43 protein-coding genes and 2 pseudogenes are annotated in these 53051 nt (G+C 72.7%); 26 read left to right on the top strand and 19 right to left on the bottom strand.

All coding sequences use genetic code 11. The features are described from left to right. Positions 1–139 precede the first annotated feature (139 nt). From proC to ABT336_RS09725, 4 genes and pseudogenes are all read left to right on the top strand, one after another. Positions 140–958 carry a pyrroline-5-carboxylate reductase gene (gene proC / locus ABT336_RS09740; protein ID WP_350896110.1) on the top strand — a complete coding sequence of 273 codons (819 nt, stop codon included), beginning with the start codon at positions 140–142 and terminating at the stop codon, positions 956–958. Between the two features lie 46 nt (positions 959–1004). After that, a complete protein-coding gene (locus tag ABT336_RS09735) occupies positions 1005–1355 on the top strand; it encodes a DUF2203 domain-containing protein (protein WP_350896109.1) in 351 nt (116 codons plus the stop codon). Between the two features lie 76 nt (positions 1356–1431). Continuing rightward, positions 1432–1803: pseudogene (locus tag ABT336_RS09730) on the top strand (DEAD/DEAH box helicase); the annotation flags it as partial. Positions 1804–2088: 285 nt separating this feature from the next. Next, positions 2089–2652, top strand: coding sequence for a PIN domain-containing protein (locus ABT336_RS09725; RefSeq protein WP_350896108.1), 564 nt, complete (start codon positions 2089–2091; stop codon positions 2650–2652). A 32-nt stretch (positions 2653–2684) separates the two neighbouring features. Here ABT336_RS09725 and ABT336_RS09720 read toward each other — a convergent pair whose 3' ends face one another. Both ABT336_RS09720 and ABT336_RS09715 read right to left on the bottom strand, forming a co-directional pair. After that, entirely contained in the window at positions 2685–3518 is an 834-nt protein-coding gene (locus ABT336_RS09720) for an exonuclease domain-containing protein (protein WP_350896107.1), read from the bottom strand. A 560-nt stretch (positions 3519–4078) separates the two neighbouring features. Further along, positions 4079–5098, bottom strand: coding sequence for a DUF4397 domain-containing protein (locus ABT336_RS09715; protein ID WP_350896106.1), 1020 nt, complete (start codon positions 5096–5098; stop codon positions 4079–4081). Positions 5099–5450: 352 nt separating this feature from the next. On the opposite strand from ABT336_RS09715, the gene ABT336_RS09710 reads away from it, so the two are divergent. Continuing rightward, the gene (locus tag ABT336_RS09710; protein WP_350896105.1) at positions 5451–7055 is read left to right on the top strand and encodes a glycosyl hydrolase family 18 protein; all 1605 of its coding nucleotides are present in this window, start codon (positions 5451–5453) and stop codon (positions 7053–7055) included. Between the two features lie 63 nt (positions 7056–7118). Here ABT336_RS09710 and ABT336_RS09705 read toward each other — a convergent pair whose 3' ends face one another. After that, complete coding sequence (locus ABT336_RS09705) at positions 7119–7988, bottom strand: lytic polysaccharide monooxygenase auxiliary activity family 9 protein (RefSeq protein WP_350896104.1); 870 nt, start codon at positions 7986–7988, stop codon at positions 7119–7121. 154 nt (positions 7989–8142) lie between these two features. Between ABT336_RS09705 and ABT336_RS09700 the strand changes: the two genes are divergently transcribed. From ABT336_RS09700 to ABT336_RS09690, 3 genes are all read left to right on the top strand, one after another. Further along, positions 8143–8730, top strand: coding sequence for a hypothetical protein (locus tag ABT336_RS09700; protein WP_350896103.1), 588 nt, complete (start codon positions 8143–8145; stop codon positions 8728–8730). 86 nt (positions 8731–8816) lie between these two features. Beyond that, positions 8817–10220 carry a class II 3-deoxy-7-phosphoheptulonate synthase gene (locus ABT336_RS09695; protein WP_350896102.1) on the top strand — a complete coding sequence of 468 codons (1404 nt, stop codon included), beginning with the start codon at positions 8817–8819 and terminating at the stop codon, positions 10218–10220. Positions 10221–10535: 315 nt separating this feature from the next. After that, positions 10536–11558 (top strand): threonine aldolase family protein, encoded by a 1023-nt coding sequence (locus ABT336_RS09690; protein WP_350896101.1) that lies wholly within the window; start codon positions 10536–10538, stop codon positions 11556–11558. A 69-nt stretch (positions 11559–11627) separates the two neighbouring features. On the opposite strand, the gene ABT336_RS09685 is transcribed toward ABT336_RS09690, so the two are convergent. Next, positions 11628–12491, bottom strand: coding sequence for a deoxyribonuclease IV (locus tag ABT336_RS09685; RefSeq protein ID WP_350896100.1), 864 nt, complete (start codon positions 12489–12491; stop codon positions 11628–11630). Position 12492: 1 nt separating this feature from the next. Continuing rightward, positions 12493–14469: a Stk1 family PASTA domain-containing Ser/Thr kinase gene (pknB, locus tag ABT336_RS09680; RefSeq protein WP_350896099.1), complete on the bottom strand. Its 1977-nt coding sequence runs from the start codon at positions 14467–14469 to the stop codon at positions 12493–12495. A gap of 208 nt (positions 14470–14677) precedes the next feature. On the opposite strand from pknB, the gene ABT336_RS09675 reads away from it, so the two are divergent. Continuing rightward, on the top strand, positions 14678–15067 hold the full coding sequence (locus ABT336_RS09675) for an Rv2175c family DNA-binding protein (RefSeq protein WP_350896098.1): 390 nt from the start codon (positions 14678–14680) through the stop codon (positions 15065–15067). A gap of 169 nt (positions 15068–15236) precedes the next feature. Here the strand turns inward: ABT336_RS09675 and ABT336_RS09670 are convergent, their stop codons facing one another. After that, entirely contained in the window at positions 15237–16319 is a 1083-nt protein-coding gene (locus ABT336_RS09670) for a polyprenyl synthetase family protein (protein ID WP_350896097.1), read from the bottom strand. 137 nt (positions 16320–16456) lie between these two features. Here ABT336_RS09670 and metF point away from each other — a divergent pair, with 137 nt between their 5' ends. Together metF and ABT336_RS09660 are read left to right on the top strand one after the other, a co-directional pair. Beyond that, the gene (gene metF / locus ABT336_RS09665; RefSeq protein ID WP_350896096.1) at positions 16457–17368 is read left to right on the top strand and encodes a methylenetetrahydrofolate reductase [NAD(P)H]; all 912 of its coding nucleotides are present in this window, start codon (positions 16457–16459) and stop codon (positions 17366–17368) included. Between the two features lie 43 nt (positions 17369–17411). Beyond that, positions 17412–18134 (top strand): CDP-alcohol phosphatidyltransferase family protein, encoded by a 723-nt coding sequence (locus ABT336_RS09660; protein ID WP_350896095.1) that lies wholly within the window; start codon positions 17412–17414, stop codon positions 18132–18134. 4 nt (positions 18135–18138) lie between these two features. Here ABT336_RS09660 and ABT336_RS09655 read toward each other — a convergent pair whose 3' ends face one another. The 7 genes and pseudogenes from ABT336_RS09655 to ABT336_RS09625 all read right to left on the bottom strand — a co-directional run bounded on the left by ABT336_RS09655 (position 18139) and on the right by ABT336_RS09625 (position 24704). Further along, positions 18139–19626 (bottom strand): phytoene desaturase family protein, encoded by a 1488-nt coding sequence (locus ABT336_RS09655; protein ID WP_350896094.1) that lies wholly within the window; start codon positions 19624–19626, stop codon positions 18139–18141. A gap of 10 nt (positions 19627–19636) precedes the next feature. Next, positions 19637–20764 carry a glycosyltransferase family 2 protein gene (locus ABT336_RS09650; RefSeq protein ID WP_350896093.1) on the bottom strand — a complete coding sequence of 376 codons (1128 nt, stop codon included), beginning with the start codon at positions 20762–20764 and terminating at the stop codon, positions 19637–19639. A 4-nt stretch (positions 20765–20768) separates the two neighbouring features. Then, positions 20769–21554 carry a carotenoid biosynthesis protein gene (locus ABT336_RS09645; RefSeq protein ID WP_350896115.1) on the bottom strand — a complete coding sequence of 262 codons (786 nt, stop codon included), beginning with the start codon at positions 21552–21554 and terminating at the stop codon, positions 20769–20771. A gap of 125 nt (positions 21555–21679) precedes the next feature. After that, a pseudogene (locus ABT336_RS09640) lies at positions 21680–22237 on the bottom strand (GNAT family N-acetyltransferase); the annotation flags it as partial. Further along, the gene (locus ABT336_RS09635; protein ID WP_350896114.1) at positions 22234–22953 is read right to left on the bottom strand and encodes a monooxygenase; all 720 of its coding nucleotides are present in this window, start codon (positions 22951–22953) and stop codon (positions 22234–22236) included. The gene ABT336_RS09635 and the pseudogene ABT336_RS09640, both read right to left, overlap by 4 nt. A gap of 361 nt (positions 22954–23314) precedes the next feature. Next, positions 23315–23554 (bottom strand): hypothetical protein, encoded by a 240-nt coding sequence (locus ABT336_RS09630; RefSeq protein ID WP_350896092.1) that lies wholly within the window; start codon positions 23552–23554, stop codon positions 23315–23317. Positions 23555–23699: 145 nt separating this feature from the next. Further along, entirely contained in the window at positions 23700–24704 is a 1005-nt protein-coding gene (locus tag ABT336_RS09625) for a trypsin-like serine peptidase (protein WP_350896091.1), read from the bottom strand. Positions 24705–25505: 801 nt separating this feature from the next. On the opposite strand from ABT336_RS09625, the gene ABT336_RS09620 reads away from it, so the two are divergent. The 9 genes from ABT336_RS09620 (at position 25506) to ABT336_RS09580 (ending at position 36336) form a co-directional block, all read left to right on the top strand. Next, the gene (locus ABT336_RS09620) at positions 25506–25955 is read left to right on the top strand and encodes an SAV_6107 family HEPN domain-containing protein (protein WP_350896090.1); all 450 of its coding nucleotides are present in this window, start codon (positions 25506–25508) and stop codon (positions 25953–25955) included. A 119-nt stretch (positions 25956–26074) separates the two neighbouring features. Further along, on the top strand, positions 26075–26815 hold the full coding sequence (gene imuA', locus ABT336_RS09615; protein ID WP_350896088.1) for a DnaE2-dependent mutagenesis accessory factor ImuA': 741 nt from the start codon (positions 26075–26077) through the stop codon (positions 26813–26815). Beyond that, the gene (locus tag ABT336_RS09610; RefSeq protein WP_350896087.1) at positions 26812–28590 is read left to right on the top strand and encodes a Y-family DNA polymerase; all 1779 of its coding nucleotides are present in this window, start codon (positions 26812–26814) and stop codon (positions 28588–28590) included. The genes imuA' and ABT336_RS09610 overlap by 4 nt, the downstream gene beginning before the upstream one ends. Before the next feature lie 168 nt (positions 28591–28758). Then, positions 28759–32178, top strand: a complete 3420-nt coding sequence (locus ABT336_RS09605) for an error-prone DNA polymerase (RefSeq protein WP_350896086.1) — start codon at positions 28759–28761, stop codon at positions 32176–32178. 163 nt (positions 32179–32341) lie between these two features. Further along, positions 32342–32515, top strand: a complete 174-nt coding sequence (locus ABT336_RS09600) for a hypothetical protein (protein WP_350896085.1) — start codon at positions 32342–32344, stop codon at positions 32513–32515. 52 nt (positions 32516–32567) lie between these two features. Then, positions 32568–33335: a methyltransferase domain-containing protein gene (locus ABT336_RS09595; protein WP_350896084.1), complete on the top strand. Its 768-nt coding sequence runs from the start codon at positions 32568–32570 to the stop codon at positions 33333–33335. Continuing rightward, complete coding sequence (locus tag ABT336_RS09590) at positions 33332–34489, top strand: alkaline phosphatase family protein (protein WP_350896083.1); 1158 nt, start codon at positions 33332–33334, stop codon at positions 34487–34489. Before ABT336_RS09595 ends, ABT336_RS09590 begins: the two co-directional genes overlap by 4 nt. 73 nt (positions 34490–34562) lie before the next feature. Next, entirely contained in the window at positions 34563–35825 is a 1263-nt protein-coding gene (locus tag ABT336_RS09585; protein WP_350896082.1) for a DNA polymerase IV, read from the top strand. A 115-nt stretch (positions 35826–35940) separates the two neighbouring features. Further along, positions 35941–36336, top strand: a complete 396-nt coding sequence (locus tag ABT336_RS09580) for an SCO2097 family morphological protein (RefSeq protein ID WP_350896081.1) — start codon at positions 35941–35943, stop codon at positions 36334–36336. A 190-nt stretch (positions 36337–36526) separates the two neighbouring features. Here ABT336_RS09580 and ABT336_RS09575 read toward each other — a convergent pair whose 3' ends face one another. The 3 genes from ABT336_RS09575 to ABT336_RS09565 are packed head-to-tail and all read right to left on the bottom strand — an operon-like array spanning position 36527 to position 41405. Next, positions 36527–38998 carry a transglutaminase TgpA family protein gene (locus ABT336_RS09575; RefSeq protein WP_350896080.1) on the bottom strand — a complete coding sequence of 824 codons (2472 nt, stop codon included), beginning with the start codon at positions 38996–38998 and terminating at the stop codon, positions 36527–36529. A 53-nt stretch (positions 38999–39051) separates the two neighbouring features. Beyond that, positions 39052–40350 carry a DUF58 domain-containing protein gene (locus ABT336_RS09570; protein ID WP_350896113.1) on the bottom strand — a complete coding sequence of 433 codons (1299 nt, stop codon included), beginning with the start codon at positions 40348–40350 and terminating at the stop codon, positions 39052–39054. A 2-nt stretch (positions 40351–40352) separates the two neighbouring features. Then, positions 40353–41405: an AAA family ATPase gene (locus ABT336_RS09565; RefSeq protein WP_350896078.1), complete on the bottom strand. Its 1053-nt coding sequence runs from the start codon at positions 41403–41405 to the stop codon at positions 40353–40355. Between the two features lie 551 nt (positions 41406–41956). On the opposite strand from ABT336_RS09565, the gene leuS reads away from it, so the two are divergent. Further along, positions 41957–44821, top strand: a complete 2865-nt coding sequence (leuS, locus tag ABT336_RS09560) for a leucine--tRNA ligase (protein ID WP_350896076.1) — start codon at positions 41957–41959, stop codon at positions 44819–44821. A gap of 195 nt (positions 44822–45016) precedes the next feature. Here leuS and ABT336_RS09555 read toward each other — a convergent pair whose 3' ends face one another. The 3 genes from ABT336_RS09555 to ABT336_RS09545 form a co-directional block, all read right to left on the bottom strand. Further along, complete coding sequence (locus ABT336_RS09555) at positions 45017–45634, bottom strand: TVP38/TMEM64 family protein (protein WP_350896112.1); 618 nt, start codon at positions 45632–45634, stop codon at positions 45017–45019. A 104-nt stretch (positions 45635–45738) separates the two neighbouring features. After that, entirely contained in the window at positions 45739–46461 is a 723-nt protein-coding gene (locus ABT336_RS09550) for a type 1 glutamine amidotransferase (protein ID WP_350896075.1), read from the bottom strand. Further along, on the bottom strand, positions 46451–47698 hold the full coding sequence (locus tag ABT336_RS09545) for a Mur ligase family protein (protein ID WP_350896111.1): 1248 nt from the start codon (positions 47696–47698) through the stop codon (positions 46451–46453). The genes ABT336_RS09550 and ABT336_RS09545 overlap by 11 nt, the downstream gene beginning before the upstream one ends. A 438-nt stretch (positions 47699–48136) precedes the next feature. Here ABT336_RS09545 and mraZ point away from each other — a divergent pair, with 438 nt between their 5' ends. The 5 genes from mraZ to ABT336_RS09520 form a co-directional block, all read left to right on the top strand. Further along, a complete protein-coding gene (gene mraZ, locus ABT336_RS09540; protein WP_350896074.1) occupies positions 48137–48568 on the top strand; it encodes a division/cell wall cluster transcriptional repressor MraZ in 432 nt (143 codons plus the stop codon). Positions 48569–48779: 211 nt separating this feature from the next. Beyond that, positions 48780–49880 (top strand): 16S rRNA (cytosine(1402)-N(4))-methyltransferase RsmH, encoded by a 1101-nt coding sequence (gene rsmH, locus ABT336_RS09535; protein WP_350896073.1) that lies wholly within the window; start codon positions 48780–48782, stop codon positions 49878–49880. After that, positions 49877–50482 carry a cell division protein FtsL gene (gene ftsL, locus ABT336_RS09530; protein WP_350896072.1) on the top strand — a complete coding sequence of 202 codons (606 nt, stop codon included), beginning with the start codon at positions 49877–49879 and terminating at the stop codon, positions 50480–50482. The genes rsmH and ftsL overlap by 4 nt, the downstream gene beginning before the upstream one ends. A 5-nt stretch (positions 50483–50487) precedes the next feature. Continuing rightward, entirely contained in the window at positions 50488–52659 is a 2172-nt protein-coding gene (locus ABT336_RS09525; protein ID WP_350896071.1) for a peptidoglycan D,D-transpeptidase FtsI family protein, read from the top strand. A gap of 52 nt (positions 52660–52711) precedes the next feature. Then, a partial coding sequence (locus ABT336_RS09520) for a Mur ligase domain-containing protein (protein WP_350896070.1) occupies positions 52712–53051 on the top strand: 340 nt, incomplete at its 3' end.

The following is a 53051-nucleotide window of genomic DNA, read 5'->3' as shown; positions in this document are numbered from 1 at the left end:
TTAAGCGGGTCCCGGTGGTGGGGTACGCCGCGGCCGTTGTTTTCTTGGGTTGGTGCGGCGACCCACGGGGGCCGGGGGGGGCCGAGGCGGCCCGCCGCGTCGCCGATCAGGTACAGGGCGGACAGGGGGATACGAACCGATGGCGAAATCGGTGCACACCGTCGCGGTGATCGGGGCGGGCAAGATCGGCGAGCTGGTCCTCTCCGGGCTGCTCCGCTCGGGTTGGCCGGCCGACCGGCTGCTGGCCACCGCCCGACGACCAGAGCGCGCCGAGGAGCTCGCCTCCCGGTACGGCATCCGGGTGGTCGACAACCACACCGCCGTCGAGACCGCCGAGGTGCTCGCCGTCGCCGTCAAGCCGCAGGACGCCGCCACCCTGCTGGAGGAGATCGGCCCCAAGGTCCCCACCGACAAGCTGGTGATCTCCCTCTGCGCGGGCCTTCCGACCGGTTTCTTCGCCCGTCGACTCCCCGAGGGCACCCCTGTCGTACGGGTGATGACCAACACCCCGGCCCTGGTGGACGAGGCGATGACCGCCATCTCGGCGGGCGTCCACGCCACCGGTGAGCACCTGGCCCTGGCCGAGGAGATGTTCACCCCGCTGGGCGTGACCATCAGGGTCCCCGAGTCCCAGCAGGACGCGGTGACCGCCCTCTCCGGCTCCGGGCCGGCCTACTTCTACCTGCTGGTCGAGGCGATGGTCGACGCGGGCATCCTGCTCGGGCTGCCCCGGCAGGTGGCACACGAACTGATCGTGCAGACCGCGATCGGCTCGGCGGTGATGCTGCGCGACTCCGGGGAGCACCCGGTGAAGCTGCGCGAAGCGGTCACCTCGCCCGCCGGCACCACCATCTCCGCCATCCGGGAACTGGAGCGACACAGCGTACGCGCGGCGCTCCTGGCCGCCCTGGAGGCTGCCCGGGACCGGGCCCGAGAGCTGGCCGCCCAGTCCGACTGAGCCGGGGCGGTACCTGCGACGGTGACCGATACCGCATACTGGCCCGGTGTTCACCCTCGCCCAGGCCAGGTCCCTGGTCTCCACCCTGCGACCCCGGATCGACGAGCTGATCCGGCTCCGGGCCGACCTGACCGAGCTGCGCACCGACCTGGCCGACCACGGCGTCTCCGTGCTCGGCGGGCGTGCCGAGGTCAAGGCCCTGGAGGCGCGGCTGCACGCCGTGCTGGAAGAGCTGAACGGGCACGACATCCAGGTCAAGGGCATCGCCCCGGTCCTGCTCGACTTCCCCGGCGAACGTGACGGCCGCGCGGTGCTCTGGTGCTGGCTGGAGGGTGACTCCGACGTCAGGTGGTACCACCGCGCCGACTGCGGCTTCGCCGGCCGCCGCCCCCTCTGAGGTCGCTTATTCCCTACTGGACAAAGTCGGGTTTCCGATCAATCCGCAACGAGTGGGCTGCGAGGAGTACGAGTGGATGTCTTCGGTGTGCGTGATCAGCTCATCGGAGACTACCGGGAATTCACATCGAGTTCTGTGGACCCCTGCGATTCTTAGGGTCAGAGAGCATGTCGAGCGCCTCTTCCGGATCAAGGAGCACAGCGGTGACCCGGGGAACCAGCCCCTGCGGCTGCATCAACACCAGCGGGAAGCCATCACGACCGCCCGCGAAGGCCACAGCTACGTGCTCACCACCGGCACCGGCTCGGGTAAGAGCCTTTCGTACATCGTGCCGATCGTCGACCGGGTGCTGCGGGCGAAGGCGGACGGAACGTATCGACCCGGAGTAAAGGCGATCATCGTTCATCCGATGAATGCGCTGGCCAACAGTCAGCTGCACGAGTTGGAGAAGTTCCTCTGCTGGGGCCGTCCAGCGGATGCACCGCCGCCGGTCAGCAGGCCGACGCGTGACCGCCGGTCTGGCCGCATCGTGGTCGGTCACCCTGCGCTACGCCCACCTGGCCGCCGAGCACTTCTGGGGTGCGGTCGAGCAGCGCTGCCCAGGGCGGCTGCCGGCGCCGTGAGGCGTTGGACGAGTTGACGGCGGACGCGATCGACATGGGCGTCTACGACGAAGCGATTCGTCGTGGCCGTCAGTCGTCGGGCGACCAGCCGGACGAGTAACTGCCCACTGATGATCGTTGCCGTGCTGGACGCCTGCGTCCTCGTGCCGAGCGTGCTCGCCGACACCCTGCTGCGCTGCGCCGAGCAGGACCTGTACCGCCCGCTCCGGACCCGGGCGATCCTCGACGAGGTTCGCCGGAACCTGCCGCCGTCGGTGCTGGGTGCCAAGGCCGAACGCAGGGTCGAGGTCATGCGGGAACACTTCCCGAGAGCGATGGTCTCGGGTTATGAGTCGCTCATCCCCGAGATGACCAACGACCCCAAGGACCGCCATGTGCTCGCCGCCGCCGTCGCCGCCGATGCGGAGGTGATCGTCACCGCCAACCTCCGTGACTTCCCGGACCATGCGCTCGCCCCGTACGCCATCGAGGTGCTGCATCCGGACGACTTCCTCTGCCTGCTGTTGGAGGACGACCCGGAACGGATCGCGGACATCGTCGTACAGCAGGCAGAGGCCACCGGCAGGGGCGGACGGCCGAAGCTCGGTGTGGACGACGTCTTGAGCGGCCTGGCCGGATGCCGGGTGATCCGGTTCGCGCACCGGGTCTCCCTTCAACTGGCCGAAGGCCGTTAGCCCCGCCCTGTTCTGGCTGAGAAGTGGTGGTCTTATCGGCGTCGCCGGGTCTCCAGCGGCCACTCCAGGCTGACCGTCTCGTCGCGGCCCTGCCGGTCGAAGTACTCCTGAAGCTCTCGTTTCTGCTCGGCGTACCAGGTGATCTGCGCCCGGTGGAGGGCGTCAGGGAACATCCGGGCGATGCGTTCGTGCCGGGCCGCGATCGACACGGCCATCTCGACGGCGGCACGGGCGTCGTTCGCGGCGTCGTGGGCGGAGCTGAGATCCACCTCGTAGTACCTGCACAGGTCGCCGAGTTGCCGGCTGCCGTACCGGCGAGGTTCGACCTCCTGGTGCAGGATCGAGGGGTCGATGACGACGGCCCGGTCCCAGTCCAGCGGCGCAAGGGCGTGCCGGGCCAGCTCGGCGTGCAACGTCGTGACGTCGTAGTGGGCGCAGAAGGCGACGAGCGGCGTGCCGTCGGCGATCACCTTTCCGATCGCCGCTCCCAACTCGGCCAGCGCCTCCCCGGCCGGCCTTCCGGCGCTGCGCACCATCTCGTCGGTGATCCCGTGGATCTCGGTGGTGCGGGGCGGGATCGGCACGCCCGGGTTGACGAGCCATTCTGCGGTCGTGCCATCGGAGTACACCAAGGCGGCGGAGACGATACGGGCGTCCATCGGCTCGTCGTCGGTGGTCTCGATGTCGAAGCCCACCACCGGCATGTCGTGCCACCCGCGGTGGTCGCCCGGCGGTGGCGCCGTCTCGACCGGTGCGCAGTCATGGTGGTAGGTGGTCCAGCCGCTGCCGAGATTGATCGCCTGTCCGGCTCCAGCCTCCACCCGCCGTCGGCATGTGCCACAGTTGCCGGGGAACCTGTTGATCACGATAGGGACTCCTGGTTCGGTCATGCGGATGTACGGATGCATGTGGGCGTCGGGGTGATGAGGCGCGACGGGCCACGTGCCTGAAGATCTTGAGTCATCGGTCGCGTGGTCGGCACCCACCGGCCGGGGCCACCGTACGACCTCTGTGGACAGTTGGGGATAACCCTTCGTCGGGTGCATCTTCCGGACGGACTCCCGTCAACAGCGACGGGTGCAACTCTGGTGACGGCAAGGCGACAGGTGGGGATCGGTGAGTGATCCCGAGGAGTCGTGGCTCGCTCATACTCACCGCCCGTAGGCTTAAGGATGCTTGCCTACTGCGTCGCCTACAGGCTGGTTCGGGGGCATCTGGTGTACGCCTCCGGCGAACACCCGCAGCCACGGCACGTCGTACGTAACGCCGGGATCGCGATCCTCTGTCATGCAATCGACCTGGCTGCCGAGCCGCTCGAACTCCTTGCTCAGGTCGCCTCGGTGGCCACCGAGGTCACGCGTGCGGGTTGTGCTCGTGCGGATGCTTCGTGCTGATCGGAGCTGACGCGTAGGAATCGATCGAGCGCCTACCGGTGATCCCGGGTGGAGGGTCGGCGGCGGGCCTCGGAGAGCCCCTGTCGTCGCCGGAGGGCCAGTACCCCGACGACCAGCAGGGCAGCGCCCACACCCCCCACCACCCACTGGTACGTTCCGGCGGGCCCTGCCGACCCCCCGGAGCGGTCACCCGCCTCGGCCTGGGGGGCGGCGCTCGGGGTGTGGTCCCCGGCGGCACCGGTTTCGGGGGCCGGTCCGGAGCCGCTGCGGGGACCCCGCAGTCCGAGCCCGCCGGTCTCGGCGTCCACCCCGCCGGTAGCGACGGTCCCGGCGTCCGAGGCGTCCTCGCGGAGTTCGGTGGTCAGTCCGCCCCGCTCGGCGTCGAGGACCAGCAGGGAGTAGACGGCACCGTCGGTGAGGGTGACCCGGGCGTCGGTGCGGGGGCCGTTCGTTCCGCCCAGCCGTAGCCGCCAGGAACCCGGGTCGACCGACCGGTATCCGGTGGTGGTGGCGAACTGGACGCCCTCGGCGATCACCGGTCCGTCGGCGGCGGCGACGTCCAGGACGGGGGCTCGGACGGAGGCCTGGACCACCCGTACCTTCGCCTGTCCGGCGGGTGGGGGGCTGAGGTCGTCGGCGAGGACCCGCAGGCCGAGGTCGGCGTACCGGCCCACCCCGGCCACCGTGTACGCCTTCCCGGCCCGGACCCCCACCTCGGTGGTGAGCACCGGCTTCTGGTCGGCGGGGGCTCCGGCGGGCCGCATCGCCACTGCGTACCGCCCGGGTGGGACGGGCAGGTACGGCGAGACGACTCCGTACCCGACGGCGGGGAAGACCTGCGGCTCGTCGGTGTCGGGCGCGGTGAGGTACACGTCGACGGCGGGGGTGTCGGGGGAGAGGTGGGCCAGTCGGACGTACCCGACGGGCTTCTCCTGCCCGGTCCGCGACGCGGCGGTGGCCGGCGCGACGGGGGTGAGGATGGGCCCCGCCCCGAGCAGCAACGTGGCGACGACGCCGCCGATCCGGCGGGTCGGGGTACGGGGGACACGCATCACGCCTCCGGAGAGCTGTCCAGGGTGCACGGTGGGTAACCAGAGTCCCGTCTGTGGGACTTCGACGCAAGTCGACAGGGAGTCCGACATCCGATCGATCGAGCCGGGGTCGGAGGTCGTCCGGTAGGAGTCGGATTTCCGCTGGTCAGAGTGGATCGGTGCGTGGGTGGGCAGGGAGGGGGAGCGGTGGCGGCGCGAGGCTCCGCCGGGGTTGGCGGCCGGGCCGCTCCCCGCCCGCACCTCCGCGACCTCGGGAGATCGAAGTAGATGCATCTTGACGGAATGGTGAACTGGTGAGTAGCGTCTCACCCTAAATTAGTAAACCTTCCTAACTGTTAGAGGAAGAGGCGTCATGAACAGACCGCTCCGCCGCGCCCTCTGGCTCGGCACCGTGCTGGCGGTGACCGTCGCCCTGATCCCGATGACCTCCGCCTCCGGTGCCGGCTCGGTCACCGCCGCCTTCACCAAGGCACAGGACTGGGGGACCGGTCACGAGACGAAGGTGACCATCACCAACAGCTCGACCAGCACCCTCGCGACCTGGCGCATCGAGTTCCAGCTGCCCGCCGGTACCACGATCGCCAGTTCCTGGGACGCCGACGTGACCGCCAGCGGCAACCGCTACGTGGCGGTCAAGAAGAGCTGGGCCGGCAGTCTCGCCCCCGGTGCCTCGTTCAGCTGGGGTTACAACGGGACCGGGGCCTACCGCGCCCCGGTGACCTGCACCATCAACGGCGCGGCCTGCGGTGGCGGCACCCCGCCGCCCACCACCCCGCCACCGACCACCGCCCCGCCGACCACGCCCCCACCGACGACCCCGCCGCCGACCACCCCGCCGGACCCGAACAAGAAGGTCGTCGGCTACTTCGCGCAGTGGGGCGTCTACGGCCGCAACTACCACGTGAAGAACATCCACACCAGCGGGTCCGCCGGCAAGCTGACCCACATCCTGTACGCCTTCGGCAACACCACCGGAGGCCGGTGCACCATCGGGGACAGCTACGCCGACTACGAGAAGGCGTACACCGCCGCCGACAGTGTCGACGGCGTCGCCGACACCTGGGACCAGCCGCTGCGCGGCAGCTTCAACCAGCTGCGCAAGCTCAAGAAGATGCACCCGCACCTGAAGGTGATCTGGTCCTTCGGGGGTTGGACCTGGTCCGGTGGCTTCACGCAGGCGGCGCAGAACCCGACCGCCTTCGCCGAGAGCTGCTACAACCTGGTCGAGGACCCGCGCTGGGCCGACGTCTTCGACGGCATCGACCTGGACTGGGAGTACCCGAACGCCTGTGGCCTCACCTGTGACGCCAGCGGGCCGGCGGCGTTCAAGAACGTGGTCGGCGCGGTGCGGTCCAAGTTCGGTTCCTCGGCGCTGGTCACCGCCGCCATCACCGCGGACGGCAGCAACGGCGGAAAGATCGACGCCGCCGACTACGCCGGAGCGGCGACCCACCTCAACTGGATCATGCCGATGACGTACGACTACTTCGGCGCGTTCAGCCCGCAGGGACCCACCGCCCCGCACTCACCGCTGACCTCGTACACCGGCATTCCGCAGCAGGGGTTCTGGTCGGACGCGGCGATCCAGAAGCTCAAGAGCAAGGGCATCCCGGCCAACAAGCTGCTGCTCGGCATCGGCTTCTACGGCCGGGGCTGGACCGGGGTGACCCAGACCGCGCCGGGCGGGACCGCCACCGGACCGGCACCGGGCACCTACGAGCAGGGCATCGAGGACTACAAGGTACTCAAGAACACCTGCCCGGCCACCGGCACCGTCGGCGGTACGGCGTACGCCAAGTGCGGCAGCAACTGGTGGAGCTACGACACCCCGCAGACCATCGGCGGGAAGATGACGTACGCGAAGAACCAGGGACTCGGCGGGGCCTTCTTCTGGGAGCTCTCCGGGGACACCGGCAACGGTGAACTGATCGGCGCGATCCGCTCCGGTCTGGGCTGATCCGGCCGGCCGCTCGCATCAGGGGCCCCTCGTCGACGGTTCGCGTCGGCGAGGGGCCCGCTGCTATCCGACGAGCCAGAGGGCGGGGGTGGTCGGCGGCTCCCACCCGACCAGGGCCGTGTGCGCCTGGCGGCACCGGTACGTCCGGCCGGCGTGGCCGACCTGGTCGCCGACGGCGTACGCGGTCCCCGCCCGCCAGGCCGGAACGCCGGTCGGCGGTGCGGTGGTCGGCGGGGGAGTGGTCGGCGGCGGTGCGGTGGTGGGCGGTGCGGTGGTCGGCGGGGGCGGGGTGGTCGGTGGGGTGCCTCCGAAGGTGACGTCGGAGCAGGTGTAGAAGGCCTCGGGGCTGTCCGAGCGCTGCCAGATCGAGTAGACCAGGTGCCGGCCGGAGCGCTGCGGCACCCGGGCGGTCATCCGGTAGGAGCCGTCGGTGAGCGCCGGGTCGGTGGCGGTGTGGAACACCTCCAGGTCGGCCCAGGTCAGCGGGCGGGTCGGGTCGTACCCGGTCCGGGTCAGGTAGAGCGTGAAGGTGCCCCGGTGCGGGGCCGTGGCGCGGTAGGCGAAGTTCCACGTGCCGCCGGAGGGCAGTGCGGTCGCCGGCCAGTCGGCGCGGGCCAGGTCGAACCCCCGGTACTTGTCGCGGTTGGCGCTGCACAGGCGGCCGTCCGGGATGAGCTGCCGGTGGTTGCCGGCGGCGTTGGCGATGTTCACCTCGTGCCAGTCGTACACCGCCTGGGTGCCGCCGGTGGCCACGGCCGCGCGGCAGGCGGCGGAGTCGGGGGTCTCCGCCCCCTCCAGGAAGCAGGTGTACGTCCGGCTGGCCGGCGACTGCATGCTGCCGTGCGCCGCCGCCGAGCCGGTCAGGCCGACGGCCAGCGCCGTGGGGAGGACACCGAGGGTGGTGGCGATCAGGGCCTTGCGACGTCGTCTCATGACGACCTCCACTGTTAGGAAAGTTAACAAAAAGTGTCCGCCGTCGAGGCGTGTCGATGCAAGTGGGTCGATGTGCCAAACTCGCTGTCACGGAGCGAGTCGGGACGACCCCGTCGCGTCGCTTCGGCCCCAGGCGACACCGACGGGAGGACCGATGCGGGTGGAGACCGGGAGGGCGGCGGTGGCCGTCGCCACGCTCGTGCTGTTGCCCGGCGCGCTCTTCGGGTGCGCTCTCGGCGGGGACGACCCCGACGCCCGGCCGAGCCCCACACCGAGCGAGGACGTCGACGCGAAGTCCCGCGAACGGGTCCAGGCCTACCTCGACGCGATGGTCGCCAAGGACGTCGCCGCCGGGCGTAACCAGCTCTGCACCCCGCTGTACGACGCCTTCGACGCGGGCGCCACCGGGCCGAACGGGGACTTCGCCGACCACTTCGAGGTCTCCGACGTCGCGATCACCGACGTCCGACGCGGCCCGCGCGGGCAGCAGGTCGACACCGTTCTGACTGTGACGGTGGGCACCAGGCAGGTGGTACGGGCGCTGGAGTTCACGGTCACCCGCAGCGGGGCCGACTGGTGCATCTCCGGTGAGGCGCCGGGCACTCCGAGCCCGCAGGCGTCGGAAACCCCGGCCACCGCGAGTCCGCAGGCGTCGGACGCCCCGGCCGCCCCTCCGAAGACCGCCGGCCCGACGGTCGGGACCGCCGCCGACGATCCCGACCTCAACGACGCCCCGGGCTGACCTGCCGGGCTTGTGCGGGTCGTCTCATCTGCCGGAACCGTCCCCCTCGGCGTGGCGATCGGACCCGTTCGCCGTACGCTTTCGACATGCGCCAAGAGTGGCACCAGCTGAGCCATCCCGGGGTGGACAACCCCGGCCTGCAGACCAGCCGACCGACGGTGGACACCGAGGACGCCGCCCTCGGCCTGGACCGCTGGCGGGACCTGCCCCGTGCACAGACCCCGCCGTGGCCGGACCAGACCCAGGTCGCCGAGGTCTGCCGGGTGCTCGACACAGTGCCCTCGGTCGTCGCCCCGTACGAGGTCGACGAGCTCCGGCAGCGCCTCGCCCTGGTCTGCGAGGGCAAGGCGTTCCTGCTCCAGGGCGGTGACTGCGCCGAGACCTTCGCCGACAACACGGAAAGCCATCTGCTGGCCAACTCCCGCACCCTGCTCCAGATGGCGATCGTCCTCACCTACGGCGCGTCCCTGCCGGTGGTGAAGGTCGCCCGGGTCGCCGGGCAGTACACCAAGCCCCGCTCGCTGCCGACCGACGCCCGAGGGCTTCCCGCGTACCGCGGGGACATGATCAACTCGCTGGAGGCGACCCCGGAGGCCCGGGTCGCCGACCCCCAGCGCATGATCCGGGCGTACGCGAACTCCGCCGCCGCGATGAACATGCTCCGGGCGTACCTCGCCGGAGGACTGGCCGACCTGCACGCCGTGCACGACTGGAACAAGGGCTTCGTGCGCAACTCCCCGGCCGGGGAGCGGTACGAGGCGATCGCCCGGGAGATCGACCGGGCCATGGCCTTCATCAGGGCCTGCGGGATGACGAACGACGAGGCCCTGCGGCGGGTCACCCTCTACTGCTCCCACGAGGCCCTGGCGCTGGAGTACGACCGGGCTCTCACCCGGGTCTCCGACAACCGGGCGTACGGCCTGTCCGGGCACTTCCTCTGGATCGGCGAGCGGACCCGGCAGATCGACGGCGCGCACATCGACTTCATCTCCCGGATCGCCAACCCGATCGGGGTCAAGATCGGTCCGGGGACCAAGCCCGACGAGGCGATCGAGCTGTGCGAGAAGCTCAACCCGGACAACATCCCCGGTCGCCTCACGCTGATCAGCCGGATGGGCAACCACAAGGTGCGCGACGTCCTGCCGGCGATCGTCGCCAAGGTCCACGCGTCCGGTGCCAAGGTGGTCTGGCAGTGCGACCCGATGCACGGCAACACCCACGAGTCGTCGAACGGCTACAAGACCCGGCACTTCGACCGGATCGTCGACGAGGTGCTCGGCTACTTCGAGGTGCACCGGGGCCTGGAGACCCACCCCGGTGGCCTGCACGTCGAGCTGACGGGTGAGGACGTCACCGAGTGCCTCGGCGGGGCGCAGAACATCGCCGACCTCGACCTGCCCGGCCGGTACGAGACCGCCTGCGACCCGCGCCTGAACACCCAGCAGTCGCTGGAACTGGCCTTCCTCGTCGCGGAGATGCTCCGAGGGTGACGCGAGGAGTGAGCTTGCGAGCCCCGCAGTCGGCGCCCGGAGGGTTGGTGCTGTGGGTGACGCGAGGAGTGAGCTTGTGAGCCCCGCAGTCGGTGCCCGGAGGGTTGGTGCTGTGGGTGACGCGAGGAGTGAGCTTGTGAGCCCCGCAGTCGGTGCCCGGAGGGTTGGTGCTGTGGGTGACGCGAGGAGTGAGCTTTGTGAGCCCCGCAGTCGGTGCCCGGAGGGTTGGTGCTGTGGGTGACGCGAGGAGTGAGCTTGTGAGCCCCATAGTCGGCCCCCGGAAGGGTGGTGCTGTGGTGACGGAAGGATGATCTTGTGACTGTCGATCTGCGTTCGGACACGGTGACCCGGCCGACCCCGGGGATGCGGGCGGCGATGGCCGGGGCTGACGTCGGCGACGACGTGTACGGCGAGGACCCGACCGTCAACGCGCTGGAGGCCCAGGTCGCGGCGATGTTCGGGCACGAGGCGGCGATGTTCGCCCCGTCCGGGTCGATGGCGAACCAGATCGCCCTGCAACTGCTGGTGTCGCCCGGCGAGGAGTTGCTCTGCGACGCCGACGCGCACGTGGTGACGTACGAGATGGGGGCCGCCGCCGCGTACGGGGGGATCTCCTCCCGGACCTGGTCACCGGCGGGGGCGGACATCGACCCGGTGACGGTGACCGCCATGATCCGCCCGGCGGGCTACCACGCGGTGCCGACCCGGGCGATCGCCGTCGAGCAGACCCACAACCGGGGTGGCGGCGGGGTGATCCCACTGGACACCCTGCGGGAGCTGCGTCGGGTCGCCGACGACTCCGGGATCGCCCTGCACTGTGACGGGGCCCGGATCTGGCACGCCCACGTCGCCGACGGCGTCGGCCTGCGGGAGTACGGCCTGATCTTCGACACCCTGTCGGTGTGCCTGTCGAAGGGGCTCGGGGCGCCGATCGGGTCGGTGGTGGTCGGCAGTGTCGAGAGAATCGAGCGGGCCCGGGTGATCCGTAAGCGGATGGGGGGCGGCATGCGTCAGGCAGGTGTGCTCGCCGCCGCCGGCCGGTACGCCCTGGACCACCACGTCGACCGCCTCGCCGAGGACCACGTACGGGCGGCCCGGCTGGCCGAGGCGGTCGCCCCGTTCGGGGTGCTCGCCGCCCCGGTCCGCACCAACCTCGTACCGCTGGATCTGTCCAAGTCGGCGCTCGACGCACCGGCCGTGGCGGCTGCGGCCCGCGCCGAGGGGGTGCTGATCTCGGTCCTCGGGCCGAGCGTCGCCCGCCTCGTCACCCACCTTGACCTCGACGACGCGGGCGTTGAGCACGCGGCCGAGGTGTTGACCCGCATCCTGCGGGGCTGATCCGTCCGGTCCCCGGCGGGGTGGGTGTCGCCGCCCCGCCGGGTCAGGGCCGCAGACGCTCCCGCAGGGTCAGGGCCGCAGGCGCTTGAGCACCGCGATGTCGGCGGCGTGCCCCTCGTTCCGGTCGCCGCTGGGCGTCTCGACCAGGACCGGCACCCCGGCGGTGGCGGGGTGGGTCATCAGTTCGGCGAAGGCCGGCTCCCCGATGGAACCCTTGCCGATCGACTCGTGGCGGTCCCGGGTGGAGCCGCAGAGGTCCTTCGAGTCGTTGGCGTGCACCAGGCGCAGCCGTTCGGCCCCGACGGTGGCCACCAACGTGTCCAGGGTCCGGGTCATCCCGCCTTCGGCGGCCAGGTCGTGGCCCGCCGCCCAGGCGTGACAGGTGTCGAAGCAGACCCCCATCCAGGGGTGCCGGTCCACAGCGTCCAGGTACGGCCCGAGGTGTTCCACCCGGGAGGCGAGCGACCGCCCGCCGCCCGCGCTCGGCTCGACCAGGAGCCGGGGACCCCCGGTGGCCATCGCCTCGTCAAGCAGCGGCAGGAGCGCGGCCCGGACCTGCTGCATCGCCGCCTCGGCGTGCCCGGCGTCGACGGCGCTGCCGGCGTGGAAGACCACCCCGGCGGCCCCGATCGCGGCTCCCCGACGCAGCCCGTGCGCCAGGGCCTCGGTCGACCTGCGGACCGTCTCGGGGGTGGGGGAGCCGAGGTTGACCAGCAGGCTGGCGTGGATGAACACCGGCAGGCCCCGCTCGGCGCAGCCGGCCCGGAACAGTGCGTCCTGCCCGGGATCACCGGGCGGCAGCGCCCAGCCCCGGGAGTTGGCCACGTAGACCTGGACCACCTCGGAGCCGATCTCGTCCGCGTACGGCAGAGCCGCCTTGGCCAGTCCGCCGGAGGTCGGGGTGTGCGAGCCGACCGGTCTGTGCTCGGTCATGTCAGAAGCATCCGATGGTGATCTGGGTGCCCGAGGGCACCTGCGAGTTCTCGCCCGGGTTCTGGAACCGGACCGTGCCGTTCGGGTTGAACTGCACAGCCACCGGGAAGCCCTGACTCTCCAACTGCTGCTTCGCCTCCTGGCAGGGCAGGTCGACCACCCTCGGCACCGCCACCTGCGGTGGCCCCTTGCTGACCTTGAGCTTGACCTTGGCGTCCTTCTCGACCCCGGCCCCGTTCTTCGGGTCCTGGTCGAGGACCTCGTCGCGTGGCTTGTCGGAGTCCGTGTACTCCTCGGTCACTTCGAGGCCGAGGCCGGACAGGGTCGACCGGGCCTCGTTGAGGTTCTTGCCGACCAGGTTCGGCACCGTGATCGGCGCCCGACCCTTGCTGAGGATCACGGTGATCTTCGTGTCCGGTCGGACCTCCTCACCGGCCTTGGGGTCGGTCGCCACGACCACCCCCTCCGGGAGGCTGTCGTCGTACCGGGCGTTGCCCTTCTCGATAACCAACCGGGCGTTGAGCAGGTCCGTCTCGGCCAGGTCGAAGTCCTTGCCGACCACGTCGGGGACGGGGAAGCTCTCCGGACCGAGGGAGAGGGTGAGGGTGATCCGGCCGCCCTTGAGGACCCGTCCCGCCGAGGCGGGCTCCTGTCGGACCACCCCGTCGCGGGGCACCTCCGGGTGGAACTGCGGATCGTCGTAGACGACGGTGAAGCCGCCCCGCGCGGCCTGCGCCTCCGCCTGCGCCTTCGTCAGCGCGACGAGCTCGGGGGCGACCGTGTAGCGGCCCACCCCGAACCACCAGCCACCGACGGCGGCCACCAGTCCCAGGACCACGATGACGGCGGCGATGCCGAGCCGGCCCTGTGACCCGGCGGCGATCTTCGCCCGGACCGCCTGCAACCTCTCACCGAGGCCGCCGGACGGGGTCGCCCGGCGTCGGTGCGGGCGGCTCTCCTGCTCCGGCAGCCGGGCCCAGGTGGGTCGCTGAGCCGGTTGCAGCGCCGCCACCGCCATTGTCGGCTCGGCCATCGGCGGGACGTCGGTGATCCGCCGGATGACAGCCGTCTGGGTGTTCGGGTCGCCCAGGTCCTCCCGGGCCGTCTGCACCTCGGACAGGAGCGCACCGGCGTCGGTGGGCCGGGCACCGGGTTCCCGTCGGGTGGCCCGTGCCACGAGGTCGTCGACAGCCCGGGGCAGGGCCGGCACCAGTGTCGACGGGGCGGGTACGTCCCGGTCGACGTGCTGCCAGGCGACGTCGACGGGTCGGTTGCCCTCGTACGGCACCCGGCCGGTGACCATCTCGAACAGCACGATCCCTGCGGAGTAGACGTCACTGCGGGCGTCTGCCCGGCCCTCGGTGACCAGCTCCGGTGCGACGTACGCGACGGTGGCCATCAACTGGTTGCCGCTGGCCTCGTCCGCGCTGGCCTCGACGGCCCGGGCCAGCCCGAAGTCGGCGACCTTCACCACCCCGTCGACCAGGTTGGCCACGCCCCCGGTCGGGGCCTCGGCGACGAGCACGTTCTCCGGTTTGACGTCCCGGTGCACGAGTCCCGCCCGGTGCGCGGCGGTGAGGGCGGCGAGCATCTGCTCGGTGATCGCCAACGCCTCGTCCGGGTTCAACCGGCGGCGCTCGGCGAGGACCTCACGCAGCGTCCGCCCCCTGACGTACTCCATGACCAGGTAGGGCAGGCCGTTGTGGATGCCCTGGTCGTAGACGGCGACCACGTTGGGGTGGGTCAGCCGGGCGATCGTCTTCGCCTCGTCGGTGAACCGCCGGACGAATCCGGGACCCCGGTCCCGGGCGTCGGGCGCCTGGGTCGGGTGGATGATCTTGACGGCCACCGTGCGCTCAAGGCGCTCGTCGGTGGCGGTGTAGACGGTCGCCATGCCACCACGGGCTACGCGACTGCGAATGCGGTAGCGCCCGTCGAGCAGCGAGCCCAGGAGTGTGTCGGCGACCTGTGTGTCCATCGGCGAGAAGTGTAAGTCTCCGTAAGGGGAAGGTGGTACAGGATGCTACGCCCCGGGGGCGACATCCGGAGTCCCGACGCGTCCGGGCAGGTCACAGTCGGTACGACAGGTGCGTTTCCGGCGCCGGACGGCCGAGCGGGACGACGGCGTTCGGGCTCGTCCGGGGTGCCGATGGCGGCCGGACGGCGGCGCGTGGCAGGGTGATCGGGTGAGTGAACCCGTACCCGCCGACGCCGCCCCGGCCGACTCCGACCTCCCCGGCCCCGCCGACCCCGCCGCGTGGCTGACGCTGCCCGACGTCGCCGAGCGGCTCGACCTGTCGATCAGCAAGGTCCACCAGCTGATCCGGGATCGTGAGCTGCTGGCCTTCCGCCGTGACGGGGTCCGCCGGGTCCCCGCCGACCTGGTCGCCAACCCGACGGTGCGCAAGCACCTGCCCGGGGTGATCCACCTGCTCACCGACGCGGGCTACGACGACGAGGCGATGCTGCGCTGGCTCTACGAGGCCGACGACACCCTCTCCGGCACCCCGGCCGCCGCGCTCGGCGGCCCCCAGGCGAGGGAGGTCAAGCGCCGCGCCCAGGCGCTCGGCTTCTGACGACCGGCGGGACCCGGGCTGCCCGCCACCCCCGTGTCGATCCCGCCGTCTGCGTCCCCCGGCCCGGGTCGGCGTCCGTCTGCGTCCCCCGGTCGGGTCGGGTCGGCGTCCGTCGGACGGGTCGGAGTCGGAGGACGGGTCGGCGTCGGGCGGGCGGTCGCGGACCGGCTCAGTCCGCCCGGCGGGTGGCGGCGATGGCCAGGTCGACCAGGGCCTGGCGGGCCTCGGTGCCGAGGTCGACGGCGGCCAGGGCGGCGAGCGCGGCGTCGGTCAGGGTGACGATCCGCTGCTCGGTGCGCTCCAACGCCCCGCTGGTCACGATCAGCTCCCGCAGCCGGGCCACCCCCGCCTCGCCCAACGCGGAGTCGCCGAGCCGACCGAGCAGCACCTCCCGGTCGGCGGCGTCGAGCGCCTCGGCCGCCGCCGCGATCAGGTAGGTCCGCTTCCCCTCGCGCAGGTCGTCGCCGGCGGGCTTGCCGGTCTGCGCCGGGTCGCCGAACACCCCCAGGACGTCGTCGCGCAGCTGGAACGCCTCCCCCAACGGCAGCCCGTACGCCGAGTAGGCGGTCCGGACGTCCTCCGGGGCGTCGGCGAGCGCCGCCCCCAGCAGCAGGGGGCGCTCCACCGTGTACTTGGCCGACTTGTACCTGGCGACCTTGCCGGCGCGCTCCAGCGAGGTGTCCCCGGTGGCCTGGGTCAGCACGTCGAGGTACTGCCCGACGGTGACCTCGGTCCGCATCAGGTCGAAGACCGGCCGGGCCCGGGCGATGGTCTGCGGGGGCAGCCCGGCCGAGTGCAGCAACTCGTCCGACCAGACCAGGCAGAGGTCGCCGAGGAGGACCGCCGCCGCCTCGCCGAAGCCGTCCGGGTCCCCGCCCCAGCCGGAGTCGCGGTGTCGGGTGGCGAACCGGCGGTGCACCGACGGCACCCCCCGCCGGGTCTCCGACCGGTCCATCAGGTCGTCGTGGATCAGTGCGCTGGCCTGGACGAACTCCAGCGCGGCGAGGGCTGTCACCACCTGGTCGGAGTCGGTGCCGCCGGCACCTCGGAAGCCCCAGTAGGCAAAGGCCGGCCGGAGCCGCTTGCCGCCACCCAGCACGAACGCCTCGATCGCCTCGGCCACCGGGTTCAGGGCGGCGTCGACCCCGGCCATCCAGACCCGCTGGTTGGTGAGGAACTCCGTCAGGGCCTTGTCGATGCGGTGGCGGAGGTCAGCGCGGTCGACGGGGGAAACAGGAGCAGCGTGGGTCACGCCACGACGCTATCCGGTCCCGGTCGGTCCTGGCGCGTCACCACCCGTGCGACGCGCGGCTCGACCGGTACGGCCGCCGACGGCGGCGGGCGTGGGACGGTCCTGGCGTCGATGGGGATTACGGCTAGAGTCGAGACGTGGCACTCGGTCTTCCCTCGGTCCTTCCCCCGCAACCGGCGATCGGGGAGCTGGTCCGTGCCGGCCAGACCTTCTCGTTCGAGTTCTTCCCACCCAAGACCGAGCAGGGCGAGAAACTGCTCTGGCAGGCGATCCGGGAGCTGGAGTCGCTGCGTCCGTCGTTCGTGTCGATCACCTACGGCGCGGGCGGCACGACCCGGGACACCACCGTCGCGGTCACCGAGCGGGTGGCCACCGAGACGACGCTGCTCCCGATGGCCCACCTGACCGCTGTCAACCACTCCGTCGCCGAGCTGCGCAACGTCGTGGGCCGGCTCGCCGGGGTGGGGGTGCGCAACGTCCTCGCGGTCCGGGGTGACCCGCCGGGCGACCCGACCGGGGACTGGGTACGCCACCCCGAGGGGGTGCTCTACGCCGAGGACCTGGTCCGCCTGGTCCGCGACTCGGGCGACTTCAGCGTCGGAGTGGCCGCCTTCCCCTACAAACACCCCCGGTCGGCGGACGTGGACAGCGACACCGAGCACTTCATCCGCAAGTGTCGGGCCGGTGCCGACTTCGCGATCACCCAGATGTTCTTCGACGCCGACGACTACCTGCGCCTGCGGGACCGGGTCGCGGCGGCGGGCTGCGACACGCCGATCCTGGCCGGGGTGATGCCGGTCACCCAGATCCGCACCATCGAGCGTTCCGTGCAGTTGTCCGGTGCGCCCTTCCCGACGGCTCTCGCCGAGCAGTTCGACCGGATCCGCGACGACCCGGAGGCGGTCCGGCGGCTCGGCGTCGAGCAGGCCAGCGAGATGTGCCGACGGCTGCTTGACGAAGAGGTGCCCGGGATCCACTTCATCACCCTCAACCGCTCCACCGCCACCCGGGAGGTCTGGCAGAACCTCCAGGTGGGCAGCCGAGTCTGAGGCTCCGGCCACGCCACCTTCGCCGCGCTGCCATAGTTGATCAGTGGTGGGCACCCAGCTGAGTTGGCACGAGTACGCGACCGAGTGGGCGCGGCTGCACGGCGGTTTCGACCCCCGGACGGCGGCGCCGGTGGTCCGTGGCTGGCTGCGCCTGGCCTACCACATCGGGTACGTGTTGGGTCGGCTACGGGTGACCCCCACCGCTGTCACGGCGGCCGGGGTGCTGCTCTGCTTCTGCGTACCGCTGCTCGTGGGACGCCCGGGAGACGGACCGTTCCTCGGCGCGTTCTTCGTGCTCCTCGCCTCGGTGGCCGACAGCGTCGACGGCGCGGTGGCGGTGACGACCCGACGGACCAGCCGACTCGGCTACGTCTACGACTCGGTCGCCGACCGACTGGGCGAGGTCGCCTGGCTGCTCGCGTTCTGGCTGCTCGGCGCCCCGGGAGCGCTGGTGGTCGCCGGGGGCGCGCTCTCCTGGCTGCACGAGTACGTCCGGGCCCGCGCCGTCTCGGCCGGGATGCGGGAGATCGGCGCGGTGACGGTCGGAGAGCGGCCCACCCGGGTCTGTGTGGCCCTGGTGGGGCTGCTGGTGACCGGGCTGGCCGGGATGATCCAGGCGGATCTGACAGCCGGTACCGCCACCATGGCCGGCGCGGTCTGGGTCCTGCTGGCCGGGTTCGGGTTCGGGCAGCTGCTCTCCGCCGTCCGTCGGGTCCTGCTCGACGCCGACTCCACGCCCCCCGCTCCCGCCCCCGCCGGGAAGTGACGCCCTACACCGCCGGGCCGATCTCGGTGGCGACGATCTGCGCGGAGAGGGTGACCATCGGCAGCCCGCCGCCCGGGTGGCTGGAGCCGCCGACCAGCCAGAGCCCGTGCACCGGCCCCCGGTTCGCCGGGCGGAGCAGCCCGCCCGCCGTACCGTAGATCGTTCCGCCCGGTGCGCCGGTCCCGGCGGCCAGGTCGGCGGGGGTGCGGATCTCCCGGAACACCACCCGGTCCCGCACGTCGGTACCCCGCTCGGCGAGCACGTCGAGGACCCGGTCCGCGTACGCCTGCGCCAACCCCGGTCGACGCCAGTCCACGGCGCCAGTGGCCGTGCCGTGGCGGGCCGCGTTGACCAGGACGAACCAGGCCTCGTGCCCGTCGGGGCGGACCGTCGGGTCGTCGGCCACGGTGACGAAGACTGTCGGGTCGGCGGCCGGTCGGGCCGGTGCCCCGCGCCCCGGGTCACCGAAGACCGCGTCGAACTCGGCGTCGTAGCGGGTGGGGAAGAAGACGTTGTGGTGGGCCAGCCCGGAGTCGCCGCGTACCCCGAGCAGGAGCACGAAACCGGCGAGGCTGCGATCGGTGAGTTCGGCCAGCCGACGCGGGTCGGGCAGGAGGTCCCGGTAGACGGTGAGTGCGTCGACGTTGGCCACCACCACGTCGGCCGGCAGGGGCGCGGTGGCCCCCGCCAGGCGTACCCCGTGGACCCGTCCACCGGCGGCGTCGATCCGGGTGACGGTGGTGCCGGTCTGCACCACCACGCCCAGGTCCAGACAGCGCGACAGCAGCGCGTCGGCGAGGGTGCCCAGCCCGCCGCGCAGGTACCACCCACCGAAGGCCAGCTCGGCGTAGGGGACCGCGAGCAGCGCGGCGGGAGCCCGACGCGGGTCGGCGCCGGTGTAGGTGGCGTACCGGTCCAGCAGCATCCGCAGCCGGGGTTCGTGCAGGTGCCGTCGGCCCAGCCCGCGCAGGGTCCGACCCGGGGCGATGGCGGCCAGGTCACCCAGGCGCCACGCCAACCCGGCCAGGTCCCGGGGGGAGTCGACGCGCCGCCGCAGGATGTCCCGCCAGGAGGCGTCCCAGATCCGTGCCGAGCGCTGCCAGAGTCGCTGCCAGTCGGCGACCGCCCGATCCCCGAACGCGACCCCGATCCGCTCGGCGAAGACCTCCGGGTCGGCACAGGAGTCCAGGGTGGGCCCGCCGTCGGCGAAGACGTGCCGCACGATCGGGTCCAGCCCGACCAGGTCGAGGTACTCGTCGAGTTTCGCCCCGGTCGCCTCGAACAGGTCGTGGAAGACCTGGGGGAGGGTCAACAGGCTCGGCCCGGTGTCGAAGTGGAACGACCCGGCCGGGGTGTCGTGGACGTACCGGCCGAGTTTGCCGCCGACCGTCTCGGCCTGTTCGCAGACCGTGACCTCGTGTCCGGCGGCGGCGAGCCGGGCTGCGGTGGCCAGCCCACCCACGCCGGCACCGACGACCACGATCCGTGCCATGCCGCGCCTCCTAGGTGACCGGGCGGCCCCGCCAGGACAGCTGCCGCCGCTTCCGCAGATGGTACGACCGGACGAGAAGCAAGCCGAGGACCACGACGGACACCGGGTGTGCCAACGGGTCGGGCCACCACCGTCCACCTGTGGACCGGGCACTGATCATCCGCCCGGCCACCCCGAACAGGTAGCCCGCCCAGGCGGTCACCGCCACCGTCGGCGCACCGGCCAGTACGGCCCCGACCGCCACCACCGGAGGCAGCGTGTAGAAGGCGAGCAGACCGGCCAGCACCGCCGCCGCCGCGCCCGGGTGTCCGAAGACGGCCCAGAGCGACTTGCTGTACCCGTCACGCAGCTGCGCCCAGTTCTCGTACATCCGGCAGGTGGCCAGCCGGGAACCGTCGGCCAGGGCGATCCGCCCGCCCGCGCGCTTCACCGCCCGGGCCAGTTCGACGTCCTCCAGGATCTGGTGCCGGACCGCCGCGTGACCCCCGGCCGCTGTGTAACCGGCCCGGTCCACCACCAGGAACTGGCCGCCCGCCGCTGCCAGCGACGGCCGGGCCGACCGTTCCATCGCGCGCAGCGGCAGGAAGGTCAGCCACAGCCACTGCAACAACGGCTGGACCAGCCGCTCGGCCACCGACTCGACGACGATCCGGGGGTACGGCGTCAGCAGGGTGGCCCCGGCCGCTCGCAGCTCACCGACCGCCGCCGCGACCCCGTCCGGGGCGAGCACCACGTCGGCGTCGACGAAGACCAGCACACCGGCGGTCGGGTCGGCGGAGACCGCCAGTTGGTGACAGGCGTGCGGCTTGCCCAGCCATCCGGGGGGCGGGGCGGCCCCGGTGAGCACCGTGACCCGGGGATCCCCGTCGACCACCCGCCGGACCACCTCGGCGGTGCCGTCGGTGGAGCCGTCGTCGAGCACCACGATCCGCAGGTCGGGTACGCCCCGCTGGGCCAGCAACGCCTGGAGGCAGGGGGTCACCCGGGTGGCCTCGTCGCGCAGCGGCAGCAGCACCGCCACCGCCTCGGTGGTCCCGCCCGGCGCGGCGGTCGGCCGTCGCAGCCACCGGGTGGCGTTCACCCACGTGTGGGCGGTGAGCGCCGCGACGCCGAGGACCAGGGCGATCAGGACGACCACGGCGTCACCTCGGTGCGCGCCGCGCCCGGGCGAGCAGCACCGCGAGCGGAAGCGCCGTCACCGCCATGCCGACCCCGCCCCAGACCGCCGAGGCGGGCAGGTCGAGGAAGACCGCGTGGGCCAGCACGCTGGAGAAGTACGTCCACAGGTAGAGCGCGTACATCGGGTGGTCGGCCGGCCCGGTCCGGTCGACGTCCGGCCCGGCCAGCGGGCGCAGCGCGGTCATCATCGCGACGGCGAAGAGCAGCCAACCCAGGTAGTTGCTGATCGGGATGCCGGGCAGGCCCGGCAGGGCGGGCGTGGGGTCCAGCCACCGCCAGTGCCCCTCGGCGACCATCTGCGGGTCGAGGAAGAGGTCCCAGGCGGCCAGGCCGACGGTGGCCAGTGCGATCCGGGCCAGCCGCCGTGGCCCGCCCGGGGCGAGACGCCCGGTGAGCCGGACCGCTGCCAACCAGGCCGGCCAGGCCATCCAGGTCCAGGCCAGCGGAATGATCAACGGTACCCCGGCCAGTTTCGGGCCGAGCTGCCCGGAGTAGTCGTAGGTGCCGAAGGGGAAACCGGTGGCCACCCCCAGCGCCTCGATGGCGAACCCGCCGCCGGTGGCCACCGTCACCAGCGCCACGGCAGTCCGGGGACCCCTGGTGAGCAGGGCGTGGGTGACCGAGAGCAGGTAGCCCAGCAGTACCGTGGCGACGGTCAGCCGGGCCCGGGTGGTGCCGTCGGTCAGCGGGTAGCAGATCTGGGCCAGGATCAGGGTCCCCAGCAGGAGCCAGGGCAGGTGCCGGCGAATCACGGCGTGACGCTCGGTCCGGGCCCTACGCCGCCGGTCCGGGACTCGGCGGGGGTGGACTCGGCGGGGACGGGCCCGGCCACGGCGGCGTCGGCCGGAGCGGAGCCGACCGCAGCGGCGTCGGTCGGAGCGGACCCCGTCGGGGCGGGCAGTGGCAGGTCCCGGCCGAGCACCCCGAAGGGCCGTTCGTCACCGGGGAACCGGAAGTCGCGTAGGACGTCGACGAAGCCGAACCGCCGGTACAGTCGCCACGCTCGGGAGCGCTGTTCGTCGGCCTCCGGGGTGGAGAGCAGAGTGGTGCTCCCCGAGGCCAGGGTCAGCAGGGCGCGCAGCTGCCGGGCCCCCACTCCGTGGCCCTGCGCCGGTGGTCGGACGTGCAGCTCCACCACCTCGAAGCAGTCGGTCAGCCACCGCTGCCGGGCCGCCGGTTCCAGGGCCCGGTGCACCTGGTCGTGCCACCACTGACCGGCGGTGCCCTGGTAGCCGTACCCGAAGCCGGCCAGGTGCCCCTCCCGGCTGAGGGTCGCGACGGCGCGGAAGCCGGGCCGTCGGACGTGGGTGGCGATGTAGCCGCGCCGGACCTCCAACAGGTCGGCGCGGTAGTTCATCGCCTCCCCGTAGACGGCGACCACGTCGTCCAGCCGTCGGAGGAGATCGTCCGGTGTCCACCGCACCAACCTCACGCCTGCCCGCCCTTCGTCTCCTCCACGTCGCCCCCGGCGACCCAACCCAGCACGGTCCGGTCCCCGACGACGTCGTGTATCGCGAACCGCGCGAAGAGCTCCTCGGCGTACCACCCGGCGCTCTCCGTCCGCGTGATCGCGGCGCGATGCTCGGGCTGACGGTACGCGAACCGGACCAGGTCCGCCGGATCGCGCCACACGGTGACGGTGCCCTGCCAACCCACCGGGGCCTCGCCCACCCCGAAGCGCGCGAGCAGGCCCGGGGCGGCGTGCAGGGCGGCGGCCACCGGGGGGACCGCCCGCCAGAAGGTGACCGCCCGGCTCGGGCGGAGCCGGGCCCGGGTGAGGGCCAGGACCGGACCCTCCGACCGGCCGCCGGGCGGGTCACCGAACGGACGTCGGCCGGACCACTCGCCGCGACTGGTGAGCGGGCGCAGGTCCACCCGGACCGCCGAGGTGGCGATCCGGGCCCAGGCCAGCCCGACCGGGGAGGTGTCGAACCGGGCGGCGGCACCGGGGGAGTCCCAGACGGTCAGGGCCGCCCACCGGGTCGGATCGGCGTCACCGGGTCCGAACCCGGTCCCGGTCCCGGTGCCGAGCAACTTGCCGAACCGTACGCCGTCGACGGCCCGCAACCGGCGCGGGTCCACCGCCATCCGGACCAGCGCCCGGGGCAGCGCCGTCCGGGGAACCCGCCAGACGTGCAGGGTGACCAGCTCCGGAGTGCCCTGCCCGGTGGCCGGTCCCGGAGTGCCCTGCCCGGTGACGAGGTCCGCAGGGCTCTGCCCGGTGACCGGGTCCGCAGGGCTGTGCGCGCGGTCGGGGTTCACGCCGTCTCGACGGCGGTGCCGCTCGGGTGTTCCTGCATGCCGCCATTCTTCCCGGTGGCCCTCGGGTGTTCCCCGCCGGGCGGAACGGGACCGACGGATCAGGCGCGGTGCGGCGTCTCGTGTGCCGGTATCAGGACTCGCCGGACTCCCCGCCCGGGTCCGACCCCTCGGTCGGTCAGGGCCTGCGGCCTTCGCCCGGTCAGGGCTCGCGGTCCTCGGCGGGTCAGGGCTCGCGGCCTTCGCCGGGTCAGGGCTCGCGGCCCTCGGGCATCGGGGCGGGGGCGGCGTCACGCATCCGCTCCGGGGTCCAGTGCTCCCCGGCCCCGTCGGGGCGGGCGGGCGACCGGGTCGTCTCGGTGATCCCGGCGGACGCCCCGGGGCCCGAGGCGTGGTCGCCTCCGGCGCGCAGCAGCCCGGCCACCCCGGCGGCACCGCCGAGCAGTGCGACGACAGCGACCCCGGCGAGGATCATGGCTCGACCGGACACGGGGGCACCTCCTTCAATGTGATCCGCTTTCACGTCATTCGTTCACCATAGCCATTCTGGCACGTGCGGACGTCCGCCGGAACCGAAACGGGGCGCCCCCACCGGGGCGCCCCGTCTCGTGAATTGTTCTACCGTTTTCCCGGTGTCACCAGGTGCGGCCGGCGTACGCCCGGTAGAGCGTTCCGACCACCGCGTCGGAAAAGTGCGGAGAACCGATGTACGAAGGGTTGTCCTTGTTGTTGGTGTAACTGGTCACCCCGTGCACGTCACCGATTCTGGTGGTGTTGTCGTACCGGTAGTACCAGGGTCCGCCACTCGATCCGCCACCCCACGGGCAGCCCATCTCGATCCGGTTGCTGCCGGCGTCGGAGGAGGTGCCGGAGCAGACCCACTGCGTCTCCCCGCCACCCCGGTTGCTCGGGTAGCCGAAGATGTCGTACCGGTAGGTCCGGCCACCGCCGGTGAGCAGCCCGTTTCCGCCGACAGCGTCCACCACCGAGCGGGTGCCGTGGACCAGGGCGACGCCGACGTCGTACTGCCGCTCCCGGGTGTTGATCCACCCGGTCGGGACGGCCAACGTGGACCAGGTCCAGGTGCCGTACGGCTGTGTCCCGTTGCGGTAGGAGGGGACGAACAGCCAGTTCGCGGTGTGCCAGGTCCGGCCGGGTCCGTCGTGCAGGCAGTGGGCGGCGGTGAACACCATGTTGCGGGCGGTGCTGTTGACCACGCTCGCCGAGCAGTAGTTGCCCTGACCGGTGGTGGAGTTGACGAAGAAGATCTTCCCCACGGTGATCGACTCGTTGAGTTGGAGGGCCCGTCGGGCGGCCTCGGCCGGTGCGGCCACCCCAGTGGCGTGCCGTACCACCGGGCCGGGCCGGGGGAGCGGGGACAGCGTGCCCCCGGGCGGTGCGGCGGTCTCGTCCAGGGGCGTCGCCGTGGTCAGCCGCTGCGGCGTCCAGTAGCGGGCCGGGTCGGCGGTGGTCCCGGCGGTCCGGGTGACCCGGGTGGTGCCGGCCTCCCGCGCGGCGGTCGGAGTCGGCGCGGTGGTGACCGCGGCAGCCGCGCCGGTGGAGAACACCAACGGTACGACGAGTGCGAAAAAGATCAGCAACCGTCGACCGGTGCTGTTGCGGATCGGAATGTGCTGCACGTCTCCTCCGGTCTTTCAGGGAAATGCGGTGGTCATTTGTCGAACGATGTCGACAGCGAAGCAGCGCGCCATTATTGGTGTCAACGGAGCATGTGATTTCCGGCCTGTCGTACACCGGACGTGCCTTTCCCGGGGTCTCTCGGTGCGGGTTCTCGATCCATCCGGACGGTCGATCGCGGCCGGGGTGGCCGTCGGTTGCCCGACCCTGGGGCGGCCCCCGGCCCCCGAGACCCGCTCGGCGTGGGGGCGGGCCACGGTCCCCGGTCGCCCGTCCCCGGTCACTCGTCCCCGGTCGCCGCGGGCCGCTCGTGTGGTGTGGGCGTCGGGTGCCCGTGCCGCAGTGCCCGCCGACCTGGGTTCATCCACCACGCCGGATCGCTCGGCACGTTGCGCTTTCGTCCGCCGGGAGGTGTACTGTCGGCAGTGTTAGAACGGGTGTTCGATTGAGGGGTGAGGTTCGCAGCTTCACCCGAGGTCGAGCGCGTTCCGACGACCGGAAGTGGTGTTTCGCGGCACCGGCTTCCGGCGGGCGTGGTTCCGCGGGCCGCGCCAGGTGCCAGGCAGTCGCGAGCCCGGTGCCGTCAAGGCAGGAACGCCACCCGCCGCCCACGACCCCCGGGCGGCGGGTGGCGAACCCGCCGGTACAGCCGGCCGGGTGTGGTGTGGGGAAGCTCCGCACCCGGCCGGTCACCACCACGGCGCGTCTTCCTCCGCGCCGATCGACCCGGTCGTCTCGGCCGACGGTTCCGACGAACCGCCGTCGCCGGGGTGGCCGCATCGACGAACGCGGAGGAGACGACAATGCCGACAAGCCCGGCTCCGGTGCCGACGGTGCCCGCCCACACGCTGCCGCACCGCACTGCGCCCCAGCTTCTCGCGGTGGCCCGACGAGGGTTGGCCGAGGCCGCCCAGACCCGCCCCGACGGCCTGCGCTACGCCGCCGCCCACCTGGCCGCCCTGCGCGCGGCGGCTGCCGTCCTCGCCGTCCGTGCCCGCCCCGCACCCACCCGACGTGGCCGGATCACCAGCGTCTGGGTCCTGCTCTGCGGTGTCGCCCCCGAGCTGGACGAGTGGGCCGCCTTCTTCGCCGCCGCCGCCGGTAAGCGGGCCGCCGCCGAGGCCGGCATCCCCCGGGTGGTCACCGCCCGGGAGGCCGACGACCTGCTCCGGGCCGCCGAACAGTTCGTCTCCGTGGTGGAGGCGGCGCTGCGGGTGGCCCACCAACCGGCGCTCGACGGCCTCGCCGCGTGAACCCGCCGCCCTGGTGAACCCACCTGCTGCCCGCCCCCACCGACAGTCATCGGTCGGTGGGGGCGGCGGCACCGATCGACAGCAACCCACACTCGACGGCACGACGGGGGGAAGTTCCGATGGCGGGCCGCATGGTGGTCGGCTCCACCGCGCTCGCCGGCCTGGTGCGTCCGGCGAGCGCACCGGACCCGGCCGGGAGCCACCGGCTCCTGCCGGTGGCTCCCGAACTCACCGGTCTGCTGCCCAGCCGGGGCCTGCGTCGGGGGAGCACCGTCGCGGTCGCCACCGGTCGACCCCGGGCCGGTGGCGGCACGTCACTGGTGTTGGCACTGCTCGCCGAAGCATCCCGGGCCGGATCGTGGTGCGCGGTGGTGGGGGTGCCGACCTTCGGTGTGGGCGCGGCGGCCGAGCTGGGGATCGACCTGGACCGGCTGGCCCTGGTGCCGGACCCCGGGCCGGAGTGGCCGACCGTCGTCGCCGCCCTGATCGACGGGGTGGACGTGGTGGTCACCGCAGTGCCGGGTTCGGTGTCCCCGTCGGTCGCCGACCGACTGGCCGCCCGGGCCCGACAGCGGGGCAGCGTGCTCGTGCCGTACGGACGGTGGGACGGAGCCGACGTCACACTGCGGGTGGTCCGGGGAGTCTGGGAGGGGCTCGGCAGTGGGCGGGGAAGGCTGCGGCGACGTGAGGTGACAGTGGCCGCCCGGGGTCGCGGGGCCGCCGCCCGACCCAAGGAGATCAAGATCTGGCTACCCGGGGAGCACCTCACCCGGGTCCTTCCCGCGCCGACCGTCCCCGGCCGCCCGGTCGCATCTGTGGTACGAGCGGGCGGGCTGGCGCACCCGGGCGGTGCCGGATGACCGACACACCCTCGCGCATGCTGCTGCTCTGGTGCCCGGACTGGCCGGTGCTGGCCGCCGAGATCGTCGACGGGGTGCCGGCCACCGGTCCGGTCGCCGTCCTCCGCGCCAACCGGGTCCTCGTCTGCTCGGAGCAGGCCCGCGCCGAGGGCGTGCGCCGAGGGCTGCGCAAACGGGAGGCGCAGGCACTCTGCCCGCAGTTGACTGTCGTCGAGCACGACCCCGGCCGGGACGCCAGCGCCTTCGAGCCGGTGGTGGCCGCCGTCGAGGACCTGGTCGCCGGGGTCGAGGTGGCCCGGCCCGGGGCCTGTGTGGTGGCCGCCCGGGGTCCCGCCCGGTACCTCGGCGGTGAGGAGGCGGCAGCCGAACGGATCATCGAACACGTCGCCCAGACCTGCGCGGTGGAGAGCCAGGTGGGCATCGCCGACGGGGCGTTCGCCGCCGGGCTGGCCGCCCGTACCGGCCGGATCGTCCCGCCGGGGGCGACGCCGCAGTTCCTGGCCGACCTGCCGGTCGAGGCGCTGGGCCGCCCGGCCCTGGCCGACCTGCTGCGCCGGCTGGGGATCCGTACCCTGGGCGGTTTCGCGGCGCTGCCCCCCGGCGACGTCCTGGCCCGGTTCGGCTTCGACGGCGGGCTGGCCCACCGGCTCGCCGCCGGTCGGGACCACCGGCCCCTCGCCCCCCGGCGACCCCCGGCCGACCTGACGGTGACCGCCGACTACGACGAGCCGCTCGACCGGGTCGACACCGCTGCCTTCGCCGCCCGGATGCTCGCCGAACGATTCCACGACCGACTCACCGGGCACGGTCTGGCCTGCTCCCGGCTCGGCATCGAGGCGGTCACCGCGCACGGGCAGGAACTGCACCGGGTGTGGCGCCACGACGGCCTGCTCACCGCCGCCGCCGTCGCCGACCGGGTGCGGTGGCAGCTCGACGGCTGGCTCTCCGGGACCAGCCGTCGGTCGTCGGTGCGCCAGTCCGGCCCGACGGCCGGGATCGTCCGGCTGCGGCTGGTGCCCGACGGGTTGATCACCCAGGTCGGACTGCAACCCGGCCTGTGGGGGGAGGCGGGTGAGGAGCAGGCCCGGGCACATCGGGCGCTCAACCGGGTCCAGGGCATCCTCGGCCCGGAGGCGGTGGTCACCGCGGTACTGGGCGGCGGACGTGCCCCGGCCGACCAGGTCCGTCTGGTGCCCTGGGGCGACGAACGGCCCCCGACCGGGTCACCGCAGCCGACCAGCGTGCCCCGGTCGGGAAAGACTGCCCGGTCGGGGGCCACGTCCCGGTCGGGAAGGGTGGCCCGGTCGAGGGCTGGGGCTGGGGCTGAGTCGGGGAGTGCGGCCCGGTTCGGGGCTGAGTCGGGGAGCGCGACTCGTCCGGGGGCGGGGTCGGGGAGCGGAAGGGCGGGCGGCGCGGGCGGCGCGGGCGGCGCGGGCGACCCGGCGATCGCGCCGTGGCCGGGGCGGCTCCCGGCACCCTCGCCGGCGGTGGTGCTGCCGAGCCCGCTCGTCGCGAGCGTCCGGGACGTCGCCGGTCAGCCGGTCGGGGTGAGCGCCCGGCTCCAGCTCACCGCCGCCCCAACGCAGGTGCTGGTGGACACGGCCAAGCCGGTGGAGATCACCGGGTGGGCCGGCCCCTGGCCGGTGGACGAGCGCTGGTGGGCGCCGGACGAGGGACGTCGACGTGCCCGGTTCCAGGTGAGTCTGGCGGACGGTACCGCTCTGCTCCTGGCGGTGGAGGCCGGCCAGTGGCTGGTGGAGGCGATCTATGACTGAACCTCGACACCGTCCCCCCGCCTTCCGACCCCGCCATGTGGATCTTGGAAGGTTTCGGCCCCTGTGCGGGCCCCTGTGCGGGCCGGAACCTTCCAAGACCCAGGCGCGTCCCGGCTCTGGCCGTGGTGAGGCGGTCGGAGGCGACGAGCACGCCCGGGGACCGGTCCGGTGAGCTTTCACAACCCGAAACTGCCCTGGTCGGAGCTGGAACGGGTGCTCTCCGGCCGCCCCAGCAGGATCAACACCGGCGGCGGCAGTCCCGGCGGCGGCAACACCGGCAGCAGCGGTGGCGGTAAGCGGCACCTGCACGTGGTGGATCCGCTCACCGTCGACGCCGACGGCGGGGACGCACCGGCCTGGAGTCGCAGTCGTCAGCCGTACCAGCCGCCGGCCGGTCGGTCGGGGGGACCGTCGACCGGGAACACGGTGCCCTACGCCGAGCTGCACGCCCACAGCAACTTCAGTTTCCTCGACGGGGCCAGTCACCCGGAGGAGCTGGCCGAGGAGGCCGCCCGGCTGGGGTTGACAGCCCTCGCCGTCACCGACCACGACGGTTTCTACGGGGTGGTCCGGTTCGCCGAGGCAGCCCGGGAACTGCACCTGCCCACCGTCTTCGGCGCGGAACTCTCCCTCGGGCTGCCCGGCCCGCCCGACGGGGAACCCGATCCCCCCGGTACCCACCTGTTGCTGCTCGCCCACGGCCACGAGGGGTACGCCCGCCTCGCCCGCACCATCGCCCGGGCGCAGCTGCGGGGTGGGGAGAAGGGGCGCCCGGAGTACGGGGAGGTGGAGGAGATCGCCGCCGAGCTGCGGGACCACGTCCTGGTGCTCACCGGCTGCCGTAAGGGGCACGTACCGGCGGCCCTGCTCACCGAGGGGGTGGAGGCGGCGGCCCGGGAGTTGGACCGGCTCACCGCCCTGTTCGGGGCGGAGATGGTGGCGGTGGAGCTGACCGACCACGGCCACCCGGTCGACGCCGACCGTAACGACGCCCTCGCCGAGTTGGCCACCGCCGCCGGGCTGCCCACAGTGGCCACCAACAACGTGCACTACGCCACCCCGGGGAGGCGGCGGCTGGCCACCGCGATGGCGGCGGTCCGGGCCCGGCGCAGCCTGGACGAGATCGACGGGTGGCTGCCCGCCGCCGGCACCGCCCACCTGCGCAGCGGGGCCGAGATGGCGCAGCGGTTCGCCGGGTACCCGGGTGCGGTGGCCCGGGCTGCCGAGTTCGGCGCGGAGCTCGCCTTCGACCTGCAACTGGTCGCGCCGCAGCTGCCTGCCTACCCGGTTCCGGGCGGGCACACCGAGATGAGTTGGCTGCGGCGGCTCACCCTGGAGGGGGCCCGGGACCGGTACGGACCGCCGGAGGCGCACCCCGAGGCGTACGCGCAGCTGGAACACGAGCTGAACATGATCGAGAGGCTGGGTTTCCCCGGCTACTTCCTGGTGGTGTACGACATCGTCACGTTCTGCCGGGAGCAGGACATCTACTGCCAGGGGCGGGGGTCGGCGGCGAACTCGGCGGTCTGCTATGCGCTGCGGATCACCAACGTGGATGCGGTCCGGCACCGGCTGCTGTTCGAGCGCTTCCTCGCCCCGGAGCGGGACGGCCCGCCCGACATCGACGTGGACATCGAGTCGGACCGTCGGGAGGAGGTGATCCAGCACGTCTACGCCAGGTACGGCCGGGAGCACACCGCCCAGGTCGCCAACGTCATCTCGTACCGGCCCCGGTCGGCGGTGCGGGACGTCGCCAAGGCGTTCGGGTTCTCGCCCGGACAGCAGGACGCCTGGAGCAAACAGATCGACAGGTGGGGTTCGGTGGCCGCAGTGGACGTCGAGGGCATTCCCGAGCAGGTGGTGGCGTACGCCAACGAGTTGCAGACAGTCCCCCGGCACCTGGGCATCCACTCCGGCGGAATGGTGATCTGCGACCGGCCGGTGATCGAGGTGTGCCCGGTGGAGTGGGGTCGGATGCCGGGCCGCAGCGTGCTCCAGTGGGACAAGGACGACTGTGCCGCAGTCGGTCTGGTCAAGTTCGACCTGCTCGGCCTGGGCATGCTCTCGGCCCTGCACTACGGCTACGACCTGATCGGGGCCACCCTCGACCTGGGCGACATGACCCTCGACGACCCCGAGGTGTACGACATGCTCTGCCGGGCCGACTCGGTCGGGGTGTTCCAGGTGGAGAGCCGGGCCCAGATGGCCACCCTGCCCCGGTTGAAGCCGCGCGAGTTCTACGACCTGGTGGTGGAGGTGGCGCTGATCCGGCCGGGCCCGATCCAGGGCGGGTCGGTGCATCCGTACATCCGGCGCAAGAACGGCCAGGAGCCGGTGACGTACGCCCATCCGTTGATGCGCAACGCGTTGGAGAAGACCCTCGGCGTGCCGCTGTTCCAGGAGCAGCTGATGCAGCTCGCCATCGACCTGGCCGGGTTCGACGCGGCCGGGGCCGACCAGCTGCGCCGGGCGATGGGGTCGAAACGGTCGGTGGAGCGGATGGAACGGATCGCCGACCGGCTCTACACCGGGATGGCCGAGCGGGGGATCACCGGCGAGCTGGCCGACGACGTCTACCGCAAGCTCACCGCGTTCGCCAGTTACGGCTTCCCGGAGAGCCACGCGATGAGTTTCGCCTATCTGGTGTACGCCAGCTCCTGGCTCAAGCGTTACCATCCCGGCCCGTTCCTGGCCGCCCTGCTCAACGCCCAGCCGATGGGCTTCTACTCACCGCAGACCCTGGTCGACGACGCCCGCCGACACGGTGTCGAGGTACGCCGTCCGGACGTCAACGCCAGCGGGGTGGGGGCGACCCTGGAGGCCACCCCGAGCACCCGGTGGGGCAGTCGGGCGGGGGAGCCGCCCCACTCCTGGGGTCTCGGCGGTCCGGTCGTCCGGTTGGGACTGTCCGGGGTGCGGACCCTCGGCGACGAGGTGGCGGAGCGGATCACTGCGGAACGGGCGGCGGGTGGGCCGTACCGGGACATGCCGGATCTGGCCCGGCGGGTCGGTCTGACCGCCGGACAGCTGGAGGCGTTGGCCACCGCTGACGCCTTCGCCGGTTTCGGGTTGACCCGCCGGGAGGCGCTCTGGGCGGCGGGGGCGGCGGCCCAGGACCGGCCGGATCGGCTGGCGGGCACTGTCACCGGGGCCGACGCGCCGATGCTGCCGGGGATGGCGGCGGTGGACCGGCTGGTCGCCGACGTCTGGGCGACCGGGCTCTCCCCGGAGAGCCACCCGGCCCGGTTCGTCCGCGACCACCTCGACGCCGTCGGGGCGGTGCCGATCGCCCGGCTGGGGCGGGTGGAGCCGGGTCGACGGATCCGGGTCGGCGGGGTCGTCACCCACCGGCAGCGCCCGGCCACCGCCGGTGGGGTGACCTTCCTGAACCTGGAGGACGAGACCGGGATGCTCAACGTGACCTGTTCGCCGGGGCTGTGGCAGCGGTACCGCCGGGTGGCCCGGACCAGCGCCGCCCTGGTGGTGCGGGGCCGGTTGCAGCGGCACGAGGGGGTCACCAGCCTCACCGCCGACCGGCTCGACGCGATCGAGACCCCGGTACGTCAGCCCTCCCGGGACTTCCGGTGAGCCGCCCGCACCCGTGGGCGTCGGCAATGTCACAGCGGTGTTTACCGAAGCGCCTGTCGGGAGAGATCCCCGCGTAGGCATCCTGCGGGATCATCTTGATGATCTCGTGGGTACCGGCGAAGATCTGGTAACCCCGTCGCCCGGTGAAAGGAAGAACGACAGGATGGGCAACAACGGCTACAACGGAGTGGCCAACGCGCGGCGTACCCGACTCGTCGCGGGTTGGGTGCCGGTGCACCACTCCGAACCCCGTGAGTACGCGGTCACCGAGGGACCGGTGGCCAACGTCCGGCGCTCCCGCGCCGAGGAGGAGTTCCCCGCCACTGCTCAGGCGTGATCCCCGTCCGGCGCGCCCGGTGGCGGAGGGGGCCCGGCTCATCCCGTCCGGGGTGACTAGGCTCGACCGGGTGGAGCAGACCCGAGACCCGCTCACCGGGCCGCCGTTGACCCCGCGTACCGCCGTGATCTGGTCGGTGCTGCGGGCCGAACTGGACCGTCGCGCCGACACCCGGCTGAGGGTGCTCGACGTCGGCGGCGGCACCGGCGGGTTCGCCGTGCCGCTGGCGCAGGCCGGTCACCAGGTCACCGTCGTCGACGCCAGCCCTGACGCGCTCGCCGCGTTGACCCGCCGGGCCGCCGAGGCCGGGGTCGCCGACCGGATCCACGCGGTGCAGGGCGACGGTGACGCCCTCGCCGGGCTCGTCGACCCGGGCAGCGTCGACCTGGTCCTCTGTCATGCGGTGCTGGAGGTCGTCGACGACCCGGCCCCCGTGGTGGCCGCGCTGGTCGCCGCCCTGCGGCCCGGTGGCGCGGTGAGCGTCCTGGTCGCCGGCCGGGCCGCTGCGGTGCTCGCCCGGGCCACCGGCGGGCACCTGGACACGGCCGCCGCCCTGGCCGCCGACCCGAACGGCACCACCGGTCCCCGGGACACCCTGCGCCGCCGGTTCGACGCCGACGGTGCCGCCGCGCTGGTGCGCTCCGCCGGTGCGGTGGTCGAGGAGATCCACGGGGTACGCGTCCTGGCCGACCTGTTGCCCGCCGCGGTGGCCGACAGCCAACAGGCCGCCCTGGTCGAGCTGGAACGGGCCCTGGCCGGCCGGTCCCCGTACCGGGACTTCGCCGCCGCGCTGCACGTGTTCGCCCGTCGACCGGCATGACCGATCCGCATCCGCTGAGCCGGATCAGTCCCCGCTACTGCGGGGACAGCCTGGCCGACGTGCTCCCCGGGGCGCTGGCCGTGCTGGGGGTCCCGGGTGCGGTGGACCGGCTGGGCCTGTCGCCCCGACTCGCCGGGGTACGCCGGATCGCCGTCCTGCTCGTCGACGGCCTCGGCTGGTACCACCTCCCGGTCGTGGCCCGGTACGCGCCGACCCTTGCCGGTCTGGCCGCCACCGTCGGGCGGCCGATCGTCACCGGCTTCCCGTCCACCACCCCGACCAGCCTGGTCACCCTCGGCACCGGGGCACCTCCGGGCCGGCACGGGGTCCTCGGCTTCCGGGTCCGGGTGCCCGGCAGCGACCGGGTCCTGTCCCACGTCGCCTGGGCCGACGACCCGGATCCGCTGCGGTGGCAGCCGGTCCCCACCCAGTTGGAACTGGCCCGCGCCGCCGGGGTGGCCACCACCGTCGTCAGCCGTCCCGAGTTCGGGGGCAGCGGCCTGACCGTTGCCGCGAACCGGGGTGGTGACTTCCGGGGCGCCGCCGACCTCGACGCGCTCGCCGTCGAGGTGCTGACCGCGCTCACCGCCGGGTCCGGCCCCACACTGGTCTCGGCGTACCACCCCGACCTGGACCGGCACGGTCACCTCACCGGCGTGGACTCGGAGCTGTGGCGGATCGCCGCCACCGAGCTGGACGGGCTGCTGGCCCGACTGGTCGACGGGCTCCCGGCCGACGCCGCCCTGCTGGTCACCGCCGACCACGGCCAGCTCAACATTCCGGTCGAGCACCGCTTCGACCTGGACACCGACCCCCGGCTGAGCGCCGGGCTCCGGCTCGTCGCCGGCGAACCCCGGGTCCGCTACCTGCACGTGACCCCGGGCGCGGAGGCCGACGTGGTGGCCGCCTGGTCGGCGGTGCTCGGGGACGCCGCCCAGGTCACCACCCGCGCCGAGGCGGTCGCCGCCGGCTGGTTCGGGCCGGTCCCCGAGGAACATCTGGGGCGCATCGGTGACGTGGTGGTCGTCTGCCGGGACACGTACGTGGTGGTGGCGTCGGTCTCCGAGTCACCGATGGCGGCCCGGCTGGTCGGCTACCACGGTGCGGACACCGCCGCCGAGATGACGGTCCCGCTCCTGACGATCCGGGGCTGACCCGCCGGCTCTGACGCCGACCGGGCCGGGAACCGGCCGACGGCGTGTCGTACCCGGGGGTTAGCCTGCGGCGATGGGGCGTAGCCAGTCGTTGCCACGCGGTGGGGGTGATCCCCGGTTCGGCCCGGACGCCGACGACACCGGGTGCCCGATCCTGCACGTCGACATGGACGCCTTCTACGCCTCGGTGGAGGTACGACACCGGCCCGAACTGCGCGGCCGGCCCGTCGTGGTCGGCGGGGTCGGGCCGCGCGGGGTGGTCAGCTCCGCCAGCTACGAGGCCCGGCGGTACGGCGTCCGCAGCGCCATGCCCACCTCGCGGGCCCGGGCCCTGTGCCCCCAGGCTGTCTACCTCCCGCCGGACTTCTCCCGGTACACCGCCGCCTCCCGGGCGGTGATGCAGATCTTCCGGGACGTCACCCCGCTCGTCGAACCCCTCTCGCTGGACGAGGCCTTCCTCGACGTGGCGGGGGCGCGTCGACTCTTCGGCCGACCGGCGGAGATCGCCCGCACCATCCGCGCCCGTGTCGTCGCGGACCAGGGGCTGACCTGTTCGGTGGGGGTGGGGCCGAGCAAGTTCGTGGCCAAGCTCGGCTCGACCCGGGCCAAACCGGACGGGATGCTCGTGGTGCCGGCCGGGCAGGTCCTCGACTTCCTGCACCCGCTGCCGGTGTCGGCGCTGTGGGGGGTGGGGGAACGGTCGGAGCAGAGTCTGCGGCGGCTGGGCCTGGCCACCATCGGTGACCTGGCCGAGGCTCCGTACGGCATGCTCCGGCGGGCGGTCGGTGACGCCGCCGCCGCCCACCTGCGCAACCTGGCCGCCGGGCAGGACCCGCGCCGGGTCACCCCGGAGCAGGTGGAGAAGTCGATCGGGGCCGAGACGACCTTCGAGACCGACGTCACCGACAGGCAGGAGATCCGACGGGTCCTGCTGGCCCTCGCCGACAAGGTGGGTGCCCGGCTTCGCCGGGCCGGTCAGGTGGGACGGACCGTGTCGGTGAAGGTGCGGATGGCCGACTTCCGCACCGTCAACCGGTCCCGCACCCTCGACGTGTCCACCGACACCGCCCGGGAGGTGTTCGACACCGTCTGGGCGTTGTTCACCGCTCTCGACCCGGACGAGCCGATCCGGTTGGTCGGGGTCCGGGTGGAGGGACTCGCCGGTGCCGGGCGGACTCCTCGGCAACTCGCCCTCGGTGCTCCGGAGCGGGGGTGGCGGGAGGCGGAGGCCGCGATGGATGCGGCAGTTGCCCGATTCGGGCGGTCCGTCATAGGTCCGGCCAGCCTGTTGGGCCGGGCCGAACCCCGCCGAAACGAAAATCCGCCCCGGCCATAGGTCGTCCCGCTTTCCGACGCGCGACCCCCCTCGTAGACTGGCGGGTAAGCAGCCGAACGGCTGCCACGGTCTGTCGACCCGTGTGGGCCGACCAACGTGACCGGGGAGGAGTGCCGTGCCACTCTCGGAGCACGAGCAGCGGCTGTTCGAGCAGATCGAGCAGTCGCTCGCCGAGGACCCCAAGTTCGCCTCGGCTGTGCGTGCCAGCGACCCGCGTTTCCATGCGCGGCGTCGCCTGCTCGTCGCTGCCGGTCTGATCATCGCTGGGCTCGCCCTTCTGGTCTACGGGGCGGTCATCAAGACCCCGCCGTTGGCGGTGGCGGGCTTCGTGGTGATGTTGGCCTCGGCGGCGTTCGCGGTGCAGTCGCACCGCAAGGGGCAGGCGCCGGACCTGCACGTGGTGGGTGGCACGACGAGCCGCCGACGGCCCCGGGGCCGTACGGGGCGTCGGTCGTCGCTGCTGGACCGCATGGAGGACCGGTGGCGGCAGCGCCCGGAAGGGCACCGCTGAGCACGACCCGCCGCTGAGGCGGCGGGTCCGACAGCACGACAGGAGCGGGCACCGGTCGGACCGGTGACCCGCTAGCTGTCGTCGTACCCCACCCGCACGCAGCTCACCCCCCGAAGTGTGCAGGTCGCCGCCGGACCGCACCGGGGGTGTCCGGCCCCGCCGGTTCGGGGCAGGGCCGGAAGACCTCAGGTCAGCGGCCGACCCGACCGGCGAGAAGCCGCCGGGGATTCCACCGCAACAACCGCGAGCGAAGCCGACCCGAGCCGGCCATGAACCGGGACGAGGACTCGGCCAGCCCCATCCGCCAGCGCATCAGCACCGACGGCGGGAGGACCGCGGCCACCACCCGGGTCCGCCGGTCGGCCCGTCCGGCCAGCACCCCCCGTACGGTGTCCAGGGCCGGCGGCAGGGGCTCCCCGGTGAGGGGACTGCGGGCGTACCGGGCCCGTTCCTCGGCCCGGCCGAGCAGGCGCACCGCCGAGGTGGCCGACTCGTCACCGGTCAGCGCGTCGGCGGCCAGCCGCTCGGCGGTCACCCGGGGGGTCTCCGACAGGTCCACCCGGACCCGGTAGTCGACGAGGGTGTCCATCAGCTCCTCCCAGGCGGCGTGGGCGTGCGCCCGGGCCCGGTCGTCGTCGACCTCCACCAGCACCGGTCGGTCCCCCTCGGCGGGCCCGTCGAGGCTCGCCGGATCCGCCCGCACCGTCGGCCCGACCACGGGTCGACCCCGGTGCCGACGGACCAGCATCCGACGCAGGGCCGGGACCGCCAGCAGCGCGAACGAGGCCAGGACGGCCAGCGCCCACCAGGGCCAGCGGGGGGACTCCTCGGCCGGTGCCGCGCCGGCCGGGTCGAAGCCCTGGTCGACGTCCTCCTCCACCCCACCGGGGGTGTCCACCGGTGCGGAGGCCGCCGGGTCGTCCGGGGTGACCGGGGCGTCGGCCTCCGGGGCCGTCGGCTCCGGAGCGTCGGTGTCCGGAGCCCACTCGGAGCGGGTCCACCCCTGGACCCCGTACGTCGGGGTGGCGTCGAAGGGCACCCAACCGATCCGGTCGAAGTAGACCTCGGTCCAGGCGTGCAGGTTCCGGTTGGTCAGCGTGTACGTGTTGCCGTCCCGGTCACTGCCGTTGGTGAAGCCGAACGCCACCCGGGCCGGGATGCCGGCCGCCCGGACCAGCCAGGCCATCGCGGCGGCGTACTGCTGGCAGAAGCCCACCTTGTTGTTCAGGAAGTCGACGATCTCCTCGCCGCTGGTCCCGCTCTCGGTGGTCAGCTGGTAGGTGAAGCCGTTGTCGGCAGAGAAGTGGTCGTAGACGGCGCGGACCTTGTCGTAGTCGGTCCGGGCGCCCTGGGTCAGCTGGGTGACCAGTTCCTCGACCTCGCGGACCTCCGGGGTGACCGTGTAGCGGCGGCGCAGGTCGTTCTCGGCCGGCAGCGGCCGGGCCTGACGCAGCACCTGCGGGGTGTAGGTGGACCTGACGTAGTCGAACGAGTACTGCTTGCCCCGGGAGTTCTCCCGGTTGGAGAACAGGACCTGCAGGTCCCGGTCGTAGAACCAGGCCCCGCTGAGCTCCTCGGTACGGATCGGCTCGGCGTACGTGGGCAGCAACGGCATGGTCAGGTTCCGGGTCACCTCGATGGTGGCCCGGTACTGGCGCTGCTCCACGCCGGGCAGGACCTGCCCCCGTGGGTCGGGCAACTCCTGGTTGACCGGCCGACCACTGGGGCTGCGGACCCGGAAACCGTCCGAGCGCAGGTCGTCGGCGACCCCGTAGCGCAGGTAGAACGGGCTCTCCTCGTTGGTGGTCACCTTCACGAAGTCGGTGACCTGCCCCTGGGTGAGTTGTCCGCTGAGGGAGGCGAACAGGTCGATCCGGCCGGGTGAGCCACCCTGGCCGTCACCCCCGGCACCGGCCCCCGTCCCGGTGCTCAGCTGGGTGAGCAACCCGTGGGACATCCCGGGTACGGCGAGCGGCAGGGCCACCGCCACCGCCACACCCACCACCGCCAGGCGACGGCCTGCGGCGGCCAGGGGAGACGCCTCCCACACGCTGACGTCGCGTCCCTCACCGGTGAACCGGCGGCCGAACCGGCGTACCCGGTCGATGTGGTCGGTGACCAGCAGCCAGAGGTAACCGGTCGCGCCGACCACGAACGGCACGGCGGGGACGCTGTCGACGTAGATCGCCACCGGCACCGAGTAGATGGCCAGCATCGGCAGCCCGGCCAGGGCCGGCTTGCGCAGGCCGACGGCGAGCACGTCCACCAGCACCGCGACCGAGCCGATCCCCAGGACGGCGATGAACAGCAACGGGTCGGTGTCGGGGACCTTCACCCCGTACGAGCGCATGTCCTCCAACGAGGTGGTGAGCAGCTCGCCGAAGTGGGTGAAGGTGGCCGGCGTCGGCACCACGGCGGCCAGGCCGGACCCGGCGGGGAACAGCCAGTTCAACGCCAACAGCAGCCCGGCGAGCATGCCGAGCACCTGCCCCCACAGCGGTACCCGCAGCAGTCGGGTCACCATCGCCGCCGCGGCCACCGCGGCGACGACCACGGCGGACTGGATCAACCACGTCCAGCGTTCGAAGATGGCCGACAGCGGCGCCGACGCGAGCAGCGTCGCCATGGCGGCGACGAAGCCGAGATTTCGGTGCGCGGTCACGCTGGCACTCCGTTCCCCTGATGGATCTCAGGACCTGCCCGACGGGCAGGTCCTCACTTGACGCCTCCGGCCACCGTCTCGGCCATCGCCGCCCGCAGTGCGAACCCCTGCGAGCCCCGGGCGGTCTGCGGCCACAGGGCCGCGAGCTGGTCGCCGTGCCCCACACCGACGACCCGCCACCCGCTCTGGAGCAGGACCAGCGCGGAGGCGTCGTGGGCGTGCGCGGCCTCGGTGCGGGCCCGGTCCGGCAGGCTCAGCCAGGCCGAGCTGTCCAGCAGGAACCCGACGCAGGTCGCCCCGTTGCCCCGCAACCCGGAGAGCAGCTCGGCCTCGGCGGTGTCCAGCGACCCGAGCAGCGCGATGATCAGACCGCCGTCGGAGCGCTGGCGGACCCGCTGCACCAGCGTGGTGACCTCGGTGTGCTTGTCGAGCCGGACGTCGGCGAGGTGGTCGAGGAGCAGCCCCTCCCCGGCGCCCTCCCCGGCGTCGACGTCCACCCCCGAACCGGTGACCAGGCGCATCTTGTAGCCGGCCTGCCGCAGGTGCACGGCGATGCTCGCGGCGGCCGTGACCGCCCACTCGAAACTCGCCGCCGGCCCGTCGCCCCGGTGGGCGAAGGCCCGGGTGTCGAGCACCACGGTGGCCCGAGCCTCCCACGGCTGTTCCTCCCGCCGGACCATCAGCTCGCCGGTCCGGGCCGTCGACTTCCAGTGCACCCGGCGGAGGTCGTCACCGCGCCGGTACTCCCGGGTCGCCGCGTCGTCCTCGCCGTGCACCGCCACCGACCGGGACCGGCTCTCGCCGCTGCCGGCGTACTCCCCGGGGAGGCGGATCGACGGCAGCGGGACGACCTGCGGGATCACCGTGAGGCCGTCGGTGCTGGGGAAGGCCCTGGTCAGCTCGCAGAGTCCGAACGGGTCGGTCATCCGGACCACCAGCGGACCGACCTCGTACCGACCCCGGACGTCGGCCCGGACGGTGTACGCCACCGAGCTGGCCTGGTGTGCCCCGAGCCGTTCCAGCACCACCCGGGGGCGGCTGCCCAACGCGTAGGGCAGCCGGTCCTCCAGCAGCAGGGTGCCGGTGGGCAGTCGGGACATGTTCTGCAACCGCAGCACCACCCGGGAACTCGCCCCGACCGGGACCCGGTGCGGGTCAAGCGACCGGCTGCACGCCAGCTTGTACCGGCTGCGCCCGACGTAGGCGGCCCCCAGCAACGGCAGGACGCCCAGCAGGACGGCCACCCGGAGCAGGTCCTTCTCGCCGAGGATCCCGGCGGAGATGGCCGCCGCCACGGCAGCCGCCAGGAACGAGCGCCCCCGGGTGGTCAGGCCGCGCAGCCCGTCACGCACGGTCACGGCCTCCGGGGCTCGAACGGCGGGCGACCGTTACCGGCCGCCGGCCGGGTGTCGTACGGCGAACGCTGCCTGTCGTGCGGCAACGGCAGCCGGTGCACCAGGTCGGAGACGATGGCGTCGGTGGTACGCCGGGCCAGCTGGGCGTCGGCGGTCGGGATGATCCGGTGCGCCAGCACCGGTACGGCCAGCACCTGCAGGTCGTCGGGGAGGACGTAGTCCCGGCCCTCCAGGGCGGCCACCGCCCGTGCGGTACGCAGCAGTTGCAGGGTGGATCGAGGGGAGGCGCCCAGGCGCAGCTCGGGGGCCTCCCGGGTGGCGGTGACCAGGTCGATCGCGTACTGCTTGACGGCGTCGGCCACGTGGACGTGACGGACGGTGGCGATCAGCCCCCGGACGGTGGCCGCGTCGGAGACCGCTCGCAGCTCCTGCAACGGATCGACGGCGCCGTGCCCGTCCAGCATGGCCAGCTCGGCCTCCGGCCCCGGGTAGCCCATGGCGATCCGGGCGGTGAACCGGTCCCGCTGCGCCTCGGGCAGCGGGTAGGTCCCCTCCATCTCGATCGGGTTCTGGGTGGCGATCACCATGAACGGAGTCTGGAGCTGGTAGGTGACACCGTCGACGGTGACCTGCCGTTCCTCCATGCACTCCAGGAGGGCGGACTGGGTCTTCGGCGACGCCCGGTTGATCTCGTCGCCGACGACCAGGTTGGCGAAGACCGCCCCCGGTCGGAACTCGAAGTCGTGCGTCTCCTGGTTGTAGACGCTGACCCCGGTGACGTCACTGGGCAGCAGGTCGGGAGTGAACTGGATGCGCCGTACCGAACAGTCGATGGAGCGGGCGAGCGCCTTGGCCAGCTTGGTCTTGCCCACCCCCGGGACGTCCTCGATCAACAGGTGACCCTCGGCGAGCAGGACGGCCAAGGCGAGTCGCACCGTGGCGGTCTTGCCTTCGATGACCTGTTCGATGTTGGCCACGATGGCTTCGCTGGCGGTGCGGAACTCGTCGTGCGGCAGCAGGCCGCCCACCTCGTCCCAGGTCTGTTGTGTCACGGGCCTCCTCCTCGTCGCCTCCGACAGCAGCTCTGAGCGAGCACAGGACCTTCGTTTCGCGACGTCGAGCCTCGTCTGCCGCAGGATTCACTGGTCTCTCAGGCTAACCATGTTTCGCGCCATCGCCGACTCCCGCAGGTAGACAGCCGGTTACGCCCCGATATTCGCCGGGACGGGGGATTCCCCCTGGCCCGGCGCGGTCCGTGCCCGCCACGGAGTCCGTGACGGCCGGTTGTTCCACGTGCATTCACGGGTCCGGGGCGGTCCCGGTTCAATTCGGATCCGGATGCCCGCCCCGACCACCACTGGCGTCATCGACCCCCGACGTGGTATGCGAGGCGACCTGCGGTCGGAGGCCGGGGTACACTGCCGGACATGGGCGGAGTCTTCCTGCTTCTTACCGGGCCGTGCTGATGCGCTGACCACGCGCGACAGCACGGCGGCCCCTCCTGCGCGGGGGGCTTTTTCGTGCCCGCAGCAGACCTTCCCGACCAGCCTCGCCCGCTTCGGCGGGCCGACCTTCCACAGATACACCGCGCCGAGGAGACGCCATGAGTGAGGCCGCCGCACCGACGGGCGACACCCCCCCGTACCGGTACACAGCGGAACTGGCCGGCGAGATCGAGCGCCGGTGGCAGGACACCTGGGAGCGGGAGGGCACCTTCCACGCCCCCAACCCCACCGGCCCGCTGGCCGACCCGGACCACCCCCGGGCCGGCGCGGAGAAGCTGTACGTCCTGGACATGTTCCCCTACCCGTCCGGGTCGGGCCTGCACGTCGGGCACCCACTGGGCTACATCGGCACCGACTGCTACGCCCGGTTCCAGCGGATGGCCGGACGCAACGTCCTGCACACGATGGGCTTCGACGCCTTCGGACTCCCCGCCGAGCAGTACGCGGTGCAGACCGGCACCCACCCCCGGACCACCACCGTGGCGAACATCGAGCGTTACAAGGCACAGCTGCGCCGACTGGGACTGGCCCACGACGAACGCCGTTCGGTGGCCACCATCGACACGGAGTTCTACCGCTGGACCCAGTGGATCTTCCTGCAGATCTTCAACTCCTGGTACGACAAGACGGCCGGTCGGGCCCGGCCCATCGCCGAGCTGGTCGCCGAGTTCTCCGCCGGTGACCGGTCCACCCCGGACGGCCGGCCCTGGGCCGAGCTGACCCCGGCGCAGCAGCGGGCGATCGTCGACGACCACCGGCTGGCGTACGTCTCCGAGGCGCCGGTGAACTGGTGCCCGGGGCTGGGCACCGTGCTGGCCAACGAGGAGGTCACCGCCGACGGCCGCTCCGAGCGGGGCAACTTCCCGGTCTTCAAGCGGAACCTGAAGCAGTGGATGATGCGGATCACCGCGTACGCCGATCGGCTCCTGACGGACCTGGACGTCCTGGACTGGCCCGAGCCGATCAAGCTGATGCAGCGCAACTGGATCGGCCGCTCCCAGGGCGCGCACATCTCCTTCCCGATCCCGGCCGGTGCGTCGGGCGTCGAGGACGGGGCCCGCATCACCGTCTTCACCACCCGCCCGGACACCGTCTTCGGGGCCACCTACATGGTGCTGGCCCCCGAGCACGAACTGGTCGACGCGCTGGTGCCGGCGGCCTGGCCGGAGGGGACGAAGGAGGCGTGGACCGGCGGACACGCCAGTCCCCGGGCGGCAGTCGAGGCGTACCGCAAGGCGGCGGCGGCAAAGACCGACCTGGAGCGGCAGGCGGAGAACCGGGAGAAGACGGGGGTCTTCGTCGGCGCGTACGCCGTCAACCCGGCCACCGGGGCTGAGGTCCCGGTCTTCATCGCCGACTACGTCCTGGCCGGGTACGGCACCGGGGCGATCATGGCGGTACCCGCCCAGGACGAGCGGGACTGGGACTTCGCGGAGGTCTTCGACCTGCCGATCGTGCGGACGGTGCAGCCCACCGAGGGGTTCACCGGCAAGGCGTTCACCGGTGACGGCCCGGCGATCAACAGCGCCGCCCCGGAACGCGGCCTGGACCTGGACGGACTCGGGGTGGCCGAGGCCAAGGAACGGATCGTGCGGTGGCTGGAGGAGACCGGGCACGGCACCGGGGCGATCACCTACCGGCTGCGGGACTGGCTGTTCTCCCGGCAGCGGTACTGGGGCGAGCCCTTCCCGATCGTGTACGACGCCGACGGGGCGGCGATCGCCCTGCCCGAGGAGATGCTCCCGGTAGAGCTGCCGGAGGTTGACGACTTCTCGCCACGGACCTTCGACCCCGGCGACGCCGACAGCGAACCGGAGACCCCGCTGTCGCGTCGCAAGGACTGGGTGGAGGTCGAACTGGACCTGGGCGACGGGCCGAAGCGGTACACCCGGGAGACCAACGTCATGCCGCAGTGGGCCGGCTCCTGCTGGTACGAGCTGCGCTACCTGGACCCGACCGACTCCGAGTGCTTCGTCGACCCGGAGAACGAGGCGTACTGGATGGGGCCGCGCGGTGCGGGCGACTGCGGCGGCACCGACATGTACGTCGGTGGAGCCGAACACGCCGTGCTGCACCTGCTGTACGCCCGGTTCTGGCACAAGGTCCTGTACGACCTGGGTCACGTGTCGTCGTACGAGCCGTTCCGCAGGCTGTTCAACCAGGGCTACATCCAGGCGTACGCGTACACCGACGCCCGGGGCGCTTACGTGCCGGCGGAGGAGGTCGTCGAGGTCGACGGCCGGTTCCTGCACGGCGAGACGGAGGTGCGCCGGGAGTACGGCAAGATGGGCAAGTCGCTGCGCAACGTTGTCACCCCCGACGACATGTGCGCCGCCTACGGGGCCGACACCTTCCGGGTGTACGAGATGTCGATGGGCCCGCTGGAGATGTCCCGCCCCTGGGAGACCCGGGCGGTCGTCGGGTCGTACCGGTTCCTGCAGCGGGTCTGGCGGGCGGTGGTCGACGAGCAGACCGGCGAGTCCCGGGTCGTCGACGACCCGGCCGACGAGACCACCCGTCGGCTGCTGCACAAGGTGATCGACGGGGTCCGGGGCGACATGGCCGGGATCCGGTTCAACACCGCCATCGCCAAGCTGATCGAGCTGACGAACGCGGTGACCCGGCTGCCGGCCACCCCGCGTGAGGTGGCCGAGCCGCTGGTCCTGATGCTGGCCCCGTTCGCCCCGCACGTCGCCGAGGAGCTGTGGCGACGGCTGGGACACTCCGGTTCGCTGACCTACGTGGACTTCCCGACCGCCGACGAGGCACTCCTGGTGGCCGAGACGGTGACCTATCCGGTGCAGGTGAACGGAAAGGTCCGGGGTCGGGTGGAGGTTCCCGCCGACGCCGACGAGTCGACCGTCCGCGCCGCGGCCCTGGAGTCGGTGACTGCCGTCCTGGCCGGCAAGGAGCCCCGCAAGGTCATCGTGATCAAGGGCCGAATGGTCTCCGTCGTCGCCTGAGGCGAAAGGAAGGGCCCCTTCTTAACGCCTACGGTCGAAAAGGTCGCCCCTCTCACACTCCACGTGTGGGAGGGGCGCCGACGGCACCCGGCGGCGGGGGCAGCGGCACCCGGCGGTGGGCCGATGGGACGTGGCGGCGGGGCGGACCGCACCGGTCCGGTCGGTCGGAGGTACGACCGGGCGGGACGTGGGGCGTCAGGCGGGGGTGCGGCGGAGCCGTCGTTCGGCCCGCCACCAGCGGTGGATCAGTACCGCGCTGGCCACCAGGCCCAGGGCGGCCGGGGCGGCGGCGTACCAGTTGACGTCCCCGGGTGAGGTGACCGAGGCACCGACGGCGGCGTACCCGAAGGCGGTCGGGGCGGAGGCCACGACGCTGCCGACCAGATAGGGCAGCAGGCGGGCGCCGGTGGTGCCGTAGCCGTAGCTGACCAGGCCGAATCCGGCGATCGGCAGCAGCCGTACGGTGATCACCCCGACGACGCTCTGTCTGGCGAACCAGTGGTCCAGGCGGGCCAGCCGCCCGCGTACCCGGTCGGCGACGAACTCCCGGCCGAGCAGTCGGCCGACCGCGAACCCGAGGGCGGCGGCGAGCAGGGCCGCCCCGAGGGCGTACCCGCCCCCGACGAGCGGGCCGAACAGGGCGCCCGCGGCGAGCGTGACGAAGGTCCGGGGCACCAGCGCGACCAGCAGCACCGCCCCCACTGTCACAGCGGCCACCGGGGCGAGCGGTCCCATCCGGGCGGCCAGGTCGGGCAGCTCGCCCGCCGCCGGCAGGGGTACCAGGAGCAGCAGCACCCCGAACCCGGCCAGCATCACCAGCAGCAGTGCGAAGCGGACGGCCGACGGCTCTCCGGCCCACCGCCGGAGGGTGGCGACCAGGGGCGAGGGTCGGCCGAACAGCCGTCGGACCGTCGGGATCACACCCGGGCGGCGGCGGTCACCGCGGCATCGCGCTCGGAACGGAGCTGGTCGTGCCACCTGTCGTCGAGCGGCGGGAGCTGGTGCACACCGGTGGCCCACCGCAGCAGCAGGTCGGCCAGGGCGGGGTTGCGGGCCAGCGCCGGCCCGTGCGAGTACGTGCCGAGCAGCTTGCCGCGCCACGCCCCCTCGGTCTGCCCGTCGTTGCCGACCCCGGCGGTCACCCGGGCCAGCGGGCTCACCCCGGCGCCGAGGCGGGTACGCCCACCGTGGTTCTCGAAGCCGCTCAGCGCCGGTACGCCGAGCCGGGGGTCGATCTCCCCGGCCAGCTCGCCGACGGCCCGGCTGGGACCCCGGTCGGAGGCGAGGTCAAGCAGCTCCAGGCCGGCGTACTGGGTGCCCTTGGCGAAGAAGGAGGTGCCCAGGAGCTGGTATCCGGCGCAGACGCCGAAGATCACCGAACCCTGGGCGGCCGCCCGGTGGAGGTTGCCGTCGGCGAGCAGCCGTTGGGCGCCGAGCGCCTGGGGGCCGTCCTCCCCGCCACCGATGAGGTAGATGTCGGCGGTGGCGGGCAGCCGCTGGTCGGAGCGGACCTCCATAGTCTCCACGGGCATTCCGCGTAGCCGCGCCCGGCGGGCGAGGATCAGCAGATTGCCCCGGTCGCCGTAGGTGGAGAGCAGGTCGGGGTAGATCCAGACGATGCGCAGGCTCTCAGTTGACACGGTCCAGCTCCGCTCGGATGTCCTGGAAGGCGGTGTAGTTGGCGATCACTTCCAGGCGTCCCGGTGGAACGGCCCGGATCGCCTCGGGGAAGGTCCGGACGTGCTGGAACGGCACATCGTTGACGTCCAGGCGGACGGCCAGGTCGTACGCCCGGTCGCCGGTGATCAGCACCTGTCGGCCGCGCAGCGGCGCGAAGTCCACGTCGAACAGCCACGAGGTGTCCAACCCGTCGGGGTCACGGGCGTTGATGGACAACAGTGTCGGGGCGTGGTCGGCCATGTCGAAGGCCTCCAGCCAGCTCGCCGGGTTCTTCGCCAGGAGCAGCCGGATGTTGCGTCCGTCCCGGTCCACCTGCGCGTACCTGCCCGCGACGGAGGCGACGCTGCCCAGTTGCAGGACGCCGTCGACGGGGCGTACGCCGAACTCGGCCGCCACGGCCAGGGCGGTGGCGGCGTTGCCGATGTTCACCTTGCCGGGGAGCTGGAGCTGGACCTTGTGCCAGGCGCCGGTGGGGTCGACCACCCCGTCGTCCTCGACGATCCAGTTGGGTTCGGGACGCCGAAGCGGGCAGCCGCTGCACCACCACTGGACGCCGGAGCGCTGGATGGTCGAGCCGCACTCGGGGCAGACCCAGGAGTCGTCGTGCCACCGCTGCCCGGCGCTGAACCAGGTCACGTGCGGTGGGGTGAGGCTGCGGTCGTGCCCGGGCGGGGGAGTGGTCGCCCAGACCACCATCGGGTCGTCGGCGTTGGCCACCACCCGCACCTCCGGGTGCCGCACCAGCGCGGCCCGCCAGAGCTGCGCCATCATGGCGACCTCCTTGGCCCGGTCGAGCTGGTCGCGGGAGAGGTTGAGCAGTGCGACCACGTGCGGCTCGGTCGCCTCCAGCACCTGGGCCAGGTAGTGCTCGTCCACCTCCAACACCGCGTACGGCGTGCTGCCGGCCTTGGCCAGCGCCGAGGTGTGTCCGGTGGGCATGTTGGCGCCGAACGAGTTGGTCGCGACGCGACCGAGGACCCCGACGGCGGCCGCGGCCAGCCGGGTGGTGGTGGTCTTGCCGTTCGTGCCGGAGATGAGGGCGATGGCGCGTCCCGCCGACAGATGGGCGAGCAGGTCCGGGTCGATCTTGAGGCCGATCCACCCGCCGATCACCGAACCGTCGCCGCGCCCCGCTGCCCGCGACAACGCGGCGGCGGTGCGCGACACGGAGCTGGCCACCTTTGCCCGCAAGGGCATTTTCGCGTCCGTCACCCGAGGGAGGTTACCGGACCGGTGCCCTCATCAGATCGCGGCCGACGACGATCCGCCCGACCTGGGGCAAACCATTCGCACACCGGCTCCCCGCCCGGCCTCCCGGCGGTCACCCCGTCGGACCCTCCCGTGGTCGTCCTGCGGACCCTCCGGTGGTCGTCCCGCCGAGGTGGAAGGGAGTGGGCGGAATCGATCAATGTCGGAAAGCGGACGGCCCCGCCGGGCGACGCGCCGCCCTCCACTCCGCTCCACCCTTTCTGACGTGCGGTTTTGCTGTCCTGAGTGGCGCGCCACGCGGGCAAATCTGGTTGCAGGTGGAGGGAAGTGGAGTAGAGTGGGGCGCAATGGTGAGGCCGGTGAGGTCCACCGGCCCGGGGGGTCAGCGGCGCCGCGAACGCCGCTCAGGGCGAGGGGGTTGGGCCGGTGTTTCTCGGCACCCACACTCCACGCCTGGACGAGAAGGGTCGGTTGATCCTTCCGGCCAAGTTCCGGGACGAGTTGGCGGGGGGTGTCGTGATCACCAAAGGGCAGGAGCGCTGCCTGTACGGCTTCCCGATGCCCGAGTTCCAGCGGATCGCGGAACAGCTGCACGCCCAACCGATGACGAACAAGGCGGCTCGGTCCTACAGCCGGGTCTTCTTCGCCAGCGCCCACGACGAGGTCCCTGACAAACAGGGCCGCGTCACGATCCCCGCCCACCTGCGGGAGTACGCCGCCCTCGACCGCGATCTGGTGGTCATCGGGGCGAGTACCCGGGTGGAGATCTGGGACCGGGCGGCGTGGGAGAGCTACCTCGCCGAGAGCGAGGACGACTTCGCCGACATCTCGGAGGGGGTGCTGCCCGGCGGTCTGTAGGGCGTGACGGCGCCCGACGACGTACTGCGAGATCTCCAGCCGCTTCGAGTTCCTGGCACCCCTTCCCCGGTGCCAGGCGCGAGATCCGGTCTCCGTGGGAGCCACCTGCGGGCGGACGGGAGCGGATGGGGATCTGGCGGTACGACGCAGGCGCCGTCCGGCAGCAGACGCGCTACACGAACTGAATCAGTGCAACCAGTGGGGGTCCGACATGGGGGAGCTACGCGGCACGCATGTGCCGGTGCTGCTTGAGAGGTGTCTCGAGTTGCTCGCTCCCGCTCTGGACCGGGGTGGGCGGACGGTCCACGTCGACGCGACGTTGGGTCTGGCCGGGCACGCCGAGGCGGTGCTGGCGGCACATCCGGACACGGTGCTGATCGGTCTGGACCGGGACACCGAGGCTCTCGCCCACGCGCGGGTCCGGTTGGCCCGGTACGCCGACCGGGTGCACCTTGAGCACGCCGTCTACGACGAGCTGCCCGAGGTGCTGGACCGGCTGGGTTACCCCGGCATCGACGGGATCCTGTTCGACCTGGGGGTCTCGTCGCTGCAACTCGACGCGCCCGACCGCGGGTTCGCGTACGCCCAGGACGCGCCGCTGGACATGCGGATGGACCAGACCCGGGGGACGACCGCCGAGGAGGTGGTCAACACCTACCCGCATCCGGATCTGGCGCGGGTGCTGCGGGTCTACGGCGAGGAGAAGTTCGCCGGTCGGATCGCCTCGGCGATCCTCCGGGAGCGGGAACGCGGTCCGATCACCTCGTCGGCGCGACTGGCCGAACTGGTCCGCGAGTCCATTCCGGCAGCAGCCCGACGAACGGGTGGTCACCCGGCGAAGAGAACGTTTCAGGCTTTACGGATCGAGGTAAACAGAGAGCTGGCAGCACTGGAGACAGCGCTGCCCGCCGCGCTCGACAAGCTCAACGTGGGCGGCCGCATGGTGGTCCTGTCCTACCACTCGTTGGAGGACAGGCTCACCAAGCAGGCGCTCGCCGACCGGGTCCGCAGTAAGGGCCCGGTCGACCTCCCGGTCGAGCTTCCCGGTGCGGGTCCGACGTTCCGGCTGTTGAGCCGGGGCGCGGAACTGCCCGGGGAGGAGGAGGTCGCCGCGAACCCGCGGGCCGCTTCGGTGCGGCTGCGGGCCGCGGAGCGACTCGACCCGAACGAGGCACAGCGGGGGCGGACCGACCGCGAACGGTCCCGCCGCCGGGTGAAGGCGATGCACCAACCTGGGGCGACCGGGGGAACCGGGCGCAAAGCCCGGCGGTCGGTGCGGGACGGGACGGACGAAGAGGGGGAGGGAACATGAACGTCAACAGGCACGGCCGCCGGAACGACTCCGGTGTCGGGCAGCGCGCACCGCGGTCGGGGGGCCGGACCGCGGCGCAGCAGCGGGCCACGCGCGTGGGGTCGACGTCGGAGGCGCCACGTGCCGACGGGTCCGGAACTCGCGCCCGGGGGGCGCGCGAGTTCCCCACCCAGGGCAGCGCCGCGCTGCGACCGACGGAGCGGGCCGTGCCGGCCGACGCCGTCCGTACGCCTCGGCTGCGGGTCGCCCCGCCGCCGCCGGTCTCGGTGCCCCGGGCACCCTTCGCCGCGATGATCGTGGTGTTGGTGGTCGGTGGGGTGCTCGGCATCCTGGTGGTCAACACCAAGATCAACGAGAACGCCTTCCGGCTGGAGAAGCTCCAGCAGCAGCAGATCAAGCTCGACCTCGACCAGCAGGAGCTGGAGAAGGAGATCGCCAAGCAGGAGGCACCGGGCAACCTGGAGGCCAACGCCCGTAAGCAGGGCCTGGTCGAGTCGACCGACCCGGCGTACATCAGGCTGCCGGACGGGAAGGTCATCGGCGTACCCCGTCCCGCCGACGGCGAGCCGTCGGTCACCAGCCAGCAGGGCGACCGGGGCTGATCGGGATGCCACCGAGGTCGGAGGAACCGCGCCGGGACGCCACAGGCTCCCGGCGCGGTTCGTCGCGGGCAGGCGGCGCGCGTACCGGCGAGCCGACCGGCGGGGGGATCTCCGACGCCCGGGCGTACACCCCTCGGGGGCGCAGCATCCGGGAGGGCGGCGAGCAGCGGCGTACCCCCCGGACCGGCCGCTCCGGCGACCCGTTCCGGCCGGCGTTGCAGGTCCTCGACGGCGGTCGGGCCAACCCCGCCCGTGGTGGCCGCCCGCAACCAGCGTCGGCCGCTCGGGGCGGGGTGGTCCGGACGGTGCCCACCCGCCCGGACGACGACCTCGACGACGACCTGCCGGCCCCGACCCGACGGCGGGCCGGACCGCGACCGGGCCGTCGCCCGGAGGGCCGGGCCCCGCGCCGCCCCGCCCGCAAACCGCGCCGGGCACCGAAGCTGGCCGACCCGCGTCGTCGGCTGCGGCTGGCCACGGTGCTCACCCTGGCCGTCTTCGCCACCATCGGCGTCCGGCTGGTGGTGCTCCAGGCGGTCGAGACGCCGGCCTGGGCCGGGGGAGGGCTCAGCGACAGGCTGGTCCGCATCGACCTCCCGGCACCCCGGGGGGCGATCTACGACCGGTTCGACGCGCCGCTGGCGAACAGCGTCGAGGCCCGGTACGTCTTCGCCGACCCGACCCGGGTCCAGGACCTCTCCGCCACCGCCCAGGCGCTCTCCCCCCTGCTCGGCATCCCGGTCAGCGAACTGGTCGACAAGATGCGGGGGCGCACCCTGGAGAACGGCCAGCCCTCCGAGTTCGTCTACCTGGCCCGGGGTGTACCGATCGACAGGGCCCGGCAGATCATGGCCCTGGAGCTCGACGGCATCGGCGCCCACCGCGACGAGCGGCGCGAGGTGCCCAACGGCGACCTGGCGGCCAACCTGATCGGATTCACCAGCGACGACATGGTGGGGCTGGAGGGGCTGGAGGCCCGCTACGACAACGTCCTGAGCGGGGTGGACGGTCGCCGGGTCTACGAGGCAGGCCGCAACCAGCTGGCCGCCCCGATCCCCGGCGGGTACAGCCAGACCACCGAGGCCGATCCGGGCAGCTCGTTGCAGCTGACGGTCGACCGTGACCTGCAGTTCCGGGTGCAGCGGATCCTCGCCGAGCAGATGGCGAACACCCGGGGCAGCACCGGCGCGGCAGTGGTGTTGGAGATTCCCACCGGCGAGGTGCTGGCCCAGGCCAGCTATCCCGGGTACGACGCGGCGAAACCGGACGCCAGCAAGCCTGTCGACCGCGACGACGCCGCCACCAGCTTCGTGGTCGATCCCGGGTCGGTGCACAAGGCGATCACCTTCGGCGCGGCGCTGGAGGAGGGGGTGATCAAACCGGACACCGCCTTCCCGGTGGCCAACGCCATCCGCAAGGGTGACACCTGGTTCGCCGACACGAAGCCGGCGGGCGGACGGACGATGAGCCTGGCCGGGATGATGGCGTACTCCTCGAACGTGGGCACCATCGAGATCGCCGACAGGCTCGGCCCGGAGCGGCTGATCGAGTACCAGAAGCGCTTCGGCCTCGGGCAGCCCACCGGGGTCGGGATGCCGGGGGAGGCGGGCGGTCGGATCCTGCCCGTCGGGGAGTGGAGCGGGTCGTCGCACGGGTCGGTGCCGATCGGGCACAGTGTCGACGCCACCCCGTTGCAGATGGCAGCGGCGTACGCGGCGATCGCCAACAACGGCACGTACGTCCAGCCCAAGCTGGTCAAGCAGACCATCGCCCCGGACGGCACCCGGACCCCGACCCCGGCCGCCAAGACCCACAGGGTGCTCAGCCCGGAGAACGCGGCGGCGCTGCGGACGATCATGGAGGCGGTGACGACGGTCCCGGACGCCACCGGACTCTCCGCCGCGGTGAGCGGCTACCGGGTGGCCGGCAAGACCGGAACCGGGTGGCGGCTGGTCGACGGCCGTAAACAGCCGGGCGAGGTGGCCTCGTTCATCGGGATGGCCCCGGCCGACAATCCCCGGTACGTGATCGCGGTCTTCGCGCACACTCCGGGTGGCGGGGGCGGGGCGATCACCGCCCCGGCGTTCGGCGACATGATGCGCTTCACTCTCCAGCACTACCGGGTTCCCCCGTCGACCAGCGACGACGCACCGAAGTTCGTGGTCTATCCCCGCTGACCGGCTCCGCCGCGACATCATCGAAGGGTGGGGACGAACCACCGGGGCGGCTGTGCGGTCGGAACCGGACGACCGGGTAGGGTCTGACGCCGTGCACGGCAATCCACGTCCTCGTAACGTGTCTCCTGTCCGACTCGGCGACCTGACCACCCGGCTCCCGGCAGCGACGCCGGTCGAGTTGGTAACCACCGCGCCCGACGCCGTGGACCGGCCGGTGAGCGGGGTGACCCACGCCAGCCAGGAGGTTCGCCCCGGCGATCTCTACGCGGCGCTGCCCGGCGCCAGTCGGCACGGAGCCGAGTTCGCCGCCGCCGCGGCGGCGGCCGGCGCGGTGGCGGCGCTCACCGACCCGGCGGGGGGCGCCGCCCGCGCCGCGGGCGGGCGAGCGGGCC

The sequence above is a fragment of the Micromonospora sp. NPDC000207 genome (genome assembly GCF_040300925.1).
Classification (GTDB): Bacteria; Actinomycetota; Actinomycetes; order Mycobacteriales; family Micromonosporaceae; genus Micromonospora.
The sequence above is the reverse complement of the archived record's forward strand: the minus strand, read 5'-3'. Positions and strand labels throughout refer to the sequence as shown.

What these genes read in the sequence shown, in the direction of transcription:
- leuS (WP_350896076.1), top strand. Translation starts at nt 41,957, where the DNA reads ATGAGTGAGGCCGCCGCACCGACGGGCGACACCCCCCCGTACCGGTAC.
- ABT336_RS09545 (WP_350896111.1), bottom strand. Translation starts at nt 47,698, where the DNA reads ATGCCCTTGCGGGCAAAGGTGGCCAGCTCCGTGTCGCGCACCGCCGCC.
- ABT336_RS09600 (WP_350896085.1), top strand. Translation starts at nt 32,342, where the DNA reads ATGGGCAACAACGGCTACAACGGAGTGGCCAACGCGCGGCGTACCCGA.
- ABT336_RS09685 (WP_350896100.1), bottom strand. Translation starts at nt 12,491, where the DNA reads ATGACCGAGCACAGACCGGTCGGCTCGCACACCCCGACCTCCGGCGGA.
- pknB (WP_350896099.1), bottom strand. Translation starts at nt 14,469, where the DNA reads ATGGACACACAGGTCGCCGACACACTCCTGGGCTCGCTGCTCGACGGG.
- ABT336_RS09525 (WP_350896071.1), top strand. Translation starts at nt 50,488, where the DNA reads ATGCCACCGAGGTCGGAGGAACCGCGCCGGGACGCCACAGGCTCCCGG.
- ftsL (WP_350896072.1), top strand. Translation starts at nt 49,877, where the DNA reads ATGAACGTCAACAGGCACGGCCGCCGGAACGACTCCGGTGTCGGGCAG.
- imuA' (WP_350896088.1), top strand. Translation starts at nt 26,075, where the DNA reads ATGGCGGGCCGCATGGTGGTCGGCTCCACCGCGCTCGCCGGCCTGGTG.
- ABT336_RS09585 (WP_350896082.1), top strand. Translation starts at nt 34,563, where the DNA reads ATGGGGCGTAGCCAGTCGTTGCCACGCGGTGGGGGTGATCCCCGGTTC.
- ABT336_RS09610 (WP_350896087.1), top strand. Translation starts at nt 26,812, where the DNA reads ATGACCGACACACCCTCGCGCATGCTGCTGCTCTGGTGCCCGGACTGG.
- ABT336_RS09655 (WP_350896094.1), bottom strand. Translation starts at nt 19,626, where the DNA reads ATGGCACGGATCGTGGTCGTCGGTGCCGGCGTGGGTGGGCTGGCCACC.
- rsmH (WP_350896073.1), top strand. Translation starts at nt 48,780, where the DNA reads ATGGGGGAGCTACGCGGCACGCATGTGCCGGTGCTGCTTGAGAGGTGT.
- proC (WP_350896110.1), top strand. Translation starts at nt 140, where the DNA reads ATGGCGAAATCGGTGCACACCGTCGCGGTGATCGGGGCGGGCAAGATC.
- ABT336_RS09705 (WP_350896104.1), bottom strand. Translation starts at nt 7,988, where the DNA reads ATGAGACGACGTCGCAAGGCCCTGATCGCCACCACCCTCGGTGTCCTC.
- ABT336_RS09715 (WP_350896106.1), bottom strand. Translation starts at nt 5,098, where the DNA reads ATGCGTGTCCCCCGTACCCCGACCCGCCGGATCGGCGGCGTCGTCGCC.
- ABT336_RS09620 (WP_350896090.1), top strand. Translation starts at nt 25,506, where the DNA reads ATGCCGACAAGCCCGGCTCCGGTGCCGACGGTGCCCGCCCACACGCTG.
- ABT336_RS09700 (WP_350896103.1), top strand. Translation starts at nt 8,143, where the DNA reads ATGCGGGTGGAGACCGGGAGGGCGGCGGTGGCCGTCGCCACGCTCGTG.
- ABT336_RS09710 (WP_350896105.1), top strand. Translation starts at nt 5,451, where the DNA reads ATGAACAGACCGCTCCGCCGCGCCCTCTGGCTCGGCACCGTGCTGGCG.
- ABT336_RS09590 (WP_350896083.1), top strand. Translation starts at nt 33,332, where the DNA reads ATGACCGATCCGCATCCGCTGAGCCGGATCAGTCCCCGCTACTGCGGG.
- ABT336_RS09695 (WP_350896102.1), top strand. Translation starts at nt 8,817, where the DNA reads ATGCGCCAAGAGTGGCACCAGCTGAGCCATCCCGGGGTGGACAACCCC.
- ABT336_RS09555 (WP_350896112.1), bottom strand. Translation starts at nt 45,634, where the DNA reads ATGCTGGCCGGGTTCGGGGTGCTGCTGCTCCTGGTACCCCTGCCGGCG.
- ABT336_RS09725 (WP_350896108.1), top strand. Translation starts at nt 2,089, where the DNA reads ATGATCGTTGCCGTGCTGGACGCCTGCGTCCTCGTGCCGAGCGTGCTC.